The 57,671-nt window shown below is 61.8% G+C and carries 43 protein-coding genes and 1 tRNA gene (1 of these 44 cut by a window edge); 19 read left to right on the top strand and 25 right to left on the bottom strand.

Going from position 1 to position 57,671, the window contains the following annotated elements; genetic code table 11:
* On the bottom strand, positions 1-3,833 hold the 5' portion of the coding sequence (locus ACILSQ_RS21220; protein ID WP_395745663.1) for a beta strand repeat-containing protein. It extends 1,030 nt beyond the left edge of the window; only the first 3,833 of its 4,863 coding nucleotides appear in the window; the start codon lies at positions 3,831-3,833; its stop codon lies off the left edge, out of view.
* Positions 3,834-4,290: 457 nt separating this feature from the next.
* Here ACILSQ_RS21220 and typA point away from each other — a divergent pair, with 457 nt between their 5' ends.
* Positions 4,291-6,135, top strand: a complete 1,845-nt coding sequence (gene typA, locus ACILSQ_RS21215) for a translational GTPase TypA (protein ID WP_395745662.1) — start codon at positions 4,291-4,293, stop codon at positions 6,133-6,135.
* Positions 6,136-6,420: 285 nt separating this feature from the next.
* Here typA and ACILSQ_RS21210 read toward each other — a convergent pair whose 3' ends face one another.
* From ACILSQ_RS21210 to ACILSQ_RS21160, 11 genes are all read right to left on the bottom strand, one after another.
* Positions 6,421-7,035, bottom strand: coding sequence for an RDD family protein (locus tag ACILSQ_RS21210; protein ID WP_395745661.1), 615 nt, complete (start codon positions 7,033-7,035; stop codon positions 6,421-6,423).
* Between the two features lie 196 nt (positions 7,036-7,231).
* The gene (locus ACILSQ_RS21205; protein WP_395745660.1) at positions 7,232-8,140 is read right to left on the bottom strand and encodes a DUF4159 domain-containing protein; all 909 of its coding nucleotides are present in this window, start codon (positions 8,138-8,140) and stop codon (positions 7,232-7,234) included.
* 48 nt (positions 8,141-8,188) lie between these two features.
* A tRNA-Leu gene (locus tag ACILSQ_RS21200) sits at positions 8,189-8,275 on the bottom strand.
* Positions 8,276-8,296: 21 nt separating this feature from the next.
* Positions 8,297-8,971 (bottom strand): hypothetical protein, encoded by a 675-nt coding sequence (locus tag ACILSQ_RS21195; RefSeq protein WP_395745659.1) that lies wholly within the window; start codon positions 8,969-8,971, stop codon positions 8,297-8,299.
* A gap of 23 nt (positions 8,972-8,994) precedes the next feature.
* Positions 8,995-10,002 (bottom strand): flotillin-like protein FloA, encoded by a 1,008-nt coding sequence (floA, locus tag ACILSQ_RS21190; protein WP_395745658.1) that lies wholly within the window; start codon positions 10,000-10,002, stop codon positions 8,995-8,997.
* Between the two features lie 57 nt (positions 10,003-10,059).
* Positions 10,060-10,530, bottom strand: coding sequence for an NfeD family protein (locus ACILSQ_RS21185; protein ID WP_395745657.1), 471 nt, complete (start codon positions 10,528-10,530; stop codon positions 10,060-10,062).
* Positions 10,531-10,640: 110 nt separating this feature from the next.
* The gene (locus tag ACILSQ_RS21180; RefSeq protein ID WP_395745656.1) at positions 10,641-12,068 is read right to left on the bottom strand and encodes a hypothetical protein; all 1,428 of its coding nucleotides are present in this window, start codon (positions 12,066-12,068) and stop codon (positions 10,641-10,643) included.
* A gap of 125 nt (positions 12,069-12,193) precedes the next feature.
* Positions 12,194-12,613 (bottom strand): hypothetical protein, encoded by a 420-nt coding sequence (locus ACILSQ_RS21175; protein WP_395745655.1) that lies wholly within the window; start codon positions 12,611-12,613, stop codon positions 12,194-12,196.
* Positions 12,614-12,680: 67 nt separating this feature from the next.
* A complete protein-coding gene (locus tag ACILSQ_RS21170; RefSeq protein ID WP_395745654.1) occupies positions 12,681-14,513 on the bottom strand; it encodes an arylsulfatase in 1,833 nt (610 codons plus the stop codon).
* A gap of 385 nt (positions 14,514-14,898) precedes the next feature.
* Positions 14,899-15,366: a DUF3368 domain-containing protein gene (locus tag ACILSQ_RS21165; protein WP_395745653.1), complete on the bottom strand. Its 468-nt coding sequence runs from the start codon at positions 15,364-15,366 to the stop codon at positions 14,899-14,901.
* A 20-nt stretch (positions 15,367-15,386) separates the two neighbouring features.
* The gene (locus ACILSQ_RS21160) at positions 15,387-15,626 is read right to left on the bottom strand and encodes a UPF0175 family protein (RefSeq protein ID WP_395745652.1); all 240 of its coding nucleotides are present in this window, start codon (positions 15,624-15,626) and stop codon (positions 15,387-15,389) included.
* A gap of 259 nt (positions 15,627-15,885) precedes the next feature.
* Between ACILSQ_RS21160 and rpmE the strand changes: the two genes are divergently transcribed.
* On the top strand, positions 15,886-16,143 hold the full coding sequence (gene rpmE, locus ACILSQ_RS21155) for a 50S ribosomal protein L31 (protein ID WP_395745651.1): 258 nt from the start codon (positions 15,886-15,888) through the stop codon (positions 16,141-16,143).
* Between the two features lie 250 nt (positions 16,144-16,393).
* A complete protein-coding gene (gene prfA, locus ACILSQ_RS21150; protein ID WP_395745650.1) occupies positions 16,394-17,473 on the top strand; it encodes a peptide chain release factor 1 in 1,080 nt (359 codons plus the stop codon).
* A 1,122-nt stretch (positions 17,474-18,595) separates the two neighbouring features.
* Here the strand turns inward: prfA and ACILSQ_RS21145 are convergent.
* Positions 18,596-19,837: a HEAT repeat domain-containing protein gene (locus tag ACILSQ_RS21145; protein WP_395745649.1), complete on the bottom strand. Its 1,242-nt coding sequence runs from the start codon at positions 19,835-19,837 to the stop codon at positions 18,596-18,598.
* Between the two features lie 18 nt (positions 19,838-19,855).
* Positions 19,856-20,311: a hypothetical protein gene (locus tag ACILSQ_RS21140; RefSeq protein WP_395745648.1), complete on the bottom strand. Its 456-nt coding sequence runs from the start codon at positions 20,309-20,311 to the stop codon at positions 19,856-19,858.
* Between the two features lie 107 nt (positions 20,312-20,418).
* On the opposite strand from ACILSQ_RS21140, the gene ACILSQ_RS21135 reads away from it, so the two are divergent.
* Positions 20,419-21,954 carry a serine hydrolase domain-containing protein gene (locus ACILSQ_RS21135; RefSeq protein WP_395745647.1) on the top strand — a complete coding sequence of 512 codons (1,536 nt, stop codon included), beginning with the start codon at positions 20,419-20,421 and terminating at the stop codon, positions 21,952-21,954.
* Between the two features lie 183 nt (positions 21,955-22,137).
* On the top strand, positions 22,138-23,439 hold the full coding sequence (locus ACILSQ_RS21130) for a nucleotide sugar dehydrogenase (RefSeq protein ID WP_395745646.1): 1,302 nt from the start codon (positions 22,138-22,140) through the stop codon (positions 23,437-23,439).
* A 375-nt stretch (positions 23,440-23,814) separates the two neighbouring features.
* On the opposite strand, the gene ACILSQ_RS21125 is transcribed toward ACILSQ_RS21130, so the two are convergent.
* Complete coding sequence (locus ACILSQ_RS21125) at positions 23,815-26,118, bottom strand: S9 family peptidase (protein ID WP_395745645.1); 2,304 nt, start codon at positions 26,116-26,118, stop codon at positions 23,815-23,817.
* A 637-nt stretch (positions 26,119-26,755) separates the two neighbouring features.
* Positions 26,756-30,034: a bifunctional proline dehydrogenase/L-glutamate gamma-semialdehyde dehydrogenase gene (locus ACILSQ_RS21120; protein WP_395745644.1), complete on the bottom strand. Its 3,279-nt coding sequence runs from the start codon at positions 30,032-30,034 to the stop codon at positions 26,756-26,758.
* Positions 30,035-30,181: 147 nt separating this feature from the next.
* On the opposite strand from ACILSQ_RS21120, the gene ACILSQ_RS21115 reads away from it, so the two are divergent.
* The 4 genes from ACILSQ_RS21115 (at position 30,182) to ACILSQ_RS21100 (ending at position 34,924) form a co-directional block, all read left to right on the top strand.
* On the top strand, positions 30,182-30,952 hold the full coding sequence (locus ACILSQ_RS21115; RefSeq protein ID WP_395745643.1) for a helix-turn-helix domain-containing protein: 771 nt from the start codon (positions 30,182-30,184) through the stop codon (positions 30,950-30,952).
* Positions 30,953-31,879: 927 nt separating this feature from the next.
* Complete coding sequence (locus ACILSQ_RS21110; protein WP_395745642.1) at positions 31,880-32,854, top strand: PRC-barrel domain-containing protein; 975 nt, start codon at positions 31,880-31,882, stop codon at positions 32,852-32,854.
* A gap of 475 nt (positions 32,855-33,329) precedes the next feature.
* On the top strand, positions 33,330-34,124 hold the full coding sequence (locus tag ACILSQ_RS21105; protein WP_395745641.1) for a transglutaminase family protein: 795 nt from the start codon (positions 33,330-33,332) through the stop codon (positions 34,122-34,124).
* Between the two features lie 14 nt (positions 34,125-34,138).
* Positions 34,139-34,924 carry a peptidase gene (locus ACILSQ_RS21100; protein ID WP_395745640.1) on the top strand — a complete coding sequence of 262 codons (786 nt, stop codon included), beginning with the start codon at positions 34,139-34,141 and terminating at the stop codon, positions 34,922-34,924.
* A 1-nt stretch (position 34,925) separates the two neighbouring features.
* On the opposite strand, the gene ACILSQ_RS21095 is transcribed toward ACILSQ_RS21100, so the two are convergent.
* Positions 34,926-36,494: a sialate O-acetylesterase gene (locus ACILSQ_RS21095; protein WP_395745639.1), complete on the bottom strand. Its 1,569-nt coding sequence runs from the start codon at positions 36,492-36,494 to the stop codon at positions 34,926-34,928.
* 66 nt (positions 36,495-36,560) lie between these two features.
* The gene (locus ACILSQ_RS21090) at positions 36,561-37,019 is read right to left on the bottom strand and encodes a bacterioferritin (RefSeq protein ID WP_395745638.1); all 459 of its coding nucleotides are present in this window, start codon (positions 37,017-37,019) and stop codon (positions 36,561-36,563) included.
* Between the two features lie 123 nt (positions 37,020-37,142).
* Between ACILSQ_RS21090 and ACILSQ_RS21085 the strand changes: the two genes are divergently transcribed.
* From ACILSQ_RS21085 to ACILSQ_RS21075, 3 genes are all read left to right on the top strand, one after another.
* Complete coding sequence (locus tag ACILSQ_RS21085) at positions 37,143-37,295, top strand: DUF3309 domain-containing protein (protein ID WP_395745637.1); 153 nt, start codon at positions 37,143-37,145, stop codon at positions 37,293-37,295.
* 58 nt (positions 37,296-37,353) lie between these two features.
* Entirely contained in the window at positions 37,354-38,205 is an 852-nt protein-coding gene (locus ACILSQ_RS21080) for a YihY/virulence factor BrkB family protein (protein WP_395745636.1), read from the top strand.
* A gap of 318 nt (positions 38,206-38,523) precedes the next feature.
* On the top strand, positions 38,524-38,700 hold the full coding sequence (locus ACILSQ_RS21075) for a CsbD family protein (protein WP_395745776.1): 177 nt from the start codon (positions 38,524-38,526) through the stop codon (positions 38,698-38,700).
* 128 nt (positions 38,701-38,828) lie between these two features.
* Here ACILSQ_RS21075 and ACILSQ_RS21070 read toward each other — a convergent pair whose 3' ends face one another.
* Positions 38,829-39,086 carry a hypothetical protein gene (locus tag ACILSQ_RS21070; RefSeq protein ID WP_395745635.1) on the bottom strand — a complete coding sequence of 86 codons (258 nt, stop codon included), beginning with the start codon at positions 39,084-39,086 and terminating at the stop codon, positions 38,829-38,831.
* 70 nt (positions 39,087-39,156) lie between these two features.
* Positions 39,157-40,593, bottom strand: a complete 1,437-nt coding sequence (locus tag ACILSQ_RS21065; protein WP_395745634.1) for a PLP-dependent aminotransferase family protein — start codon at positions 40,591-40,593, stop codon at positions 39,157-39,159.
* Between the two features lie 228 nt (positions 40,594-40,821).
* On the opposite strand from ACILSQ_RS21065, the gene ACILSQ_RS21060 reads away from it, so the two are divergent.
* From ACILSQ_RS21060 to ACILSQ_RS21040, 5 genes are all read left to right on the top strand, one after another.
* Positions 40,822-41,100, top strand: a complete 279-nt coding sequence (locus tag ACILSQ_RS21060) for a hypothetical protein (RefSeq protein ID WP_395745633.1) — start codon at positions 40,822-40,824, stop codon at positions 41,098-41,100.
* Positions 41,101-41,588: 488 nt separating this feature from the next.
* Positions 41,589-42,302 (top strand): hypothetical protein, encoded by a 714-nt coding sequence (locus ACILSQ_RS21055; protein WP_395745632.1) that lies wholly within the window; start codon positions 41,589-41,591, stop codon positions 42,300-42,302.
* A gap of 20 nt (positions 42,303-42,322) precedes the next feature.
* Positions 42,323-44,407 (top strand): hypothetical protein, encoded by a 2,085-nt coding sequence (locus tag ACILSQ_RS21050; protein ID WP_395745631.1) that lies wholly within the window; start codon positions 42,323-42,325, stop codon positions 44,405-44,407.
* On the top strand, positions 44,374-46,215 hold the full coding sequence (locus ACILSQ_RS21045; protein ID WP_395745630.1) for a DNA translocase FtsK: 1,842 nt from the start codon (positions 44,374-44,376) through the stop codon (positions 46,213-46,215). The genes ACILSQ_RS21050 and ACILSQ_RS21045 overlap by 34 nt, the downstream gene beginning before the upstream one ends.
* 136 nt (positions 46,216-46,351) lie before the next feature.
* Positions 46,352-47,788 carry a Gfo/Idh/MocA family oxidoreductase gene (locus ACILSQ_RS21040; protein WP_395745629.1) on the top strand — a complete coding sequence of 479 codons (1,437 nt, stop codon included), beginning with the start codon at positions 46,352-46,354 and terminating at the stop codon, positions 47,786-47,788.
* Positions 47,789-47,852: 64 nt separating this feature from the next.
* Here the strand turns inward: ACILSQ_RS21040 and ACILSQ_RS21035 are convergent, their stop codons facing one another.
* From ACILSQ_RS21035 to ACILSQ_RS21015, 5 genes are all read right to left on the bottom strand, one after another.
* Positions 47,853-49,109, bottom strand: a complete 1,257-nt coding sequence (locus ACILSQ_RS21035) for a hypothetical protein (protein WP_395745628.1) — start codon at positions 49,107-49,109, stop codon at positions 47,853-47,855.
* A gap of 2 nt (positions 49,110-49,111) precedes the next feature.
* Positions 49,112-50,362, bottom strand: a complete 1,251-nt coding sequence (locus tag ACILSQ_RS21030) for a hypothetical protein (protein ID WP_395745627.1) — start codon at positions 50,360-50,362, stop codon at positions 49,112-49,114.
* Positions 50,362-51,738 (bottom strand): DUF1552 domain-containing protein, encoded by a 1,377-nt coding sequence (locus ACILSQ_RS21025; RefSeq protein ID WP_395745626.1) that lies wholly within the window; start codon positions 51,736-51,738, stop codon positions 50,362-50,364. The genes ACILSQ_RS21030 and ACILSQ_RS21025 overlap by 1 nt, the downstream gene beginning before the upstream one ends.
* A gap of 19 nt (positions 51,739-51,757) precedes the next feature.
* Entirely contained in the window at positions 51,758-54,187 is a 2,430-nt protein-coding gene (locus ACILSQ_RS21020; RefSeq protein ID WP_395745625.1) for a DUF1592 domain-containing protein, read from the bottom strand.
* A 94-nt stretch (positions 54,188-54,281) separates the two neighbouring features.
* Entirely contained in the window at positions 54,282-54,779 is a 498-nt protein-coding gene (locus ACILSQ_RS21015) for a protein-tyrosine phosphatase family protein (RefSeq protein WP_395745624.1), read from the bottom strand.
* A gap of 102 nt (positions 54,780-54,881) precedes the next feature.
* Between ACILSQ_RS21015 and ACILSQ_RS21010 the strand changes: the two genes are divergently transcribed.
* Both ACILSQ_RS21010 and ACILSQ_RS21005 read left to right on the top strand, forming a co-directional pair.
* Complete coding sequence (locus ACILSQ_RS21010; protein ID WP_395745623.1) at positions 54,882-56,117, top strand: DEAD/DEAH box helicase; 1,236 nt, start codon at positions 54,882-54,884, stop codon at positions 56,115-56,117.
* Positions 56,117-57,622 (top strand): DEAD/DEAH box helicase, encoded by a 1,506-nt coding sequence (locus ACILSQ_RS21005; protein ID WP_395745622.1) that lies wholly within the window; start codon positions 56,117-56,119, stop codon positions 57,620-57,622. The genes ACILSQ_RS21010 and ACILSQ_RS21005 overlap by 1 nt, the downstream gene beginning before the upstream one ends.
* The last annotated feature ends 49 nt before the right edge of the window (positions 57,623-57,671 follow it).

Below are 57,671 nucleotides of genomic sequence, written 5' to 3'. Positions count from 1 at the left end.
ACAAAGGTGGTGGTACCGCCGGAAAAGCTGGCGCCGGGACTGGCGGTAAAGCCACTGCCAGGATTGGTGATGGTGATGCCGATGACCAAACCACTGCCGTTCAGCACAGCCGTGCCCGTGGCTCCGTTTGAAAGGGTGACGGTGGGTGCGGTGCTGTAGGTCGTTGTGCCGGAAGTCACAGTGAACGAGGCCGTGGTGACACCTAGAGAAGCCGTGAGCACGGCCCCTGTGCCTCCGCTGACGGTGACCACCGGCGCCAGTCCATACCCGGCGCCGTTATTGGTCATCGTAAAGGTCCCGGCCCCGATGCCGAGGGAGATCGCGGCCGTGGCGCTCGAACTGGTCGAGGCTGAGATGGCGGCCGCGGAGGCCAGCGTCCAGCCCGTGGAAGAACCGCTGAAGCTCAGCGAGGCCACGCCATTGCCAATGCTTGCGGCGGTGCTGCTGTTGTTCACCAGTGCGCCCGCTCCATCCACGCCGGAACCATTCAGCGTCATCACCTCCTGCACACCGCTCTGCCCATTGAGGTCCAGTGTGGCCCCGCTCTGCACCACGGTGCCCGCATCCCCCGCGGCCAGGGAGTTGCCCCCGTTGCCCAGCGCATTGACGTTGCCCAAAACGAGAGTGCCCTGCTCCACGAGGGTGATGCCGTCATAGGTGCTGGCGTTTGCGAGCGTGAAGCTGCCAGCCCCCTGTTTGGAAAGGCTCAGATTGTTGTTCGTGTGCGTGTCTGCCAGACCGCTCCCGCCCAGTGTGCCGCCATAGCTCTGTGTGCCGGCGGTGTTCACGGTCAGCACGCTGGTGGAGGTGCCGCTGCCGCTGACCACTGCATTCGCCGTGCCACTGCCTGCGGTCGTCAGGCTGGTCACTGTCTGCGAGTAGCCGTTAAGCCGCAAAGTTCCCGAGGTGCTGCCCGCGCCGAGATTGATGGTGCTGCTCGCCAGCAGGCGGTCATCGCCCAGCAGGGACAGAGTACCGTTCTCCACGGATACCCCGCCGGTGAAGGTGTTCTCATGTCCGGAGATCGCCAAGGTGCCGTTGCCTCCCTTCACGATGCCGCCGCTGCCGGACACCACCCCGGCGAGCGTGAGCAGGGAGGAGCTGTTGAGCGCTGAGCCATTGTCCACCTGAATGCGTGAGGTGGTCTGCAGCACCACCTCGTTGGCGATGGTGGTCGAGGGGTCCAGGAACGAGGCCGAGCCCTGCGACTGGTCCGTCACGCGGAGCGCGCCATTGCTGCCAAAGCCGTTGCCATTGACAAAGATGCGCCCGCCGCCTCCCGCGCCAAAGGTGCCTGCGCCATCGTCATTCACTTCGTAGGTGCCGCCGCTGTTCACCGTGATGGAGGCCACGCTGTTAAACTGCTGGCTGTTCATCCTCAGCGTGCCGTTGTTGATCACGATGTCGCCGCTGAAGGTGCTGCTCGATGAGCCCACCGAAATGGTGCCGCTTCCCGCCAGTGTCAGCGTGCCGGTGCCTGCCAGACCGCTGCCCTCCAGGGTCTGGTTGGCGGTGAAATTGAAGGTGGCTCCCAGCGCGCCGACCGTAATCACCCGGTTCGTGGCGTTGAGCGTCCCCAGCGAGCCGCTGGCCAGGATGAGCGTGCCGCCGTTGATGGTGACATCCGCCGTGGCCGCCCCCAGGTTCGCAGACGCAGTCACGCTCACGCTGCCGCCATTGATGATGGTGTTGCCGGTATAGGTGTTGGTGCCGGTGAGGACAAGGGCCCCATCGCCGGACTTCGTGAGCGTCGTGCCGCTGATGATGGAGTTGATGGTGAGCGTGGAGGCGCTCTGCTGGTGAATGATCACCTCACCGGTGCTGCTGGCAATGTTGCCACGAACGCTGGTGGTGCCAAAGCTGGTGGCGCCTGCCGTGGAGGCCACCAGGATGCCTCCGCTTTCCAGCGTCAGCGTGTTGGCAATGGCGTTGAAGGTCACCGCCGCCGCACCTGTGAGCCGCAGGCTGCCTGTGGTAGCCCCGCCTGAGGGCAGCGCCACGCTCGCGCTCCGGCTGGTGTTCAGGCCGGTGGCAAAGGTGGTGCTGTAGCCTCCCGCCGCCAGTGCGGTGATGTTGCCCGTGCCATCGTTCACGGCCCAGTCATTCAGGGCAAAGGTGGCGTACGCACCGAGGATGCCTGAGGAGTTGTTGGCCGTCGTGGTGGTGATGCTGGCCACTCCGCTGCCGGTGTTCACCAGCACAAAGTTCACCGTGCCTCCCGCATTCTTGGTGATGCCGCCCAGGGCCAGCGTGGCGTTTTGATCCTGCCCGGTGGTCACCGTTATCTGCCCGCCGCCCAGGGGGCCGGAGCTGCTGCCCACATTCAGTCCGCCCAGCGTCACTGTGGTGCTGGCGGAGCCGCTGCCCAGCACGCTGAGGGAGCCACCGCTCAGATCCAGCGCGGCGGTGTTGCTGACTTTGCTGTCCGTGTTGCTGGAGTAGTCCAGCAAAAGAGTGCCGCCGTTGATCACTGTGCCGCCGGTGTAAGTATTGCTGCCTCGGAGAGCCACGGTCCCGGCACCGGAGATGGTCACGGTGTCTGTCGTGCCGGTGGCCGATGCGGCGCGGACAATGCTGCCGGTGAACTCCACCGTGCCCCCTTTGGCCGCATACAGCGTCACTCCCTTGGCCGCGCTGCTGTCGGTCCCCAGAAGGATGCTGCCGCTGTAGGTTGCCGTGCCGGAGGTGTTGAGGCCGCCGACCAAAACGAGTCCCGCGCCTCCGCTCACAGAGCGTACATTGCGCCCGATCGTGACGCCCGCATCGCTGATCAGCAGTCTGGCCACACCTGCGCCGCCGCCCACCAGCACGTCGGAGGTGGCGTTGCCCAGGGCCCCTGCCGCTCCGTTCGGCGCATTGGCAGCCACAATGAGCCTGCCGGCCGTGACCGACGTGGCCGTGGTGTAGTCGCTCGTCGATCCGGAGAGAATCAGACTCTCGCTGATGTCGGCCACGGAGATGGCGCCCCCGCTGCCGGTGAGCTTGCCTGAAAAGACATGGTAGCCGCCCACCGCCGGGTCGAGCGTGACAGCCGCGCTCAGCACCACGGTGCCGGCGCCGGAAAGAGAGCCCATGGTTTCCGCATTGCCATTGAAGTCAAAGGTGGCCCCCGCCTGCACATTGAGCAGCATGCTGTCGGAAAACAAATCACCCGCACTGCTGCCATTGTAGCGGACCGTGCCGGTGCCCCCGATGTTGAGCGTCACGTTGGCCAGCGCCCCCATGTCTCCAATGTTGAAGGTGCCGGCCGCGGTGTTGTTATTCACGAGGTTGAGCACCACGCCGCCGCTGCCTGAGGCGGAGTTGGCATACGTGATCCCATCGGCGATGGTGAGCGTGCCTGTGCCGGAGTTCGTGAAGGTTTGCCGCGTTCCATTGAGGTAGGTCTGCGTCCCGGAGAACTGCAGAGTTCCAGAGCCCGAGTTGGTCACTGCTGTGTCTGCATCCCACGTGACCGGAGCCGAGATGGTGACATTCCCCGCGCCCGTTTGAATGACCGTCGGAAGCGCAAGGCTCTGTGCCGACCTCACCAAGTCCAGCCCGTTGGTGGAGGTTCCGGCCACCGTGGCGGTGCCCGCCGTGTTGGTGAAGAGCATCTGGTTCAGCGTGAAAAGCCCCAGGTTGTTGGTGCTCGTGTAGCTCGCCGAACCACCAAATATCAACGAGGTCGATGAATCACTGGCAGGCACGCTTGCAGGAGACCACCGCGAGCTGGTGTTCCAGTTTCCCGTCGTTGAGTTCCACGTGGACTGGGCCTGCGCCTGGGAGACGAGGACCAGCACCAGGCAGGCCAGAATCAGGCCGCCAAGGAATCGCACGGGCAGCGTGGGCATGGAGGCGCGGCAACGGCTCAGGGCCGTCAGGCGGCGCGCGCGGGCCGCTTGCAGAAAAAGATAGGGCATTTTTTAGAAGGAGGGGGGACCTGCTGTTACTCCTCTCTCACGCGTCCATCCATGGATGCGTGGTGACTATATCGTTGCACTTCTCCGCCTCACAAAATCGTCACCAAAACCTCGCTCCATCTGGCATGCCCGCGGTGGATCTCTGACCCCTCTAAAATCAAAAATCGATTGCTCGACAATCGTCAATCGCGCCCGCCCAGCCTCCCCCCCCTGTGCCGGAGGATTGCCGATGGCTGAAGATTCGATTTCTGATTTCAGAACCCAGAGCCTCCATCCAGTCCTCCCGCCCCCCAATCTTTCAAAACCACCAAAACCAGCGCAGCGAAGTGGTTGCCTATGGCTCAGACGCTGCTACTCTCTCGGCCCCCTTCCCCAAAAAAGCCCGCCCATGACCCCAGATAAAATTCGCAACATCGCCATCATCGCCCACGTCGACCACGGCAAAACCACGCTCGTTGACGGACTGCTGCGCGCCAGTGGCAATTTCCGCGAGAACCAGGCCATCGCCGAACGCGCCATGGACTCCATGGATCTTGAGCGCGAAAAGGGCATCACCATCAAGGCCAAGAACACCTCCGTTCACTGGAACGACCACATCATCAACATCGTGGACACTCCCGGCCATGCCGACTTCGGCGGCGAAGTGGAGCGCGTGATGAAGATGGTGGACGGCGTGATGCTCGTGGTGGACGCCTATGAAGGCCCGCAGGCACAGACGCGCTTCGTTTTGAAGAAGGCTCTGGAGCAGGGCATCAAGCCCATCGTCCTCATCAACAAGATGGACCGCCCGCACATCGAGCCGCAGAAGGTGCACGACAAGGTGCTGGAACTCTTCCTCGAACTCGACGCCACCGAAGACCAGTTCAACGCCGCCTTCGTCTATGGCAGCGCCCGCGCGGGCTGGGTCACCGACTCCCCCACCGGCGAGCAGCACGACATGACCTTCCTCCTCGGCAAAATCGTCGAGCACATCCCCGCGCCGAAAGCGGAAGTGGAAGGCTGCTTTGAAATGCTCGTCTCCAACATCGACTGGGACAACTTCGTCGGCCGTGTGGCCATCGGCAAAGTGACCCGCGGCAGCGTGAAGCTGGGAGACCGCGTCTTCCTTCTCGGCAAGACGCCCGAAGAAAAAGCCATCCCGGTCAAGGTGACCAAAGTTTTCCAATACACCACGCTCACCACCGCGGACTCCGTGGAAGGCACCGCTGGCGACATCGTCGGCATCTCCGGCTTTGAAGACGTGGACATCGGCCAGACGGTGGCCGGAGCCGCAGACGCCCCTGCCCTGCCCTTCGTCGCCATCGATCCTCCGACCATCGTCATGCAGTTCGCCGTGAACGACGGCCCGCTGGCCGGACGCGAAGGCGACCATGTGACCTCCCGCAAGATCCGCGACCGCCTGGACCGCGAGCAGAAGATGAACGTGACCATCAGCGTGAAGGACACCGACACCGCCGGTATCTTCGACGTCAGCGCCCGTGGCGCCATGCAGATCGCTGTGCTCGTGGAGCAGATGCGCCGTGAAGGCTTTGAAGTGCTCGTCTCCCGCCCCATGGTCATCATGAAGCGCGTGAATGACGAGCTCGTCGAGCCCTTTGAAACCCTCTACGTGGACGTGCCGGACGACTACCTCGGCGGCGTGATGAAGTCCATCTCCGAGCGTAAAGGTAAGATCGAAGACATGAGCGCCCACAACGGCCGCACCAGCCTGCAGGCTTATGTTCCCACTCGCGGCCTCATCGGCTTCGAGTTTGAATTGATGAACCTGACCAGCGGTCACGGCATTCACAGTCACCTCTTCCGCGAATACGCCCCGCACGCCGGACCGATGCAGACCCGCAGCACCGGCACCCTCGTGAGCACCGAAGCCGGCGAAGCCACCAGCTACGCTCTCGACACCATCCAGGTGCGCGGCAAGCTCTTCATCGGCGCAGGCGAGCAGGTCTATGACGGCATGATCATCGGCGAAAACCCACGCGCCGACGACCTGCCCGTGAACCCCACCCGCAGCAAGCAGCTCACCAACTTCCGCGCCGCCGGTAACGACAAAGGCATCCAGCTCACCCCGCCCATCCGCTTCAGCCTCGAGCGCGCCATCGAGTACATCGCCCCCGATGAACTCGCCGAATGCACCCCCAAGAGCATCCGCATCCGCAAGCGCATCCTCGACAGCAACGTCCGCCAGCGCGAAAAGAAAAAGACCGAAGCCCAGCTCGAAGGCGCGGCAGCGTAACGCAGCGGCAGCAGGTCAACAGTCCTCAAAAAGGCCAGGGCACATCGCCTTGGCCTTTTTGCTGCTGAAAAGTAGTCCAGAGCTTTAGCTCGTTCTGGAAAGCGCCTTCGTTTTGCCCAGCGATTTCGAGAAATGAAGAGGAATTTCTTTGCCTCTGCCTGGAAAGTACTCGCGAGCTTTAGCTCGCTCTGGGGAGCGCTTTCGGCTTGCTCATCGCTTTCGAGAAATGAAGGGAGATTTCTTTGCCGCTGTGGCCCGTGCGCAGCGCCATGTGCCCGGAACGAGCTAAAGCTCTGAACTGCTTTTTTCGCTGCGGAGCTCATCCCCTTCCCGCTTTTCACCGGGCCTGAAAACCGCAGGCTGCCGCGTTGGCATGGGCCTCGGCCTCACCTCCGACCCAGCACGCAAATCCACCACACGCGTGCCCGCCCAGCGGTCGTGCCAGCCGCTGTCCTTGGTGGTGGTGAAAAACGACAGCGCATCCAGCGGCACCAGGCGGATTAAACTTCGCAACAAGACGCGACGAAACGTCAGCGGCGCACCTGAAGCCGTGACCACTTTCGTCCCGGTGATCCATTGCCCAAGAGTGCACCCCGGCAGCGCCTCAAAGCTGGTGTAATAGACAAAGGCGGCCGCCAGATAAAAACCCACCATGGTGAGCAAGATGGTCCCGCTATCTTCGGGAATGGACATGCCGCTCCGCCAGTTGGTCGCCTGCGCCAAAAGGCTGAGGATCTTCAAGATCAACATGAAGGTGGCAATCACTCCCACACGATCGATCGCCCAAGTGAGGAAACGTTTTCCCAGACCCGCAGGCCGTGCATCAGCAGCCTTGACCGGTCCACCCGCCCGCGTGGCAGACTGCGGTGCCGCATGGGGATTGATTTCCGGCGGGTTCATTTTGGGAAACAGGGCGCTGCTACAAACGCCGCACACTCAGGCATTCCGAAAAAGTAGTCCAGAGCTTTAGCTCGTTCTGGAAAGCGCCTTCGCATCGTTTAGTGCTATCGAGAAATGAAGCGAGGATTTCTCCACCTCTTTGATCAACGCGCAGCGCCATGCGCCCGGAACGAGTTGAAGCTCTGGACTCCTTTCCTCAATGCGTCAGCGCATAGAAGATAATGTTAATCCCCAGCGGGTACGCATACTTCTCTGAGAACTCCTTGAAATACCACGGATCGCTCCCCTCCTGCTCCCAGCCTTCCCCGGTGTCGGTGTTCCAGCAGATCACCATCATCAGCCGGCGCTTGTCATCAAAGTACCCGCGGTAGTGCACATGCTCGGAGCCCGGCTTGTCAAACTCATACGTGATCCCCTGGTTGATCACATACTCCGCAAACCGGATGTGCGGGATCTGCGGCTTCACCTTGATCGGAAAGACCATGTGGAAGATCTCATGCTCCAGCGGGATCTCCTCCATCTTCCGGTCCGGCCAGATCTGCTTCAGCGCCACCTCGAAGTTCTCCCACTCACGCGTGCCCCAGAAGTCGTCCACCATGATGAAGCCTCCGTTGAGCATGTACTCCCGCATCGTCTTCGCCTCCTCGTCGGTGATGTCGATGTCCCCCACCTCGATCATGTAGAGAAACGGATAGTGCCGGAACTGCTCCGGATCGATGTCCACGATCGCCCCGTTAGGATTCACCTGCAGCGACGTGAGCTGCTGCAGCCGGTAGCTCATGTTCATGTCCGAATCCGGATAGTCCGTGGACCACTTGCGGTTGCTGCGCCCCCAGCCACGTCCACCGCGGCTCATTGAATTGTACCGGATGCGCGCAAAGGTGAAGGTGTCGTTCGGCAGCTCCTTGCTCACCGGCCACGTGGGGTATTCGTTGCCATACCCTCCCCGGCGGTAGTCACGCGGATCCTCGGGCACGGAGCCATCTTTGACCCCAAAGTTCGTCGGCTTCCCTCCCTCTTCCTGCTGCCGCTCCACCGCCCAGACGACGCACCCCAGCAAAGCCAGGGCGGAAAGGAGAATCGTGGCGGCTCGCGGTTTGTGCATGAGCTTCATAACGTAGCTCATTCCATGCCTCCTGCACGCTTCTTTGAGTGGTACCGGCGGTCGGACTCGAACCGACACATCCTCACGGATACAAGATTTTGAGTCTAGCGCGTCTACCAATTTCACCACGCCGGCATGTCTCAAAGAAGAGCCTCCTTAGATAGCGAAATCGCCGGAGCTTTGCAAGGCTTTTGGCGGCCCAAGTATCTCCTGCATCAAAATCGCCTGCCTCATCAGCGCGGGATCCTGCCGCAGGTTCCGCACCGCCGCCAGAAGCGCGCCCGCAGGCACCGCGGCCCTTGAGACCACCATGGACGGTGCAGCCACCACCACCGGCACTGTTTCCACAGCCGCGGCCACCACGGGTGCCGGCTGCGGCACGGGGGCACGCACAGGCTGGGCCTGAGACTGCCGCTGGCGTTGAGGTTGAGCTTGCGGCGGCTGCTGCCGAAGCACCTGCTGCGGCCGCGGAGCCTGCTGCTGCTGTTGCGGCCGCTGAGGTGCGGCGGTCGGAGCTCTCACTGGTGCCGGGCGTGCCGGAGCCTGCCCTGCCGCTTCCTTGAGCTCCTGCCACGCCTTGCGCAGTTCATCCCAGGGCGAGGGCGGCACCACCGGCGGAAGAGGCGGAGGTGCGGAGGCCTGTCCCGTTTGCTTGCGCCACGCAGCCTCCCGCAGCCGCTGCTCCTCAGGGTCCGGTGGTGGCGGCGCTGCCGTTCCCCCTTTCTGCTGCAGGTTCTCCCACAGCCATTTCACAAACCCCGCCAGCACCGCAATGACGATGATCGCCACCTGAAACGGATCAAGATCACTGCTCGCCAGAAAAGGATGCATGGCCGCAAGAGTCAGGCGCGGGGTTATTTGGCTCCGGTGTCACCGGCGATCTTGCTGCGCATGTCGGTGTCAGCCAGCACGTTTTTATATTTGGCAAAATCCATCACGCCGAGCTGCCCGTTGCGGAAGGCCTCGGAAATCGCCAGCGGCACCTGCGCCTCCGCCTCCACCACCCGCGCTCTCATTTCCTGCGTCCGGGCGGACATTTCCTGCTCCAGCGCCACCGCCGCTGCACGCCGCATCTCCGCCATCGCCTGCGCGATCTTCTTGTCCGCCTCCGCCTGCTCCGTCTGCAGTTTCGCTCCCACGTTTTCACCCACGTCGATGTCCGCGATGTCGATGGACAGAATCTCAAACGCCGTGCCCGCGTCCACGCCCTTGTGCAGCACCAGTTTGGAAATGGCGTCGGGATTTTCCAGCACGTCCTTGTAGGAGGTCGAGGACCCAATGCACGTCACAATCCCCTCCCCCACACGCGCGATCACCGTCTCCTCCGTCGCACCGCCCACAAACCGGTCCAGGTTCGTGCGCACCGTCACCCGCGCACGCACCCGCAGCGAGATGCCGTCCTTCGCCACCGCGTCGATCTTCCCTCCCCGCCCCATGTCCGGGTGCGGGCAGTCGATCACCTTCGGATTGATGCTCGTGCGCACCGCCTCCAGCACCGTCTTCGTGGTGCCTTTGCACGCCAAGTCGATGGCGCACGCGCGGTTAAAGTCCAGCGGGATCCCCGCCTTGTCAGACGCGATCAATGACAGCACCACATGCGTCACTTCGCCCCCGGCCAGAAAGTGCGCCTCCAGTTGGTCCGTGCCGATCGGTATCCCCGCCTTCGCCGCCGTGATCCGCGTGTCCACGATCAGCGCATTCGGCACCCCTCGCAGCCACATCGCCAGCAGCGTCGGAAAACTCACCGGCGCATTCGCGATTCGCGCGCGCAGCCACAGGTTGAAAAACTTCGCGACCAGCAGAAACAGGACAAGCGCCACGATGATGACAGCGCCGATGAGGAAGATTTCGAGGGTGGACATAGGTGAATGGATGTAGGGGTGGATGGATTGGAAAAAAAGCAGCAGTCAGTCTCAGTCTCAAAGCGTCCGCACCAGGAGGTTGCCCGGCTCCGCCGCGATCACCTCCACGCGGGCGCCGGCCGCCGCGAGACCATTCTGGCAGCGCACCTCATAGCGCTGTCCCGCGATCTCAGCGCGCCCCAGCGGGCGCAGTTCAGTCAGCGCCACGCCCTGCGCACCCGGCGCGGCCCCCGCATGCGGCTGCGTGTCGATGCTCGTGGTCAGCGTCAGCGACCGTCTGAAAAACTTCACCGCAAACCAGCGCAGCCACGCCACCAGCGCCGCCACCGAAAACACCACGATCCCCAGCGCCAGCAGCAGCCTCTCTCCGGAGCTCCACCCTCCCAGACCATCAGACATCAGCGCCAGGCCCAGCGCGATAAAGATGGAGATCGCGCCTAGAATGCCCGCCACCCATCCGGGTAGAAAGGTTTCCAGCATGATAAGCAGGACGCCGAAAAGCGTGAGAATGGCAATGCTGGAAAGCATGTGTCTTTCATGCTGCACGCGTCACCCCGGCGCGTCAACCCACGATCACTCCCACCCCGGGGTCATTGCCTCCTTCACCTCACTTCACCTCACTTCACCTCACTTCACCCTCACGGCCCCCGCGCTGGCACCATCGACTGCCGCCAGTCCTTCGCTCCCGCCGGGATGTTGCCCAGATTCAAAAACGTAGGCGATGCCGGGCTCGCAAACGACGTCTTGGCCAGGCGGCTCGCATCCGCCGCCGTCGCGGCATCCAGCAGATTCTGCGTCCCCAGTTTCACCGCCGTGCCCGCCGGCGCCCGCGCCAAGATCGGGTCTCCGCCCAGCTCGGTCCGCGGCTCCACCCGCGTCCACGTGTTGGCAGACCAGTAGTCCCCCTTCCACGTGCGGTTCGCGCTCGTCGGCACATAGATGGCAAACCGGTCAAACAACACCTCCGGCACATACCGGCTGCCCACCCGGCTCGCCAGCGGCGGGTCGCTCGGGTCCGGCCGACTTTCCGTCGATTCCAGCAGGTATTCCTTGTCGTCGATCTTCACCACGCACCACGCGTGCCCCCCCAGGTCGCCGTAGCGTCCTAGCGCCACTCGCACCTGAAATCCGCGGGACATCAGCCAGTCCGCCAGAAAGATCGAGGAATCCTCGCAGTCCCCCCGTTGCAGCCGCTGCGTCTCATCCGCAAACTGCCAGCAGTCCGTCTGCTCAGGCTTCGCAAAGCTGCTCCCAGGCTTCGCCCCCGGGTCGTTCGCATAGCGGCAGTTCGCATGCACAGCGGACCAGATCGTGAAGAGCTGCTGCACGCGCGACTGGTTTTTCGCAAACACCGCCTGCGGCGCATACCCCGTCAGAAACTCGTTCACATAATGAAACCGTCCCGCGCTGTCCGCGGCGATCACCGCATACTTCCGGTGGCACTTCGGGCACTCCAGCGCCATGCTCCGCTGCGCCCGGGAAAGCTTCATGAAGTGCGGCTGCTTGCAGTGCACGCACGTGCTGAAAAACGGCTCGTCGCCAGACTGCGTCAGCGCCTCCGGCGTGAAATCCCGCAGCCTCTGTCCCAGCACCAGCAGCGCCTCGTTCATCAGCCCGCTCGCCCTCGGCCGCAGCGCGATCGCCATGTGCGTCATCTCCGGCTGCGCCCGGTGCGAATACTCGTGAAACCGCTGTAGCAGCTCCCTCAGGCTCGGGCTGCTCGCGGAGCACACGGACACCCGGTAGTACCGCGGCATCCCCTCCTGCACCAGCTCCGTCACCTTGTTCAGGTCCGCCGTGTCGATCTTCGGAAACTCCCTCTCCAGCCAGGCCTCCATTTCAGGGTCCACCCGCAGCGTCGGCGTCTTCGCCGCCATTCGCGAATAGTTGAACTGGTCCACCAGATCCAGGCGGAACTTCGCCGCGCTGTACTGCGCGCCCGGGCTCGTCATCAGCTCCCGGATCCTCATCTCCCACCCGTTCAGCCAGCCCTCTCTCAGCGCCGCTATCCCCCCCGCCATCAAAACGGCGAAGGCGACGAGCCAGGTGAGGAGACGACTGTTCATGGTGTACCGAAATTATAGTTTTTATAACGATCCACGCAACGAAAACCGGGTGCAAAGACAAACTCCTTACAGTTCCCGCCCACAACTAGGGGGAAATCCCCCGCCCCAGGGTGGGATGCACCCCGCTATTTTTGCACCTTGTACGGAATCCGTGGCGCGTACGGCCACAGATTCGGCGCGCTCATTCCGATGGCGCCCAGCATCGTGCTCGGGCTCTCGTCCACCGTGTCCCGCAGATCGCCAAACCACGCCGCTTGTGGATTTCCCGCCAGGCTGGACACAAAGATCCCTCCCCGCTCGCTCCGTCCCAGCAGCACCCCCTTCGTACGGATGGGTTCGGGCGCCAGGTAGTACGTCCCCTTCGCAGACACCACCTCCGCCACATACAGCCCGGCTGGAAACTGCACCCACCCTTGCCCGCACTCCCGCGTTTCATTCGGGCCCACCACGATCCCCGGAGTTCCCGCCGGGGCGGGCTTCAGCGAGCCGCAGGCGGCCATGAACAGCGGGGCAAGGGCGAAAAAGAAGGCGCGGTACAATTTCATGCAGTGATTGGTTGGGGATTTTTCCCTGGTTGGAGGGTTACCCCAGCATCAGGATCCGTGCCATCAATCACTTTGTCTTCAGCGTCAGCGTCACCCGCCTAACCTCCATCACCGTCTGCCCGGGAATCTCCAGCGCGCGCAGCGTCAGCAGCCCCCGTTTGGCCGGCAGCGAGACTGTGCCCAGCGCCAGCGTGTGGAAATCCCGCATGTAGCTCTCACCCTTCCGCGAGGCCCGGTCCTGGTCATCCAGCAGGCGTGGGAACCACCCCGGCTTCACCTTGCCCGTGGTCTTCCCGCCCTCAAAACTCAGCTCCACCGTCGAGCCCGCATCCGCCTCCGGGCACGCATAGTCGATGCTTACCTCATACTCCCCCGCCGTGTGCACATCGATGTCCCAGGTCATCGCATCCTCCTTCGTCTTCCAGTTCACAAAGTAGGAGCAGTTCGGCGCATTGGAGCTCCGTTTCACCTCGCCATGCGGAATCCCGTCCCGCGCCTCCAGCATCGTGATGGGAAACTCCCGGTACCCCACCGGATAGGGCCGGTCATCCGCAAACGGTTCCGCCCCCGGGTTTTTCCCCTTTGCCTTCCCCTGCCCCTGCCCCTTGCCCTTCCCACCGGCGGCCGGTTTCACCGCCACATACGGCTTCCCAAACACCTCCTGGTGCCACGCCGTCGCCTTCTCCTTGAGCTGCGCCGTCAGCTCCGGCTGCTCCGCGGAGATGTCTTTCTTCTGGTTCGGATCAGCGATCATGTCAAACAGCCCGCCGCTCGCATCCAGCCGGTGCGTTTGCGTCCGCACGCTCAGCTTCCCGCCGTTGTAGTTCATCAGCTCGCGCGGCCCCCGCTTCCATTCCCCGCCCAGCAGCAGCGTGGAGAAATCCCAGCCGTCCAGCGGCTTTGTGCTCACCGGCTTCACCCCCGCCAGCGCCGTCAGCGTCGGCAGCAGATCGATCGCCCCTGCGATCGGCGTGATGAGCGTGTCCTCCTTGATCTTCCCCGGCCAGCGCATGAACAGCGCCGAGCGCACCCCGCCCTCATCCGTCACGCCCTTCTTCCCCTTCATCCCACCGTTCCAGCGGAAGCTGTTGGGCCCGTTGTCGCTGAAATACACCACGATGGTGTTCTCGCTCAGCTTCAGCTCATCCAGCTTCTTCAGCACCCGCCCCACGTTCACGTCGATGTTGTCCATCATCGCCAGCACACACCGGCTCACCGCCAGGTCCTCCTTCTCCCCCTCCTCCCCCCGCATCGTCACCGGCGAGTCCTTGAACTTGTTCCAGTGCTCGTCCGGCACGCTGAAAGGCGAGTGCGGCGTCGTCAGCGGGATGTAGCAGAAAAACGGCTTCTCCTTGTTCGTCTCCATGAACTCCAGCGCCTTCCCCACCAGCACATCCACGATGAACCCCTTCGCGCGAAACATCACCCCGTTGTGCTCCAGCGGCGGGTCAAAATACTCACCCCAGTGCCCCGAGGTGTAGCCCACATACTCCTGAAACCCGCGCGCATTCGGGTGGTACGGCCACTGGCTCCCATTGTGCCACTTCCCAAACGCCCCCGTCGAGTAGTCCGACGCCAGAAACGCATCCGCAATCGTCTTCTCATCCGCATTCAGCCGCTCCAGCCCCGTGGAAACCCCCTTCACCCCGCCGCGCGAGTGATACCGCCCCGTCAGAAACTCCCCCCGCGTCGGCGCGCACAGCGCACACACAAAATACCGGTCAAACCGCGCCCCCGACTTCGCCAGCGAATCAATGTTCGGCGTCTTCAGGTTCGTGTTCCCGTGGATCGAGTAATCCCCCCACCCCGAGTCATCCGCCAGCATCACCACCACATTCGGCGGCGCCGCTTGGAGCTGGGTGCAAGCAAGAGCAAGGAGGAGACAAAGTCGGTGGATCATGGTGCGCCCGGTAACGCAACGAAGGGGGCGTTGCTATCAGCGGTTTGACGCCCCCAAAGTGTCAGGCATGAATGGCACTCGGTTAAGCTCCCTGATCGATATTTTTTGCCGTTTCGTCGCGTCGCGTCATGAACTGCGGAATCACCTTTGCTAATATCGCTCTCGCCTCTCGCACCAGCCCTGAAGGGGCTGCGGATTACAGCCCAGGGTCAGCCGAGCCTCGGCGAGGCGACCCTGGGTTGTCACAAGCAAAGCGGGAAGCAAACCGGGCGCTCCTGACACATCCAGCATTTGCCAGCAGCGTCTGCAACATGCCCCGCCGCACGCCTGCCGCCCAGCACCACCTTCAACCACGGTCAACCGCCTTAGCCGAGTGCCATTCGTGTCAGTCATTTTCGCCAGCAGCTCGCAGCACTGCCTCTCGAAGTGATGGAGCAATCCAGAAACGGGCTTCCTGCTGGAGACGCTCCAGCAAAGGTGCCACGGCAATGATCAGTCCACGTTGCCTGGCCTGGAGCAAGATGCCGGGCAATCCCATGGTCGTCAGTTGCAGCGAGGCCGCGACAGCGCGCCCTTCAGCCTCATCCATGAGCACCAAATCAGCTCCCACTTCCAGCGCCAAAGAGAGGGCCGCGATCTCCCCTGCATGAAGAACTGGAGACTGCGCCCAAGCATGAGATGTGGTCAGCGGATCGGCACGCAGGATAAAAGCTGGAAATACCAGCCCAAGAAAACGTCGGTCTTCATCTGCAAGTCGCTGAAATTCCGCCTCCACTTGCAGTGGTGCATGCACGACCCCAAAGAGCGAACTCAGCAAATCCTGCTGTTCCAGGAAGCAGAGATTGAGAATCACGGAAGTGTCGGCAACGACAGTCACCTGCTGCCCAGCACACGAAGAGTTTCCAAATCCTGGGCCAGCATCTCCTCCGTGTAAGACGGAATGCGCCGAGCGAAGAGTGCCTGATCAAAATCATAGCGGCTGATGCCAGCGACATCTGCCGCGAGCTGGCGGGAGAGATGGCCGGCCGCATAAGCTCCGCAGGCCAGATCGATGCGGATCTCTTCCTCTCCCAAGGAAGCAAGCGCAGGGTCGTCAGGAAGAGTGATCGTCATGGCCAATGGTAGAACAAAAACAGGCAGCGGCAAGCCACCTCTGCCGCCCCGAGGAGGCAAGATGGAACACAGGCTCCCGGACAAAGACAAAAACTCTCCATCTACGTTCCATTCCCTCTCCCAGATTCGTCATTCCTCATTCTGATTTCGTCATTCTCCCCCCTCTTGACTTCCCCCGCTCCTCCATTATCCTGTTCTCCCCCACGCCCCGGCGAAAGCTGCATTCCGCGCCTCGCCGAACCACGTGGAACCCACCACCATGAAAGAAAACATCCATCCCAAAACTCAGGAGACCACCATCACCTGCACCTGCGGTGCTGTGTACAACACCATCTCCACCGTGCCGAACCTCCGTATCGGCATCTGCTCCGCCTGCCACCCCTATTTCACCGGTGAGCAGCGCTTCATCGACACCGCCGGCCGCGTGGACAAGTTCGCCCAGCGCTACGGTTCCATCCGCGCCCGCCGCACCGCTCCGAAGCTGGAGTCCGCTGCGCCTGCCGCCGCCGAGTCCTAGCTCCCAGCCCCCTCCCTTTAGCCAAACGGTGCCCAAGCCTCGCGCTGGGCACCGTTTTCTTTTGGTGCGGCGGAGCAGTTCTTGATTCGGGCTTCAATCTCACCGGCTCAGTCTCTACGTCTGCCGCTCCACACCCCTTTCTTGACCTCCTGACCGCTCACAGTGTCCAGCCCAGTTCACCGCTTGCGCGGCCCCCTCCGGCAACCACTGCAAACCATCGCCAACAACCGCAAACCACCGCCAACTTCCCATGGACTACTCAGGCGTCATCGCCGGAAAACGCACCCGCTTCGCCGATCTCGAGGACATCATCGGCCGCCCCAACTTCTACGATGATGCCAAGAAGGCGGGCGAGATGCTGCGCGAACATCGCAGCCTGCAAAACCTCCTCTCCCACTGGGATTCCTTCGAAAAAACCCAGGTCGAGCTCGCCGACAGCCGCGTCATGGCCAAGTCCCAGGAGGACAAGGAATTCGCCGAAATGGCCGCCGCCGAAATCCCCGTGCTGGAGCAGCGCCTCGTCGATCTCGAAAAATCCATCCAGGAGTCCATCCTCCCGCCAGATCCCCTCGAAGGTCGCGACATCATCCTCGAAATCCGCGCCGGCACCGGCGGCGACGAAGCCTCCCTCTTCGCCGCCGATCTCCTCCGCATGTACACCCGCTTCGCCGAAGGCCGCGGCTGGAAGATCGAATCCCTCGACTCCAGTCCCTCCGAAGTCGGCGGCCTGAAGGAAGTCATCGTCAAGATCAGCGGCGAAGACGTTTACCGCATCATGAAATACGAAAGCGGCGTGCACCGCGTGCAGCGCGTCCCCGCCACCGAAGCCCAGGGCCGCATCCACACCTCCGCCGCCACCGTCGCCGTCCTTCCCGAAGCCGAGGAAGTCGACTTCGAGCTCAAGCCCGACGAAGTCCGCATTGAAGTCTGCCGCTCCTCCGGCGCCGGCGGCCAGGGCGTGAACACCACCGACTCCGCCGTCCAGGTCCTCCACATCCCCACCGGCACCATCGTCCGCTGCCAGGACGGCCGCAGCCAGATCAAGAACAAGGAAAAAGCCCTCAGCATCCTCCGCTCCCGCCTTTTGGAAAAGAAGCAGCAGGAAGAAGCCGCCAAATACTCCGCCAATCGCAAAAGCCTCATCGGCAGCGGCGGCCGCGAAGAAAAGATCCGCACCTACAACTACCCCCAGAACCGCGTCACCGACCACCGCATCGAGCTCACCCTCTATAACCTCGACCAGTTCATGGAAGGCCGCATCGACCAGATCCTCCAGGCCCTCCTCGCCAGCGACCTCAAAGAACGCCTCGCCGAAGCCGGCTTGGTGTAAGCACCATCAGCAGTTGGACACTGTTCTGTCTGCCAAGCCGGACAGACCACGCTTCATTGAAAACAGGCCTGTTCACAGTCTCCTTCACCACGATTATGCCTGATGAATCTGGCACCGCTGACGTTGTTCTCGATCAACGTGGCGCTCCGGTCGTAGGTTGGATGTGTTTGGCGTTAAGGACATTGCTCGCTCCTCCCACAACACCCGCCGCCAAACCGTCCGACCACGAGGACGTCCGTACGCCATCGTACTTACCGCACGCTGACAGGCGATCGGGCTGTCGCCACATCCATCATGCGATCCAACACGCACAGCCCTGCTTGAAATAAGTGTCCGCAAAAAGCGGCGCCAGGCCGACAACTGCACTCTCAGGCAAAACGCCTTCTGTCGGAGACAGTCCTGTTTTCAACAAACCGTGGCATGATACCACGCTCTGTTAAATGCGGGTCCATTCTTCTCGCGCACCAGTCCCCTGCACTTGGCCTCATGACCCCGTAGGGGTCACAACCGGTAGCCAGGGGTAAGCGACGAAGGAGCGCCACCCCTGGAAACGCACGCCCCCTCCGGAAAGCAAACCCATCACATTCTTCGCATACCGCGCCCTCCAGCAGCGTCTCCCCGCCATTCCGCCGCAACCATTTCACCGATGCTGATAGACTCTTTCTCAATCCCTTCTGACTAACTTGATGCCCTGACGGTTGACCCGCAATCCCACGTGGACATGCGCTGCTGTAGCGCGGTATTCCGATACCGCGACGGCACCGCCTCGGAATCGGTATTCCGAGCCACATCCCCGCACGCAACACGCTTTCAGCACTCCTCTGTGCCGAATGACCCCAGAGTTATGGCATTTTCCAAAATAGATTTCCGAAAAATGGGTCGGGCGACGGTCCCCTTCGGGTACGATGGAACACTCAATTTTACCGCAAAGAGGCAGAGGACCAGAGAATCGATGCAAGTCTCTGCCACCTCTGCACCTTTGCCCCTCTGCGGCAAACCGAACCTCCAAAAACTCGCCTTACCGGAAATCAGTTTCGCGAATCGCTATAATCTCCGTTCCACAATCAAGCCATCAAGCCGCCTTGAATTCACGTGCTCTGGGTGAAAATCCCGGTCAACCCGTCACGGCTTCTTGCCGTGCTCCTTCCGGAACCACTCTAGCTGCTCCCGCGCCTCTCGTTGCACGTTCACATCGGCATCCTTCGCCGCCACCTCCAGCGCCGCGCCGGCTTCGTCCGTGCCAATGATTCGCAACGCATACACCGCGTTCTGCCTCACCCCGCGCTCCGGGTCTGTCTTCGCCGCCTGGATAATAAGCGGTAGATTCTCACCACCAAACACACCCAGCACCTCCATCGCCGCCGTCCTCAGCTCCGCAGGCTGATCCAGAGCAAACAGCTCCAGCAAACGGCCTTTGACCTGTGCAGTATTGGCATGCCTCAGGGCCCGGATGGCATCGTGCTGGACCCGTGTCTCCTTGTCAGACGTCAGGCGCAGCAAAAGCCCCACCATCCGCGGTCGCTCTGGCGTCGCCACTTCAGCAAGCACCCGCGTGACCGCACAGCGGACCGTGATGTCTGGCAGCGCGGCCAGCCGCTCAAAGGCCGCCATCTGCTCCGCCGTCACCTCCACGGAATGCCGGCTTTTCACCAGCCACCAGTAGCTGCAGCAGGCATTCAGCAGCACCGGATTTTCCGAAGTCTTCAGCCATCGTGCCACGATCACCTCGATCTCGGCATTGACCTCGCGCTTGTTCACCAGCCCCGCAATGGCTTCCGCCGTAACTTCATCCGGCTGCCCTTGGAGCAGCCCCTGAAGAAACGGAGCCCTCTGCGCATCCGGCAGGCAGTGAACCTTGGTGCGGACCGCTTGCGCCCGCGTCGCCGGCTCCGCCTGGGTCAGCGCTCTCTCGATGCCGGGCAGCAACCTGGCCAGACCTTTTTCGTCGAAGCCGTCCTTGTCTTTTCGGTTGTGCAGCCGCCAGACAATCTGCCGCAGCGCCCAGTGGACGGCTGCATTGGATCCTTTGTCCAGGCACCCTTCCAGAACATCCGCCGGCTGCAGGGTCTGACACCATTGCAGCGCCTCGTTGCGCAGCGGGTCGGTGCCGGAAAAAGCATGGTTCGTTCCCACCGCATCCACCACCTGCGGTTCGACAGCCAAAAGCGTTTCTATCGCGGCAGTATCAGCCGGAGCTTGCTTGAGTCGTGCCAAGGCCGCCCGCACCTTCTCCTGCATCTCAGGATCAAGCGGATTGCCATCAATAAACGACACCCCCGCCAGAGCCGCGCCGCAGACAACCACCGCGCATGCAGCCATCACGGCCGCTTTCAAAAGAGTGAGCGGCACAAAGCTTCGTTTCATATCAAAAGAAACGGATCGTTATTTGCTGTACTGAGGATAAGCCGCCCGCGTGTAATCAAACACACCCCTCCCCGGCGCCGGACGAAACACAAACCCGTCCACCTCATGCTTCCGCGAAAACCACGCGGCCTTGGGGTGGAACGGCGCCACCGGCAGCTCGATGTACTTCCCTTGCTCCACACCCTTCGTCACATGCTGCGCCACCACCAGGTTTCTCCGATGGGTGTAAACCCGGAGCGGATGCAGCCGCTGAATGCCCGGGTCCCAGTAGCCCGGCGGAATCTCCCGCTGCAGTTTCTCCCGATGCTTCAGCACCGCATCATCATACGCCGCCATCGTCCGCCATGCATCCCGTTGCAGCCCCTTGTGAAAGCTCGACCCCGGGTCCGCATGCTGCTCCTGCATGCAACTGCTGAGAAAAACAAGCAGCGCCCCCAGAATCAGCGAGGCAGCGGACGGAAAAATCTTGGACATGTCCCCACATTTAGCATGCCCCCCGAACATTCAACCACCTTCTCACAACACCATCTGAAGATCACAGTTTCCGCAATTCATCACCACGCTTCCCCGTTCCTTTCCCCATGCCCCGCTCCACCCCCTTTCTCCTCAGTCTCTTCCTCATCCTCGCCTCCGTCCTGCACGCCAAGGAATACGTCCCGGACACCGCCCTGGAGCGCGACCTCCTCGAGTTCATCACCTATGAAATCGAAATCGAAGGCGACACCTGGAAGAAACCCGACCGCTTCCCGCCCCTCGTCTGGGACTCGCCCGACCGCGTGCTCTCCATCATCGGCCAGTGCCCCCTCGTCGTCCGCTGGTTCGACAAAGACCTCAACGAAGTCACCAAGCCCAATGGCAAAGCCCCCTACGTCGCCTACCTCGAAGGCCGCAGCGAGCACGGCCAGCACATCCGCCGCATGGTCACCGCCAGCCCCGGCGGCAAAGCCCTCACCATCTTTCCTCATCCCTCCCATCCCGGCTCCTACGACGAAAATCAATGGCTCCTCGACGAGCAGCAGATCGCCCTCAAACGCAAACTGCTGGGCGTGCAAAAGAAGTTCCCCTCCTTCCAGCCTCCCCGGCAGACCACCGAAAGCGCCCCCACCCTCCGCACCGGCACCGCCGCCGAAGCAGGCTTCAAACCCGAATCTCTCGCCGCCATCCGCAACGCCTGCCGCGAATGGTACGACAGCTCCAAAGAACCCTTCGTCGCCCTCGTCGCCTCCCACGGCGTCATACTCTTTCACGAAGCCTTCGACGATCCCGCCACCGGCGCCACCACCCTCGACACCTCGAAGCACATGGCCTCCATCACCAAAACGATGACCGCCGCCCTCTTCGCCGAATTCATGGACCAGGGTCTGGTAGGTCTCGACGACCCCGTCGGCAGACTCCTCCCAGACTTCCCCGTCGAAGGCCCGAAGGCCTTCACCTGGCGCGCCACCTTCATGCACATCGCCGGCCTCCACATGAAAGCCGGCTCCGGCCGCGAGGTCCATAACGCCTGGAGCGACAACTGGGCCGCCAATCTCCTCCCCTGCATCAAAGTGGGCGTCGAGCACCGCTACAACAACATGGACACCGAGCTCACCGGCAAGGCCATGGAGCTCATCACCGGCAAAAGCGTCCTCCGTCTCATCCAAGACCATCTCTTCACCCCTCTCGGCATGTCCCGCTCCCGCGTCTCCGACGTCTGCCACGGCGCCCAATGCACCGCCCTCGACGTCGCCATCTTCGGCCAGATGCTCCTCAATCAGGGCGCCTATGGAAACACCCGCCTCTTCTCCAAAGACACCTTTCAAAAAATGCTCCCCGTCAGACTCCGCGCCTTCTGGCCCGGCTCCAAATTCGACATCCCCTGGGGCATGGGCCTCACCTATTTCAACGAACGCGATCCCCGCGCCGGCCAGGACGGCGTCCCCGCAAACAAAACCCTCCTCAGCAAAAACACCTTCTGCCACGGCGCCGCCTCCGGCGCCGTCCTCCGCGTCGATCCCGAAAACGAAATCGTCGTCACCCTCGTCCGCGAAAAAAACCTGGAGGGCGACGCCTACAAAACCCATCTCGCCAGATTCCTCCTCGCCATCGATCAAGGCATCATCGACCGCAAACCCTAAAGTAGGCCTCTCGCTCCGCGAGAGAGCCCCAGCGCCTTCGCCAGCCAGGAAAACTCCCAGCCCGCCAAAGCGCATCCACCACCTGCGAAAGCGCATGGCTCATCTCGCGCAGCGAGATGCCCCCTTTACTGACGCCCCCTCTTGGCGGATCGTACCCCCAAGCATCTCATCCCCTCTCCTCCCGTGACCATCTCAGTATTCGGACTCGGCTATGTCGGCGCAGTCACCTCCGGCTGCCTCTCTCAAATCGGACACCCCATCATCGGTGTCGATGTCCACGAGCCCAAAGTCCGCGCCTTCAATGAAGGCCACTCACCCATTGTCGAGCCCGGCCTGGAGGAAATGCTCCAGACCGCCAGCCGCAACGGCCGGCTCCGCGCCACCACGGACACCTCCGAAGCCGTCGCCGCCTCCGCCATCAGCATCGTCTGCGTCGGCACCCCCTCCCTGCCCTCCGGCAGCCTCGATCTCAAATACGTCACCCTCGTCACCCAGCAGATCGCCGCCGCCGTGCGTCAAAAAAACGCGCACCACATCCTGGTATACCGCAGCACCATGCTCCCCGGCAGCACCCGCGCCCTCGTCTCCGCGCACCTCGCGGATCTCGTCCAGTCCGGCCTCCTCCAGGTCTATTACTGCCCCGAGTTCCTGCGCGAGGGCACCGCCGTCGCCGACTTCCGCGAGCCCTCCCTCGTCGTCGTCGGCACCGGGGACGGCCAGCCCCCTCCCAGTCCCGCCATCGTCTCCCTCTTCGGCGGCACCCCCTCCGTCCTCCGCTGGGAGGGCGCCGAGATGATCAAATATACCAGCAACTATTTCCACGCCCTCAAAGTCGGCTTCGCCAACGAGATCGGCCGCCTCTGCAAGCACGTGGACGAAGACGCCCTCCGCGTCATGGACGTCGTCTGCCAGGACACCCGCCTGAACATCTCCCGCTACTACCTCCGCCCCGGCGCCCCCTATGGCGGCTCCTGCCTGCCAAAGGACGTCTCCGCTCTCCGCGCCTTCGCCCGCCAGCAGGGCCTGAACCTCCCCCTCCTGGAAAACACCCAGACCAGCAATGACGCCCATCAGCAGCAGTTCGTGCAGCTCATCGAGCAAAACGGCAAGCGCCGCATCGGCTTCATCGGCCTCGCCTTCAAGGCCGACACCGACGACCTCCGCGGCAGCCCCCTCGTCGCCGCCGCCGAGACCCTCATCGGCCGCGGCTACAGCATCAGCATCTACGATCCCCAGATCAATCTCTCCCGCCTCATCGGCTCAAACGAGCAGCAGATCCAGGCCCGCATGCCTCACCTCGCTCAGCTTCTGAAACCCGCCGTCGAAGAGCTCATCGAAAACTGCGACGTCATCGTCGTCTCCCAGAGATGCGTCCCCGCCTACATCTTCCAGGCCTGCGCCACCCCCGACCACCTCATCATCGACGTCATCGGCTGGGAGCCGCTCAAGTCTCTCCCCTGCCGCTACGAAGGCCTCTGCTGGTAAAAGATAGATGCCTCAGGCTCACGCGCATTCCCCTCCCGCACGGCTGCCTTCCGCTCGCCTTCCCCACTTCAAAAATCAAAAGTCGAAGGCTCATCAACGTGTTCTCCGAAGCTCGCAGAGCGAAGGATGAATCGTCAATCACTCCCGCCCACCGTCACCGCGGGCACGCATGATTGACAACGAATCCACAACACCCTCAGCCATTAGAAACACTGCTTTCCACCCAGGCCACAGCACCGCCCAACACCGATGGCGTCGCCATCCCAGCGTGTAGCGAAAGGGTTGAGCGCAGCGACACCCCTCGTTACGCGCCCCCCTCTCCGCCCGTGCCCTCGCATCGCGGAGCGATGCCAGCACTCCCCATCCATCGCTCCCTTACTCCCCTCCCACTGCTCCCTCCGCCCCCACCGGCAGATGCCGCCTCAGATACTTCGTCATCAGCTCATACAAATGCCGCTGCGTCCCCTTCCCAGTATTGATCGCATGGTCCCGGTTCGGATACGGCATCACCGTGAAATGCTTGTTCTTCATCACCAGCTCATTGATCAGCTTCTCCGTCCCCTGGTAGTGCACATTGTCATCCCCCGTCCCGTGCACAATGAGCAGGTTCCCCTTCAGCGCCCCCGCATGCGTGATGGGTGACCCCTGCTTGTAGCCCTCCGCATTCGCCTTCGGCAGCCCCATGTAGCGCTCCTCATAAATCGAATCATACAGGCTCCGGTCCGCCACCGGCGCCACCGCCATCGCAGTTTGGTACAGATCCGGATAACGAAAAATCGCATCCAGGCTGCTGCTCCCGCCGCCGCTCCAGCCCCAGATCCCCACGCGCTTCCGGTCCAGAAAGCTGAAGCGCTCCAGCAGCGCCCGCGTCGCAGCCGCCTCCTCCTGCGCATTCAGAATGCCCAGCTTCAGGTAAATGCTCTTGCGCCACTCACGTCCGCGCGGGCTCGGCGTGCCGCGCGTGTCCACGCTCGCCACCACATAGCCCTGCTGCGCCAGCATCCAGTGCCACAGCCCGCGCTGCCCGCTCCACGCATCCCTTACCGTCTGCCCCGCCGGCTCTCCATACACATGCATCAGCAGCGGATGACTGCGCGACTTGTCCAAATCCTGCGCCGTGATGCAGTACGCATCGCACGCCACCCCGCCGCCGATGTCCACCCTGAAAAACTCCACCTTCGGCAGCTTCAGCACCGCCAGCTTTTCACGCAGCTTCTCCTGCGTCTTCAGCACACGCACCGTCTGGTGCCCCGGCAGCGTGACAAGCTCCACCACCGGCGGAGAAATCGCCGTCGAATACGTGTGCACCGCCCACTTCCCATCCTCCGTCATCTCATAGCCATGCGTCCCCGCCTGCCCGGCCGGAGACAGCCGCTGCGGCTCCCCGCCATCCACACTCACGCGGTACAAATACCGCTGCGTCGCATTCTCAGGAGACGCAAAGTAGTACAGCCATCCCGTCTTCGCCTCCACATCTCCCACATCGATCACATCAAACTCCCCCTGTGTGATCGCCTTCAGCTCCCCCTTCAGGTTCGCCCGGTAGGCATGCCGCCACCCGCTCCTCTCGCTCAGCCACAGAAAATCATCGCCCATCCAGCGAAAGGGATTCTTATTGTCCACCCACGCCTTGTCGCTTTCCGTCATCACCACCCGCGTCTCGCCCGTCTCCGGGTCCGCGCGCATCACATGCAGCTCGTTCTGCAGCCGGTTAAACTGCTGAAGCAGCACCGCCTTGCCATCAGGCGTCCACTCCGCATGCGGCAGGTAGTGTTCGCGCGCATCACCCGGCACCTTCAGCCACGTCACCTTCCCGCCGCTCGCAGGCACCACCCCCAGCCGCGTCGCCGAGTTCTTCTCCCCCGCCTTCGGATACGAAAAGCTGATCACCCGCGGATACCGCCCATCCGCCTGGTTCACCAGTGTGAAGCGCTTCACATCCTTCGTGTCAAACTGCCACAGCAGCAGCCGCGTTCCATCCGGGCTCCAGCGGAACCCGTCACGCAGCCCCAGCTCCTCCTCGTTCACCCAGTCCGAGCTCCCGTTGATGATCGTCGCGGAGCCATCCGCCGTCAGCGCGGTGATCTTCAGGTCCGCCAGGCTCTGCACCAGCAGGTTGTTCTGGTTCACAAACGCCACCCGGCTGCCATCCGGCGAAAACTTCGCATACATCAGCGTCGCCGGCGCCGCCTCACCACCCAGCTTGCGCAGCGTCTGCCTCGCCACATCCAGCACCCAGTAGTCACCCCGCGTGTTCTTCCGCCACACCTTCCGCGTGTTCGCAAACAGCAGCACCAGCGACTCGTCCGCGGAGAATTCAAAGCTGTCCACTCCCAGCGGCTTCTTCTCACCCTTCGGCGTCAGCACCGCCGCACTCGCCACCATCACCCGCGCGCCGCTGGCCGCATCGTACCGCACCAGGTCCTTTTCCGGCTTGTCCTTGCCATCCTTGTCCTTGCCCGTGGACTCAAGCGCAAAGTAATACGCCCCTGCCTTGCTCCACTGCAGCGCCCCCATCTTCTCCTCCTTGAACTCCTCATCCGTGAAAAGGCTCGCCAGCGTGAGCTCGGCCGGCCCCGCAGTCCCGCCTTTCGCCACCGCAGCCTCCGCGCACACAGCATGCCCCGCCGTCCCCCATGTCACGACCGTCAGCAAAACACAGAACATCCAGTGATTCATAAAATAAAAACAGCAGGCATTAAGCGCCATTCATTCACCACGATCAATCATTGAATCATCGAACCTTGGACAATAAACCGCCCCCTGCATCGAGAAGACCGTGCTCCACAATAGCCCCTTCCTCGCCCCGAAGGCCAAAGGCCTTCCGCATCATAGCGAAGGGTTGCCGAGCCTCAGCGAGGCCACCCTGGTACCGTCCGCATCCCTCCGGTAAGCAAACCGAGCACTCCGCCGCACCACGCCACCCACCAGCAGCGTCTGCACCGTGCCCCGCAGCACACCAGTGCCGCGCCCCCATGAGAACGCCTCGCCGAAAATCGCCCGTAAAATCACCCGTAATGAGATGCCATTCACCCAGACTCTTTTTCCACAGAGACCATTCCCTATTAAGACTTGCACAATAGCCCCTTCCTCGCCCCGAAAGCCAAAGGCCTCCCGCATCATAGCGAAGGGTTGCCGAGCCTCAGCGAGGCCACCCTGGTACCGTCGCCCCCCTCCGGGAAGCAAACCGAGCACTCCGCCGCACCACGCCACCCACCAGCAGCGTCTGCACCGTGCCCCGCAGCACACAACCAGCGTCGCCCGCCCAGTGCGCCCTCCCATCCCAAATCATAAATCGTAAATCGTAAATCATAAATCACACCCCCCCGTCCCTCATCTGTCCATACCGGTGCCGCGTCTCAGACACGCTCTGCTCCCGCAGCCACCGCGTCAGCTCCATCCTCCCCGCACGCAGCACCGGCGCGTGGATCCAGTTCAGCCCCGCGTCCTGCGCCGCCCGCAGCACCTCATCCCCCACCGGCCCCTCCGTCCGCAGAAACTCCGCACCCCTCGCCAGTTCAGGCAGCCGTGCGGTGAACTCCGCATCGCTCTCCTCCTCCCGCACGCTGATCACCAATGCCGCTCCCGTGATCTCCGCCGCGCGCTCCGCCCGTTCAATGCTCACCTCATCCCGCGTCTCCATCCGCAGAATCACACCCCGGCACGCGCGATACCGAAACACATTCGACTCACACCGCAGCGCGGAGGGATCATGCTCTACAGAAAAATAATTTTCCCACACATCCTGGTAGTCCTCCACCCCTTCGCCCGCATCACTCAGGCGGCAGAAGCTCATCACATAGTTCGGCCCGCCCGCCTTCGCCCCGGGGCCGATGCACGACTTCTTCCACCCGCCAAACGGCTGCCGCTGCACGATCGCCCCCGTGATCGCGCGGTTGATGTACAAGTTCCCCGCCTGCGCATGCTCCCGCCACCAGCCCGTCTCCTCCGGGTCCAGTGAGTGAAGTCCCGCCGTCAGCCCAAAGGCCGTGCCATTCTGCCATTCCGTCGCCTGTGCCAGCGACTCCGCACGCATGAGCCCCAGCACCGGGCCAAAACACTCCGTCAGGTGAAACCACGAGCCAGCCCGCACGCCCAGCTTGATCCCCGGCGTCCACGCGCATGGGTCATCCCCCACCTGTCGCGGTTCCAGCAGCCACTCCTCGCCTTCATCCAGCTTCGTCAGTGCCCGTTGCAGGTCCTTCCCCGGTGTCAGCACCAGCGGAGTCACCACGCTGCGCGCATCCGTCGCCGCCCCTGCAGGCAGGCTCGCCGCTGCGTCACGCAGTTGCCGGCGGAAGACCGGATCATCATACACCTCCGCTTCCAGAATGCCCAGGCTCGCCGCGCTGCACTTCTGCCCCGAGTGCCCGAAAGCAGAACGCACCAGGTCCTTGATCGCCAGTTCACGGTCCGCCTGCGCCGTGATGATCAGCGCATTTTTCCCGCTCGTCTCCGCCAGCAGCGGCAGCCCGGGCCGCCACGTTTGGAACTTGCGCGCCGTTTCATAGCTCCCCGTCAGCACCACGCAGGAAATGCGTGCATCAGTGATCAGCTTCGTCCCCAGGCTGTTGTCACACGGAAAAAACTGCAGCACCTCCCGCGGCACTCCTGCCGCCCAAAGCTGCCGCGCCAGCAGCCACGCCGTCTGCACCGTCGCATGCGCCGGCTTGAAGACCACGCTGTTCCCCGCCATCAGCGCCGCACACACCCCGCCCGCCGGAATCGCATACGGGAAATTCCACGGCGAGACCACCGCCACCACCCCCACAGCCTCCGCCTTCACACCTTCGGGCGCCGCGCCCGTGCGCGCGTAGTAGCGTGCAAAGTCAATCGCCTCCGAAACCTCACCATCGGCATCCGGAGTTGCCTTTCGGCCATCCACCCGCATGCAGGCCAGCGCCGTAAATCGCTCTGCAGACATCAGATCAGCCGCTCGGTTCAGGATCTTCGCACGTCCCGCCACCCCCAGCGCCTCCCACCCCGCCTGTGCCTTCACCGCCGTTTGCAGCACCTCCTCCAGCTCCGGCAGCGGCGGCAGTTCCGCAGGCTGCCAGTTTTTCACGGCTTCATTCAGCGCCGCGCGCGTCGCCGCCTGGGTCCAGTCAGAGTCCGGCTCATTTTCAAACTTCACCGCTTTCCCAGGCTGCACCGCCGGCGCCTTGCGGCGCGGCTCACAGCTCACCGCTCCGCGCTCCTTCCATCCTCGCTCAAATCGCGCACGCTGCTCCTCCCATTCCACAGACCCGGGCCGCATCGCAAACATCCCGCGCAGAAAGTTCTCCGGCGCCGTATTCTCATCCAGCCGCCTCACCAGGTACGCCATCGCGCTGAGAAAATCATCGTGCTGCACCGCTGGCGCATACAGCAGCAGCCCGCCCGCCGCATCCCGCACCGCACGCGCCTGGTGGTTCGCCATGCCTTCCAGCATCTCGATCTCCACGCGGTCGCCCACGCCATGCCTCTCCCGCAGCGTCAGCGCCAGCGCCACATCAAACAGGTTGTGCGTCGCCACTCCCAGCCTCACCGCCGCCGCATGCTCCGGCTGGCAGCCATACTCCAGCAGCCGGCGGAAGTTCGCATCCGTCTCGGCCTTCGTCGCATAGGGCGCCTGCTCCCACCCATGCATCTCCGCTTCCACGGCTTCCATCGCCAGGTTGGCCCCCTTCACCAGCCGGATCTTGATCGGCGCTCCGCCACCAGCCACACGCCTGCATGCCCACTCCGTCAGCTCCCGCTGCGCCGCTCCAGAGTCCGGCAGGTATCCCTGCAGCGCGATCCCCGCGGAAAAGCGGTGAAACTCCGGCTCATCCAGCACTCCACGAAACGCCTCCACCGTCAGCGCCAGATCACGATACTCCTCCATGTCCAGGTTCACCCACTTCCCATCCTTCGCCGCCGCCCGGTAAATCCTCCGCAGCCGCTTCTTGATCTCCTCCAGCGTCTCATCCCAGGCGATCAGATTGATCTGGCTGAAGATCGCGGAAATCTTCACCGACATGTACCTCACCAGCGGATCCGCCAGATGCTCCAGCACCGCCTCCAGCCGCCTCTCCGCCTCCGCTTCTCCCAGCACCGCCTCGCCCAGGTGGTTGAGGTTGATGCGGAACCCCTGCGCCGTCCTTGTGCTCAGGTATTCCCTCAGCGGCTCCCGCTCTCCCTCCAGGATCACCCGCTCACTGTCCTTCCGCATCCGCTTCGCCACCGCCTTCATCACCACTCCTGGCAGCACCAGGCTTCCCGCCGCGCCCAGCCCCATCAGCACCCGGTCCGCCAGCGGCGGGTACTGCGGCACCCCATGCCTCCGCAGCAGGCTGCGCCAGCGCCTCGCCTCCGCCGCGGGGTCATGACTGCGAAACACTTCATCCACCATCGCAAACGTCAAAGCCCGCCCCGCCGGATCATTCATCAGCCGCCCCAGCTTTGCCGCTTCAGCCTGTTCCGTGCCTGTCTGCTGGCTCAGCGCCGCGCTCAGCAGGCATTCGGCCATCGTCGCCACACGTTCCAGAAACACCTCTTCAGAAGCCCCTTCGTCAGATTTGGAAAAAGACGAAGCAAGCTGCGGCCGCCCCGGTGGATTGACAGTGCTGTTCATAACTCCATTCTACTTTTCAATATAGCACAGGTCGTGGCGATATTCCCGCAAACCAATGCGGAAAAAATACAAATATCTGCCTTGATATCGCCACCTCCGCCACCCCATCATCATCACGCGCCCGCACCCAGATCTTCCCCGCCTGCCATGCCCTCCAGGTCCGCTCCCACACGCCCTCGCAGCCGGCGCGATGCCATTCTCTCCAGCGCCCCCGGACTCGCGGCCGCCGAAACACTTTTTGACAGCATCGGCGACGTTCTCTTCTGCGTGAAGGACCGCGGCCGTTGCTACGTCGCCGCCAATGAAGCCTTCATCCACCGCGCCGGATTGCGCCACCGCTCGGAGCTCCTGGGCCGCACCGCGCATGAGATCTTCCCTGCCATCCTCGCCGCCGGCTATGAACAGCAGGACGACGAAGTCTTTGCCACCGGTGTCAACGTGCATGACCGTCTCGAAATGATCACCCGGGCCGACGGCGGCATCGGCTGGTTCGTCTCTCAAAAAGTCGCGGTAAAAAATGCCTCCGGCGAGGTGGTTGCGCTCGCGGGCATCTCGCGCGACCTCCACCGTCCTGCCGCTCACGGCGCGGAGCTCGGCACCCTCGCCGCCGTCCTTGAAACTCTGCATCGCGACTGCGCCAAACCTTTGCGCATCGAGTCCCTGGCCAAAAAATCCGGCCTCTCATGGAGCCAGTTTCAGCGCCGCGTTCGTGCCATCACCGGCCTCACCCCTCGCCAGGTGCTCACCAAGTCCCGCATCGAGGCCGCCGCGCAGATGCTGCGCTCTTCGAATGACGCCTTGTCCGCAGTCGCCTTCGACTGCGGCTTCTACGATCAGGCCGCCTTCAGCCGTCAGTTCCGCTCCGCCACCGGCCTCTCTCCAGGCGAGTACCGCAAGGCCTTTCACACCGCCGGCTGACCTCATCTTCCCAATCGCCCAGTTCTTCGCTGACACCTGCAGAATCACCATCCTCATACCACACATCGATAACACACGTCCATTCTCGCACCAACCATTCAACCTCCCACAGCCCACCAGCCCCAAAGGGGCGTCGGACTCAGCCCAGGGCGCAGCGAGGCACGAGCAAGCCCTGGGTTCACCCAAACAAAAAAGAACAATCCGGAGAAGCAAACCCACCACTCCGCCACGTCACACCGGGTTCCAGCAGCGTTCGCCATGCGCCCCGCCACGCCTCCGCGTCGCAAGCATCCATCTCCCTCATCTCAGGGTTTGTTGTCCCCAAAAAACTCCGCCGCTCATGCCAAGCCGCCAGTAACTCAACCCCCTTCTCAACCGCACTTGGTATGACACTACACACGACGGCTCAGTCTTGAAGGCCAACGGCCTTCTGTAATGCAGCCCAGGGGTGCCGAGCCTTAGCGAGTGCTCCCCTGGGTTGCCGCAGGCAATCCGGGAGCGAACCCATCACCTTCTTCGCGCGGCCCGTCTTCCAGAGGCGTCTCCCGGCCATGACGCCTCGTACCGCTCGTGCCTCCGCCACACCTCACGCCGCACAATCACCGCACCGCCATCCACGATCCGCTTTCTGAACGATCGCGTCACCGCTTCTCCAGCCCCAACGTACCAAGGTCTCCGACACGAAATCGAGCCCAATCGCTGAAGCCCCCATCTCCGGATGCCTGATCGTTTCATCATCACGAAAATATACTTTCGCGCCTCCCTGAAGTTATTTCAACACTCCCAAAACACCCGCGTCGAATTCATTGGCGCGGCAATCAAGCTTGCAGCGCCGGATCACTCAAGATCCTCGCTGTGAATGCGTCCGCCAGTGCTGCCGACGTCGATCAGTGATTAACAACATCACTCACAAAACAAACCACCATTATGAAACTCACACCCACGCATCTGCTCGGCGGTATCCTCGCTGCCTCCTGCGCCTTCGCTCAAGTTCATGGCGCCCCTCCCGCCAGCCAGGAGCTGGCTCCCATGGTCATTCAAGGAAATGCTCATGGCATCCCCCAGGCCACCGGAGAAGTGGACACCCCCAAGAACACCTTCTCCGAGCTCATCGAGACCGAGGTGCTCAACTACCAGAATGAAAAGCTCGGCCGCATCAAGGCCGTCACCGCTGACCTCGAACAGGGACGTCTGGTTGAGGTGCTCGTCTCCACCCGCAGCGGCATGCTTGGCCTCCATGAAACCCTCACCCCCGTGCCTCCTTCGCTCGTCACCGCGGATCCCCGCCATGACGTCACCCGCATCAACATCAGCAAGGCCCGCTTCGACGCCGCCCCCAAGCTTCCCCGGGCCAATGCCGCCTCCTACTCGCAGCTCGATCGCGCCATCGCCTCCAGCCGCTACTTTGGCGTTCAGCCCTGGTTTGCGCGCACCGGCCTGGGCTACGTCCAGACCACCGCTGACCTCGCGTTGATGCAGATCAAAAACACGCAGGGGCATTACCTTGGCAAAGTCGGCCTGGTGCTGATGGACCTGCCCTCCTCGCGCATCACCAAAATCGTGGACGACACCGAATCCATGGACGGCAATGGCAGCCACTTCCTGCCCGTTGGCGCCCTTCATTACAATGCCAGACACAGCGGCCTCGTGCTCAACAGCACCTTTGCCCAGATCAAAGACCAGGCGCATTTCCGCTGGGTCCACGGCAACGGCGATGACACCACCTTCTTGGAACAGACCAATGCCGCCCATGCCGCCTCGGCGGTTCAGACCCGCACGGTGAGCGCACCGGTCACGACAAGAAGTTCCATCGCGGCCACCCCGCGCACCACGGTTCGCAAAGCCATCGTGGCCGGCCGCCCTGCCGGCAGATCCTCGACGCGAAATGTCGCGGCCGAATAATCGCTCCGCCTCTTCGTTTAACGGCCCTGACACACCTCCCGGGTGTCAGGGCCTTTTTTTCTTATTGATGGTTGCGCAATAGACTGACATTCCTGCCTTGAAGGCCAACGGCCTTCCGTATCATAGCGAAGGGTTGCCGAGCCTCGGCGAGGTTACCCTGGTACGGGGTGCATCCCTCAGGAAAGCAAACCCAGCGCCTTCTTGACACACCGCGCCCTCCAGCAGCGTCTGCCTCGCCATTCCGCCACGCAGTCGCTGCGTCCCCGCATCATCCCCTCACGCGAACTCGGATCGTGTCAGCCTATTGCACAAGCCTCAATAAATAGCAGCCGCGCACCAGGCGTCGCTCCCTCAGGTAAAGGTGAATCTCACAAGGCCGCGCCCTCCTGCCACCACGATGAAATGGCAGGAGCTGTCGGCAGCAATGCACATCCGGCATTCCTCGCTGGATGAACCCAATCTCCCGCCTCGCCTCATGATTCTTGACGCCTCATGCCATCTCGAATACGAAACTTCGGAGGAAGTCTCGGCCATCTTCATGCTCCGCCCCCGCAGTGGCTGGGCCCAGTGGATCATGCAGGAGGACTTTGTCCTCAAGCCCCGCGTCCCTGTCGTCGAATACACGGACCTCTACGGCAACATCTGCCAGCGCCTCATCATGCCCAGGGGCAGCTTCCACTTCTCCATGAGATGCCGCGCCTGGGCGCCCAATGATCTCGACAGCGATCCCCTCGCCACCCTCCAGACCGTCGCCCAGCTTCCCGTGGATCTTCTCCACTACCTCCTGCCCAGCCGCTACTGCCAGTCGGACAAGCTCGGCGCCATCGCCTCCTCCATCATCGGCACCACTCCCCGCACTCACCATCAGATCATGCGCATCCGCACCTGGATCCATGAAAACATCACGTATGCGCGCGGCTCCAGCGACTCCTCCACCTCCGCCCTGGAGACCGTGAACACACGCCGCGGCGTCTGCCGTGACTTCGCCCATCTCGGCATCGCCCTTTGCCGTGCCATCAATGTCCCCGCCCGCATGGTGGTGGGCTTCGTTCACAGGCTTGATCCCATGGACCTCCACGCCTGGTTTGAAGCCTACATCGGCGGCCGCTGGTACACCTTTGACGCCACCGAGGACAAGCCCGGTGGCGGACGCATCGTCGTGGCCTATGGCCGCGATGCCGCGGACGTCGCCCTCGCCTCGATGTTTGGCAGTTTCACCTGCACCCGCATGCACGTCACCGTCGAGCACGTGGTGGAGGCCGGAGATTAGTTCATGCCCCTCTTATGTCCTACTGCCTCGGCATCAATACTGCGGACGGCCTCGTCCTCGCCTCGGACTCACGCACCAGCTCCGGCGCGGATCAGGTGAACATCTGCCAGAAGATGCATCAGTTCGTCATTCCCGGAGAGCGCATCTTCGTCATTCTCACCACCGGCAGCCTTTCGCTCAGCCAGTCCGTCATCACCCTCCTGCGCCAGGATTTCCACGCCGGCCGCGGCCTCGCCTCAGCCGAAAACATGTATGAGGCCGCGCGCGTTCTGGGAGACAAGGTGCGACACATCGCCGCCATCGACCGCGAGGCTCTCGAAAAGGACAGCTTCCGCTTCAACGTCCACCTCCTCCTCGGCGGCCAGATCAAGGGCCAGCCCCACGAGCTCTACATGGTCTATCCCCAGGGCAATCCCATCCGCTCCACCCCGGACTCCCCCTACCTCCAGATCGGCGAGAGCAAATACGGCAGGCCCATCCTCGACCGCGGCATCAGCCATCACCATACCACGATCCACCAGTCCGCCAAATACGCCCTTCTCTCCCTGGAGGCCACCATGCGCTCCAACGCCACCGTCGGCCCGCCGGTGGACATCCTCCTCTACAACCGCGACGACCTCCGCGTCTCCCACTACCGCCGCTTCTACAGCCAGGACCCCGACCTCATCGAGATTCATAACTCCTGGGAAAAAGCCCTGCGCAACGCCGTCCATCAGCTTCCCGATCTGCGCTTTGACGGCGGAGACATCAGCCCCGGCATCGAGCCGCCCATCTGGCAGGGACCTCTCGAACCCGGTTAAGTTAAGGCTGGCTCGCCACCGGCTTCGCGGGCCGGGAGGCATTGTCCATCGGCCAGTCATCCGTCCGAAACGGCGCCGCGGGCAGCCCGCTGCCATTGACCAGGTTCACCTCCGGATTGTTCGCCCACGCATACCGCACCGCCACCGGCTTCGGAACCGCGGGGCTCGAAACAACGACCGTCTTGCCATCGATCCGCGCCTCCGCCCACTGCCAGTGCTTGGATTCATCCGCGATGGCAAACCCCTTCACCGCCATTCCACCGTCAGTCGTCTTCAGCCCGTTCGCATGCTTCAGGTGTATCACCACTTCGCTGCCCTGGATCACATGGCTCTCATACACCGGCCCGCTCCATTCGATCTTCTCTCCATACACCTTCGCCCGCGCCCACAGCGCCAGCCGGTGGCCGATCTCCTGCTTATTGGCCGGATGGATGTTGTCCGCGTCCCCGATGTCCAGGTTCACCGTCATTCCCGTGTTCGGCACGGCCAGCGCCTTCGTCTGCGCCTCGCGCAGCCGCGCCCAGGTGGATGGCGCATCAGGAGCGCTCTCACGCTTTTGAAAATTCGGAAGCTGCACCCACGCAAAAGGCATCTCCGCCCCCCACCGCGCCCGCCAGTCCCGGATCATCAGCGGCAGTTGCACCGCATACAGCGGCCCGTTCCCCGCGTTCGACTCTCCCTGATACCAGATCACACCACGCACCGCAAAGGGGATGAGCGGCGCAATCTTCCCGTTGAACAGGTTCCCCGGCCGGTTCGCATGCAGCGGATCGCTGCCCACATACGCGGGCCGTGGCGGCGGAGTCTGCTTGCCCGCCAGCGCCGCCTTCGCGGCCTCCTGCCACTGCTTCCTCGCCTCCTCGTTCTTCACCCGGTTCTCCGGCTGCTCAAACAACGCCACATCCTTCTCCCACCGTTTCAGCAGCGGCTGCAGCGCCGGCTCCTTCTCCATCGCCTCCAGGCTCGTCCACGACTCAATCGCCGTCCCTCCCACCGCTGATTCGATCAGCCCCACCGGCACCTTCAAATCCTGCTGCAGCTCCCTCCCAAAAAAGTACGCCGCCGCCGAAAAATTCGGCACCGTCTTTGGCGAGCACACCTGCCACACCCCCTGCCCCTGTTCCTGGGGGGTCGTCGCCGTAAACGACTGCATGAAAAACATCCGGATCAAGGGAAACTTCGCCTCGGCCGCCACTTTTGCCGAATCCGACACACTTCTCACCTGCATTGCCATGTTCGATTGTCCCGAGCAAAACCACACTTCCCCTACGACCACGTCCCGAATCACCTCCGTACTCTGCCCCGAAACCCGCAAAATCTGCCCCTCCCCCGACCCCTTCAGCGGATCCAGCGTCACCTTCCACCTTCCCTCCTTGTCCGCCTTCGTCGTCTTCGTCTGATCCGAAAACTTCACGTTGATCTCCTGCCCCGGTTCAGCCCATCCCCATACGGGAATCGGACGGTCACGCTGCAGCACCATGTGGTCTTTGAAAACAGCCGGCAGCGTCACAGCGCCGCCCACGCCAGACGCGAGACCGCTGGCAAACAATAAAAGCGCAAACGTTCTCATGGCAGGAGGGTGGCTGATTTGTCGGTTCTGACGAAAACTGTCTCAAGTCAGCAAGCGTCGTTTGCATCACTCGCCGATCGTGGGATTGTCGATCCCCAGGGCCTCGGCAAGGTCCATGAAATGCTCCTGCTCCTGGGCGATGATCTTGCGCAGCACTTCGCTCAACGCGTACTCGCCCATGGCCTCCGCCTGGCGGATTCGCTGGCGATAGTTGCGAATGGTCTGCATCTCGTTCTCCAGGTCAAACTTCAGCATGTCCTCCGCCTTGTCGGACACCTTCACCTCCTTGGGAGTGGTCGTCGGAGTGCCGTTGAAATAGTCGATCTGCTTGGCGATCTGCAGGGCATGACTCAGCTCCTCGGCTGCATGCAGGGCCAGTTCGCCAGCGATGTCCTGATAAGCCGCGCCTTTGATCGTCTGGCTGTAAACCGTATAGGCTATGATGGCCTGATATTCACGTGAGAGATCCTCGTTCAAAAGGTCGATCATTTCCTCTCGGGTGGGTGTTTTAGCGGGCGTATTCATGGTTGGTGGTGTTCCTAAAAGCCATCGCATTCCCGCTGTCTCATGGATGTGGCAAGTTGCCGCGGCCGGCTCTCATTTTCAGAAACGCACAGCCACTTCGGAGAGTTCCGGCGAACTGAGGGCATGAACACCATCCTCTTAATCATCCTTATCCTCCTGTTGCTGGGGGCGCTTCCCACCTGGCCGCACAGCCGCAACTGGGGCTACGCTCCCAGCGGCGGCATCGGCCTGGTCCTCACCATCCTCATCATCCTGATTCTTTTCGGCGTCATCTGACGTGCTTCCCGCTCCACCCATGCGCGGGCACCCGCGGCACGACTGCATGAAATGAATGATGAAATCTTTCTTCCAGCTCCTGAAAGAGACCATGACCGCGTGGAGTGCGCACAAGGCTCCCAAGATGGGCGCCGCACTGGCCTATTACACCACCTTTTCCATGGCGCCGCTGATCATGCTCACCGTGGGCGGAGTGGGTCTGGTGGTGGAAAAAAATGACGCGCGTGCGGCGGTTGTTTCGGAGCTGACAGGGCTGATAGGAAAAGAGGGAGGGGTCATCGCCGAGGCCATCCTCACGAGCTCCGCACGGCAGCAGACAGGCCTTTGGGCCACCCTTGTGGGCCTGGTGGTGCTGTTTGTGGGTGCATCTGGAGTATTCGCGGAGCTTCAGGACTCCTTGAACACGATCTGGGAGGTGCCACCGCGCGCGCGCGCCTGGCACGCGCTCATTCGTGAGCGGCTGCTTTCTTTCGCCATGGTTTTCGTGCTCGGCTTTCTCATGCTGGTGTCTCTGCTGCTTTCCGCCGGCATTGCCGCGCTGAGTGCGGGCATGAAAGGTTGGGCGCCGGCTTTTGGCATTGTTTGGGAGGGTGCGAACGCCTTCGTCTCCTTCTTCGTCATGACGGCTCTCTTCGCCGCCATCTACCGTTTCCTGCCGGATGTGCGGATCGCCTGGCGGGACGTCTGGACGGGCGCGGTGATGACCACGCTTCTGTTCATTCTCGGAAAGTACGTGCTCGGCTTCTACATCGCTCGCAGCGCGTTTGCTTCCATGTATGGAGCCGTTGGCTCTCTCGTGGTCCTTCTGGCCTGGGTGTTCTATTCCGCGCAGATCTTCTTCTTTGGCGCTGAGTTTACCCGCGTGTTCGCCCATCGAAACGGCAGCCACAGCGGACATCCTGCCGTCTGACCTCGGGCTTTGCCTGACCCATCCCTCAAGCCATGCCCTGAAACGCGGAGGAACCACCATCGGCGATAAGCTTATGCACGCCGGTTCACTTTCATTCGGCCCCGTAAAGCCAACGGCTCCCTTTCCAGGCCATTCAGGCCGCGCGCATTCATCCAACCCACCACACCCATGAAACTAAACCTGCACACCCTCCTCCTCATCCCGCTCCTGTCGATCGGCCTTGCGGCCTGCAACAAGGACTCCGGCACCAAGACGCGGGAAGAAATCCGTGAAAACCACGAGAAAGCCCGTGAGGCAGCCACAGACTCCCCCGGCACCTTGAAGATCAAGGGTAACTGGAACGAGCTCAAAGGCAAGCTGAAGCAAAAGTACGGACAGCTTACCGACGACGATGTCGTGTATGAAAAGGGCAAAGAAGACGAGCTCTACGGCCGCCTCCAAAAGCGCCTCGGGAAGTCCCGCGAGGAAGTGGACCGCATTCTCAACGACCTGTAAATCATCTGCGGTTGATCCCCGAGTTCGAAGGGCGGAGGCTTCCAGTTTTCCGCCCTTCTTCTTTTACCGGAAGCTCCCAGGCCACTGCAGCTTCACCAGCCGCAGGGCCGCCAAGGAGAAACCGCGTTTTACAGACCAAACACGAGCCAGAGCATCAGATGCATCAGGCCGACGTACACGAGCCAGGTCTGCGCCAGTCCGTAGGTAAGACTGCCGCTGGTTTCACTGGGGGTGTCGCCGCTGCGGCCAAACCAGCGGTTCTGATTTTTGAACAGCAGAATGCCAGCCGGAATCAGGACTATGAGGCCAAACACGCCGATGAATTTCAGGACGAGCTGGCCTTCGGAGGACATGGTGGCAAACAAGGGAGCAAGGTGAGGGTTCATGGCCACCATCCTCGCATCAGCCCCGGAAGCGGCCAGATACAGATGGTGGAAATGACGACCAGTACAGATGCTACTTCATCTGCTGTTTCGCCAGGGCGCCCAGAGTCCGCACCGCGTCTTCGATGCGGGGCGACCAGCGCTCCCCGCAGGAAATGCGGATGCAGTTCGTGTAGCGCTGCTCCAGCGAAAACAGGTGCCCCGGCGCGATACTGATTCCTTTGGCCAGCGCCCGGTCATAAAGCTCGATGGCATCCACCTTCGGCGGCATGGTCACCCACAGCAAAAAACCTCCCTGCGGCACGGACACCGTGGTTCCTGCCGGAAACCCCTCCAGGATCGCACGTCCCGCCCGTGCAACGTTCTCCTTATACGCCGCGCGCACGCTGCGCAGCCAGTGGTCATAGCCACCTTCCGCAAGAAATCCCGCCACGGCGAGCTCGGGCAGCGTGGCCGTGGCCAGCGTGTGGGTCAGCTTCGCCATGCGTACCGCATGGTAGTAACGGCCCGGCACGATCCAGCCCACGCGATACCCCGGGGCCAGTGTCTTCGAAAAGGAGCTGCAAAAAAGCACCAGCCCCGACTCATCAAAGGACTTGCAGGCTCTCGCGCGTTTCGTTCCGAATGGCAGCTCGCCAAACACATCGTCCTCGATCAGGGGAATCTCGCGCTTCCGCAAAAGAGCGACCAGCCGCTGCCGCGCTTCGTCAGGCATTGAGGCCCCCAGAGGATTGCTGAAAGACGGCACCGCGATGCAGGCATCCACCCGCTGCGTTTTCAGCACCCGCTCGAGCACATCCAGCCGCATGCCGTGCTGTGCATCGGCCGGGATCTCCAGCGCGCGCAAAGCCAGCGCCTCAAGAACGTGCAGAATGCCAAAATACGTCGGCGTCTCCACCGCCACCACATCCCCCGGCTTGGTGACAGCGCGCAGGCAGAGCATCAGCGCTTCCGTGGCTCCGCAGGTGGTGATGATCTCCGCCGGTGCGACCACCGCTCCCGCCTTCATCATGCGTTTGCTGATCTGACGCCGCAACATCTCCGAACCCGGCGGCAGATCATACATCACACCCCGCGTCCCGGCGTGGCGCGCTTTTTCGGCCAGCAGGCGGTTCAACTTCACCGTGGGCAGCATGTCTGCCCCCGGTACTGCGCCACCGAACGCGACGACGTTTCCCGCCACCACCGCGTCAAACAGACTGGCGTGGCGGTTGCCCAGGCTGCCGGACATTGGCACGCGCGGCGGCCCTGGCAGGTCCAGCCGCCCTTTTGCCGGCGCCTTCACAAAGAAGCCGGACTTATGCCGCGGCTCCACCAGCCCGCGCGACTCCAGCTCCACAAACGCCTGTACAGCCGTACTCATGCTCACCCCATGCTGATCACAGACCGCCCGCAGTGAAGGCGTCCTCTCCCCCGCCCGCAGCACTCCGTCAGCAATCAGCTTCGCCAATGTGTCGGCGACTTGTTTGTAAAGCGGCTGCTGGGTTTCGCTGGAAGAAGAGGCGGGCATGCGGGAAACTACCGCAGTTCGTCGAAATGCGTATCTCCGTGTTTTGGCATTTTGCCCGCTGCAGGTGGTGCGGGTCTCCCCCTCGAGCCCCCATCGGAATGGAGATGAATTCCCCCCGTCGTTAGAAATGGATTGGATGCCCCTTGTATGCGGGCTCCTGCCGGATAATGGCACCCCATTCATTCTCCCTGCATACGCGCCGCCCGCTCCCAAAACCTTGACTCTTTATTGAAGAAGCCAAAACCACAGCGTCCCCGCAAGCCCTCAGGAAAAAGCGGGCCGGAGGATCGTTCCGTTCCGCCAGAGGGCGACTGGCACACGACGGATGAAGACCAAATCAACCGTCGCCGGCTGCGGGCGCGCGAGGAGGCGATGAAGGTCTCAAACCTGCTGCCAGAGCGCCCCTTCTTCTCCGACTTCCGTGTGACGTCCACGAGCGGCCTGCCGTACATTGTTCAGATTCATGATGTGCGCGCACGATATTTTTCATGCACGTGCATCGACTGACGAATCAATGGGCTGGGCACATGCATGCACATTGAGTCCGTGCTCTCGCAGTTGCAAAAACGCCTTGGAAAAAGCTGGGAGCAGGCTTGTGCCGAAGGTTCGGACCTCGCCGAGATCGTGTTGCCGACCGCCCACAAGCTCTCGCACAAGAGAGCCGCCATTTGCTCCCCTGTCCGCGGCCCTGCCGCACGCATGCGGCGTCCTCGCTGTACGGCAGATGCTGCCGCTCCCCGCTGAGGCAAGCTCCATGACTTAGCGTCCCTGGATCGGCCTCTGGCCCGAGTCCGTGCGTCGAGCCCTGGAGAACCCGCCCCCTGCTGATTCATCCACGCTTAACGCGCTGTGCGCCGAATGCGAAAGGGTGATCCTTCTGGCGCGGAAAGACTTACCCGCCTCAGTGGCCGCGCCCCATTCTTCGCGAACTTTTTAATTTCTTGGCAAGAACTTTCTAGATGAATATTCCAGACAGCACTCTATAACAAACGACCATGAGCGAATCTGAGATCGAGGACTTAATCCTCGCCAAACTTGAGGCAGCGGGAGACACAGGCTTGACCAAATCCTCGCTCACAAAAATAAGCGGCTCAGCAAACAAGGTCTTCGCCAGGTTGGTTTCGGAAAGGGCTGTCATGAATCTGGGGACGAGCAAAAAGACACTGTATGTGCTGGCAAAGCACTATCGTCCACTCGAGCTGGCCTATGCCTTGCTGGAAAAGAAGGCAATGCCGGGCAAAGCGGTGCTGTTTTTGAGCAAGGAGCTGGAGCGGGGCTGTGTGGGAGCGGTGAAAAAGGCAGTGCCTGAAGCGATCAAACGTCTCATCCAGGACAAAAAGCTGATTTCCGTACAGCGTGGGAGATCGCGGTATTATCTTCACAGCGCATCAATTCGGAGCTGTCTGAATCTGAATGACGCAGAGCCCCCCACAAAAACTGCTGAAGCGGATCATCTGATTGATGAGGGAGTGATCCGGCAGGCCTACGACTCTTTGGTTCAGGAGGCGGGCTATGCCGATGTGCGCATCTCCGATTTGCAGCAACGGTCTGGAGTCCAGCTTGATACACTTAAACCATGGCTTCTGAACCAAAGCCGGGAGGGCAGGATCGCACCCACACGCGGGGACTGGTCCCTTGCTGGCGAAGATGAGAAGGCTGCGGCGATTCAAATCGACGGGCAGCCGCACGTCCGAATTCGATTTCTTTAGTTTCCGCGACCTTTTCGGCCATGTCTTTCACTCTTGCCCAGCTTCCGATCAATCCGTTTGAGGACAATATCGTCTATGAGCCGCGCGAGGCGGAACCCGCAGTCTCCGGACTAAACGACCACGCCTTGATCAACCTCGTCAACCAGTTTGCCCGGCTTGAGGCGAAGTCGCCACCGCGTTTAAAGCCTCTGCACCTGAAAGCTCAACTGGTAATCTCCGCGGAACCAGGCTACGGCAAGTCGCATCTTCTCGGGCGCTTGTTTCACAAACTCGCGGATCGTGCGACGCGCATTTATCTCCGGCCTTTTCAGGATCCTGATTCATCATGGCGCTCGGTCTTGCTCAAGATGGTGCAGGAATTGCACCGGCCGGAAAATCCGGAGCGTACCGCACAGGCGCCCGGCGAATTTACTCAGCTGGATGCCTTCGCCCACGGCGTGCTCGCGCATCTGCTCGCGGGACTCATCGAGTCAGGAGCCGCTGCATGCGATGAGCCGGAGCTCCGTGCGCGGGAGTTGCGCATGAACCCGCTGAAGGCATTTGGCCATGGCGCTTCAGATCACTATCTTGCCTCCTGGATGCGCCAGCAATTTGCCGGGGAACTGCTGCGGCCCATGTCTGATGAATTGGAGAAATCGGGAGTGGAACTGAGCGCACGGCGAGCAGCATGGCTCAAGGTGCTTTTTTGGTATGCCTATGGGAACACCATGCAGCGCGCCGCCTGCCTTGAATGGATCAAGGGCGAGGGAATGTCCGAGGATGAGGCGGAAGAGACCGGGCTGCAGCCGGCGGAAATCCCTTCGATTGAGGAAACGGCGGCGGCGCGCAACGAAGCGGCGAAGGCAAGGGTGATGGATCTCCTGGCACTCTCGGGCTTTTACCGGCCCTTCGTGCTGTGCTTTGACCAAAGTGAAATGATGACTGGCAGGCCCGAAGCCGCCGCCGAGTTCGGACGGGTTGTCGAGCAACTGGTGGCCTGCGGGCTTAATCACCTGCTGGTTGTCACAGCCAATCTCACCCCGTGGGAGAAAATCTGTCAATTCATTGAGGATGCCCATCTCGCGCGCATTACAGACCCAGGCATACAGCTTTCTGGGATCGACAGGCAGCAGGCGGAGGAGCTCGCACGGAGTCGCCTGCGTAACTGTGACGTGGCATCGGACGAGGTGGACCGGTTCGTCACCGGCACTTGGCTGGAAAAGTTCTTCCAAAGCAAGCCTACCTGCAGTGTCCGGCAATTCCTTCGCCAGTGCGCCAGTCACTTTGGCGAACTGACGGCACAAACGGGTGGGACGGCAGAGCTCAGCTTGGAGGACTGCTTTCAGCAGGCGCTGCATGATGTCCGTTCGAAGGCTGGCCGGCTCGATTTCGACGCGCAAGTTCTGCGCTGGAGCGTGAGCCGCGAATGTGCAGGCGGAGCACTAGCCGAGTTCACCGTGCAGCCACACAAGAGTCAGAAAGGATACTTTGCCTCATGCTGGAAATCACTCCACACAGCCATTTTGCTGGGTTTTGAGGACTCCTCCAACTGGAAACGATGGGAGGCGATTTTGCGCGAAGCCGACCGGCAGAAGCAGCACGCCACCAGTCAAAGCCTGTCACTGAGAGTGCTCTTCTTGCGCACACCGGAGCAGCGCAAAATCCCAGGTGACGGCTGGAAGGTTTTGCGACCACGATTCGAAGCCGAAAAGCATTGGTTCTTGGTCGAATGCATGGCCAGACAGGACTGGGAAATCGTGGTGGCGGCCTACGAGTTGTTTGCCAATTCAATGGAGGGCAACATACCCTTCTCCCGGGATGCAACGCTCGCTTTTGTGCGGACCAGGCTTCAGCCTTGGTGGAAACGCTTGTCAAAGGAGGGGGCCCCGCCTGCTCCGTCCCCTCCGCCACCAATGCGGCCTCCCGACCTGGAGGAGCGGATTCGTTCAGTGCTTTCCGCACGGTTGTTTCTTAGCCTCGACCAGCTCGTCGCAATGCTGCCTGATCCCGCGTCAGTCGAAGATGTTCTTGCTGCATGCCAGCAAATGCCCGAGGTCAGGATCTTCGCCACAACACAAGCCACCGCCCTGAAATGGACGTCCTCTCCATCACTGTCACGCAGCTAAAATTCGCCTGCCTAGACCCGGAGTGGAGGGAGAGCTGGCTCGCAGGCGAAAATCCGTCCACCAGGCACCTGACTGCACCCGGAGCCCAGCCCTCCGGAGGATCGCTCTTTCATGGCATTGTAGAGCGTTTCACTGGCTGGCTTGTCGAAGACCGGGCCGCCACCGGGGTGGCTGATGAGGTCGCGCTGTGGCAGGAACTGTACCGGCGCTTCGGGGAGCCGAAGCTTGACGCCCTCATGGCCAAAGGCCAGGTCGAGAGGGCAGTCTATTTGAGCAGCGCGCTTCAGGCGTTTTGCAGAAACATTTCAGGAATGCGCCTGTCCATGAGAAACTTTTCCGGATGGAGGGATCTCTTCCTTGGCCAGGAACATGCCGTGAAAGATGTTCCGTTCAACTTTGGAACCCGCACGGTGTTTGTTTCCGGGATTCTCGACGGCCTGCGTTTGCATCCCAAACACGGAATCCAGATTGTGGACTACAAGCTCTCCCGGGGAGCAAATTTGAAGCACGACCTCGTGCAACTGGCCATTTATGCAGGGCTTCTGGCGCGCGCCGAGCCGGGACTCGAATTCCACGCAGCGCTCGAATACTATCTGCCGGAATTGGAGGTGATCGAGGTGCCGGCAGAGGACCTGACCGGGATTTTCGACGACCTTGTGCTGCCCGTTCTCACAGAGATCGCCACGGACAGGCGGCAGCCATTGGCTGCCGCCAAGCCCCCTCCGAAGCACGAACCGAATGTTCAAGACGATGATGACACGGCTGATAAAATCACCTCCTGTTTTGGCTCTTTCGGACTGCCCGTCGTGATGACAGGACGCCAGGAGGGGCCGCAATTGGTCAGATACACCCTGCAACCAGCGAGCGGTGTGAAGGTCGTCTCACTCGCCAATCGTGCGGAGGATTTGCAGGTGGCGCTGAAGCTTGCCCAAGCGCCTCGAATCGAGCCTGCCGCCGCTGGTGTCACAGTGGACATTCCCAGGCAGAAGCCCGAAACTGTGCTCTGGCGTGATGTAATGGATCAATTCAAAGGCGGACCGCTCGCTTTTCCGGTTGGAGTTGCAGTGGATGGATCGGTCCTCACCGCCGACTTGAGTGATTCATCCATGTGTCATGCCCTGGTGGCCGGCGCTTCGGGCAGCGGCAAGAGCGAATGGCTTAAAAGCGTGGTGGCGAGCCTGATGCACCGCAGCACCCCGGAAAGCCTTCGCCTTGCATTGACTGATCCGAAGCTGCTGACTTTTACCAGCCTGGAAAAGTCGCCGCATCTGCTCCGGCCACTGATGACGGATATCCAGGCCTCGCTCGATTTTTTGGAAGACGCTGTTGCGGAGATGGATCGTCGCTACAGCATCCTGGCCAAGGAGCGCTTCAGCAACCTGCGGGAGCGCCGCGACGCCGGAAAAACCGACCTGCCATTCTGGATCATCCTTTTTGATGAATTTGCGGATTTGATCCTCGCGGGCCGTGACGAAAAAAAGCAGTTCGAATCCGCGGTTTCGCGCCTGGCCGGCAAAGGCCGCGCAGCCGGCATCCATCTCATCCTGGCCACCCAGCGTCCGGACAACAAAATTGTCACCGGACTCATCAAAGCCAATCTTCCCGTGAAGGTGTGCCTGCGGGTCACCAACGCAATAAACTCCCAGATTGTGCTGGACGAGCCGGGGGCGGAAAAATTGCTTGGCCGTGGGGACCTCCTCTGCGACCTGGGGCGGGGCGTGCAAAGAGCCCAGGGACTCTTTGTTTCATCAGATGAGCTGGAGGAGCTCGCCAGACGCGGACGCCGCAACGGACGGGATCGTTCATAAGAGCGGAAGAGCGCCTCATTTCTGCGTTGATTTGGCCGGGCTCTCCGGCAGCGCATCCGGCGCATAAGAATGCTTTTCACGCTGGCATTTTTTCAGACAGACATCTAGCCTGATAATCTGATCTCTTTTCCGAACCATGAACCCACCTGAAAACACCCCCAGCCCCTCCCGCCGCAGCTTCGTCAAACAAACCCTCGCCGCGGGACTTGGTTTCAACTTCATCCCTGCCTACCTCACCAGCGCACGTGCGGCGGACAATCCCAAGCTGCCGCCCAGCAAGCGCATCAATCTGGGATGTGTCGGTGTGGGCGGACGCGCAGGCAGCGTCATCCCCGGACTCACGGAGGGTGGCGCGGCAGTTCCCGTGGCATTCACGGACGTCGATTTCGTCACCGCGAAGACAGAGAAGAATCTGAAGGCCTTCCCCGAAGCGAAGCACTTCACCGACTTCCGCGAGATGCTCGACAAGATGGGCGGCGACATTGACGCCGTCAGCGTGGTCACCCCCGACCACACCCACTTCACCGCTGCCATTCATGCGATGGCACGCGGCAAGCACGTGTATGTGGAAAAGCCGCTCACGCACACCTTTGAAGAGGCGGAGATCCTCATGCGCGCGGAGAAGAAGTTCAACGTCGTCACCCAGATGGGCAATCAGGGCCACACCTCCGCCGGAGCGGAGCAGTTCAAGCAGATGCTCGCCGCAGGCATCGTCGATGACATCGTGAAGATCGACGCCTGGAAGTCGCCTTCTCTGTGGTTCATGAACGCAGCCGAGCGTGCGCTCGTCAAAGGCTATCCGCCCGAGGAGCCGAAGCCCGAATCTCTCAACTGGGACCTCTGGTGCGGCCCGCAGGAGATGAAGCCTTTCAGCAAGATGTACCATCCCTTCAACTGGCGCGGCTTCCACCTCTATGGCGGCGGCATGTTTGGCGACTGGGGCGCGCACATCATCGACTTCGTCCACGACCACCTCAAGCTCGGCCTGCCCACACGCATCACACCCATCGCCCTCGCCGACTACAACCAGATCGCCTATCCGCTGAGCTCCGATATTCGCTTTGAATTCCCCGCCCGTGGCGAAAAACTCCCCGCCGTGGAGCTGCACTGGAAAGCCGGCGGCGACACCAAGATCGAGATCCCGGAAAAATTCGGCGATCCCGACGCAGACGGCAAAATCGTGATCCCCAATCCCGGAGCGACAGGTTCCCTCCTCCATCGCAAGCAGGGCGACTACCTTGTGCAGCGCGGCTCCCACGACCGCCATTCCCTCGTCTATCCCCGCTCCAAGATGGTGGAGTTCAAGGACGCCATGGCCCTGCATCCGCCGAAGTACAATCACTTCCAGAGCTTCATTCAGGCCTGCATGGGCAACGGCAAAACCGAGTCCCCCTTCAGCGTCGGCGGCGCGCTCACCCAGGTGCTGAACCTCGGCACCATCGCCGAGTATCTGAACGTCGATCTTCAGTTCGATCCCGCCACCAAGCGCTTCGTCAACAACGACGCCGCCAACGCCCGCCTCTCAGGCCCGGCTCCGCGCGCCGAGTGGGCCGACTGCTACAAGCTGGCATAAAGAAGCACATCATGCCTCTGGACTGCTCTGTTGCGGTCCAGAGGCTTTTTTATGACGCAGCCCATCAATACGTGGGAAAGATGGCAGGCGTCGGGAAGCGGTCTTCGTGGCTGAATTTTCCACTGTCGAGATACTCCTCCCGAGGCAGGTGCACATCCGGCCAGTTCGCGGGACGAATGCGGATGATCCGTGTGGGCCGAATCCCTTCGGTAATCAAATCCGTCTCAAACCGGATCTGGATGCCGCTGCTGCCCAGCGGAGGCTCCCCGGGCGTCTTCGCTATGTCACGAACGGAGCCTTTCGAGGCCATTTGCGTGGGCCCTGCGGTGCCCCCTTCCGTATGCTTCAGCGTGTTCTCCACTCCATTCACCCACACCGGCCGGTCTTTCTCAAATTCGGCGTAGAGAGAGGCGTCCATGCCGCCAAACAAAGTCACCGTCACCGTCGCACGGCCAAACTTGCCATACTCGACGGCATCCACCCAGGCGGGCATCCAGCGGCTGCGAATGAACGCCTTGTGCGTCTCCGTCTGCTGATGTGCGGCTCGCTGCATCGCGGCGTCATCCAGCCAGATGTCCGAGATGTGGAAGCGGGTGAACACACCGCCCTCCGTCGGCTTCCACGTGATCCCGAGCAAGGAGCCCTGCCCTCCGAGAGATTTCTTCCCGCTGGCAGGCCAGGCTCCCTCGGCGACCAGCTCTTCTGGCGTCAGGCATTCGCGCCCGCGCCAGATGCGGGTGGCGGCATCGAAGTTCAGCGTTTCTTCATCCGCCTTGCCGTCACCACCTGACTTCGCTTCACATCTGGCCGTGATCAGGCCCGCGTTGTTCTTGAGGTCCACCTCCTTCAGTTTCCACACCTTGCCTTCGCGCAGGCAGTGGCTCGGCTCGTCCTCCAGAAGAAGCACATGATTCTCAGCAGGCGCCACACCGACGCCACGCCGGTGGTCCGCGTCTTTCTCCTTGTTGTTGACCGGCAGCACAGGAACGGCTGAGATTTTGGGATCGGGAGGCAGAAAGGCCCGGACGTGCATCACCGTCCCGAGCGGAATGTCCCGCAGATCCGCCGGAGCACCATGATAGCAGATCATGCCATAAGGTAGCATGGCAAACGGCTGCGGATCATTCCGGCGAAACACTCCGTTTCCCTGCACCCGCAGGCTGCCGCGGCGGTTCGCATGATCCACAAACACCAGTTCACCCCGGTAGGCATGCGCCTTCTCCAAAGCAGGAAACTTCCCCGCCTCAGGCCGAAACGGCTCCTCCGCTGCGGTGGTGAAGATGCCGCCCAAGACGGCGAGCAAGAGGATGACGGTCTTCATCCTCAGTACTTGGGAAAGATGGACGGTGTCGGAAAGCGATCCTCATGGCTGAAGTTGCCATCGCCCAGATATTCCTCCCGTGGCACCTGCACCTGCGGCCACGTCGTCGGGCGCACGCGCACGACTCGTGTGGGGCGAATGCCTTCGATGACGAGATCAGTCTCAAACCGGATCTGAATGCCGCTGCTGCCCAGCGGCGGCTCCCCGGATGCCTTCGTGACTTCAAGCACCGTGCCCTTTGAGGCCATGTGTGCAGGGCCGTAGCCGCCGCCTGCATGCTTCAGGGTGTTTTCGGCACCATTCATCAGCACCTGGCCGCCTTTCTGAAAATCGGCGTAAAGGCTGGGATCCATGCCCCCAAACAAGGTCGCCGTCACCGTCGCATGGCCGAACTTGCCGTACTCCACATGATCCACCCATGCGGGCATCCACCGGCTGCGGATGAAGGCCTTGTGCGTCTCGGTTTGAATCTGCGCCGCTCGCTGCATGGAGGCATCATCCAGCCAGACATCCGAGATGTGGAAGCGGGCAAACACACCATCCGGCGTAGGCTTCCAGGTAATGCCAAGCAGCGCGGCCTGACCACCCAGGGATTTCTTTCCTTCCTTGGGCCACGTTCCTTCCGCGATCAAGTCGGCGAGCATGAGGCATTCCTTCCCGCGCCAGAAACGCGTGGCCGCATCGAAGGTCAGCTTTTCCTCACTGGCTTTGCCGTCTCCCCCCTCCTTCGGTTCGAGGCTGGCGGTCATCATCCCCTCGTTGTTCTTGAGCTCCAGTTCCTTGAGCTTCCAGACCAGCCCCTCATGCTGGCAATAACTGGGTTCGTCTTCCAGGAGAAGCACATGGTTCTCGGCCGGTGCGACCCCGGTGCCGCTGTAGCCCGCGATCTTGTCCTTGTTATCGACCGGCAGCACCGGCACCGCGGAGATCTTCGGATCGGGCGGCAGGAAGGCACGCACGCGCATCACAGTGCCCAGCGGCACGTCCCGCAGATCCGCCGGCGCGCCATGATAGCGCACGATGCCATAGGGCAGCATCGCGAAAGGTTGCGGCGCATTGCGGAAATAAGTACCGCCCTCACCCTGCACCCGCACGCTGCCACGGCGGTTCGCATGGTCCACAAACACGAGCTCACCCCGGTAGGTGTGCGCCTTTTCCAAAGCAGGAAACTTCCCGGCTTCGGGGCGATACGGCTCCTCTGCGCTGACACACAAACCGAGAACCAAGAACAAAGAACCAAGAACGTTTTTCATCAGAGTGCGATCACCTGGTTGCTGTCTCCAAACGTGTCCGTCTCCACGCCCATGCGCTGGGCCATGAGGAGCAGCAGGTTGCTCATGTGCGCGTCGGTGTTCACCGGTCGGCTGCAGGTCTGATAGTGCGCGGTGGTGAGCCCGCCGTCAGCACCGAGAGCATAGCCTTGGAATGCCGCGGCCTTCAGGTTGAAGTCGAGATGGCTGCCATGCTTCAGGCCGAGATCCGAGCCACCGGCGAACACCAGCGGGAGGTTTGCATTGCCGTGGCTGTGCCCGTAGGACATGCCGCTGCCGAAGAGAGACATGGTGGAGCCGAGCAACGACTGACCATTCAGATCCTTCGTCTCCGCCAGCCGGGTGAGGAAGTAGCTGTACTGCTCGATGGCAAAGGTGTCGTAGTTGGTGAGCTTTTCCATGTAGCCCAGATCACCGCCATGATGGCTGAGCTGATGGCGCGACTCCGTGATGCCAATTTCCGGAATGGAAATCGCCTGCCCTTCCCCACCCAGGCTGAAGGTGGCCACGCGTGTCACATCTGTCTGAAACGCCAGCACCATCAGGTCATAGACCGTGCGGAAATAATCACCCGCCTTTGTGTCGGGGATGTCGCGATTGGTGCGTGTGCGATCAGCCTCTGAGATGACAGGCAGCGGTGTATCCAGCCACGCATCAGCGCGCCGCGTGCGGATTTCCGCCTCGCGCACGGAGGTGAGATATTGCTCCATGCGCCCTTTGTCCTCGTTGCCCATCTTTTTCTCCATCCGCCGCACTTCAGCGAGGTTGTCATCCAGCACGCTGCCCTTCCGGCGCAGGGCCCGCCGCTGCGCTGCGATGCCGCCCTTCGGCTCTGCAAACATGGACGCAAAGATCTCACTGCAGCGCCGCATGGCCGGCAGCCGCACCCCGTCCGCCGTCCAGGCGAGCGATTCCTGGGTGATCGCGACCTCCAGCGACGGATAGCGCGTGTGCTGCGCGGTGATCTCCGCCATCTTCTGGTCCACCGAGATCGTGTTGCGATCCGAAGGCCCCAGCTTGCCTCCCGTCAGCCAGATATTGATGCAATTGTGGTGATGGCTGAGGCTTCCCGGATGATGCAGACCACTGATCGGCGTGATGACATCGCGGTGCTTCTCCAGCGGCTTGAGCGAACGGGAAAACTGATAGTCCTTCCCCGGCTTCGTAATCTGGTAGTTGAGCGAATGCACACCGTTCGCAAGATAGATGAAAGCGCTGCGCTTCGGCGGGACAATGGCTTTCTCTGCCGCCCGCAGAGGCACCATGCATTCAAGCATCGGCAAAGAGATGAAACTGCCCAGCGCCTTGAGAGCGTGGCGGCGGTCGATCAGCCAGGATTGGGATAGGTAGTTGCTCATAAGATTTGTAGTGGGCTGTTCAACGTTTGCGCATGAGGTTGGAAAGGGCAACGGCGCGGACAATGTCTTTGACTCCGACTTGGGTCTTCTTCGCTTCCGCCGCGATGGCCTTGATGTCGTCTTCATCATCCACCGTGAGCACCCGGCGCAGGCCGTAGGTGCAGAGGTGTTCGATGAAGGCTCGCACGAACTTGTCGTGGTCCTCAATCAAGAGGTGTTTGAAATCGTTGGCATCTTTGAAGGGACGCCCATCGGGCATTTCGCCGCTGGGATTGACGAGCGGGTCTTCACCGGTTCCCGCCGCGACCTTCTCACGCGTGCGCCATTGGCCGATGGCATCGTAGTTATCCCATGCGATGCCCAGGGGATCGATCTTTGCGTGGCAGGAGGCGCAGTTCACGTTGTCGCGGTGCGCCTCCAGCTTCTCACGGAGGGTTGCCTTGGCGCTCGTCGGCGCATTGGGCTCGATCGCAGGCACATTGGCTGGCGGTGGCGGCGGGGTCTTGCCCAAAATCACCTCACTGAGCCAGACGCCACGATGTACCGGACGATGACGCGTGCCGTCCGAAGTCAGGCCGAGCGAAGCGCCCATCGTGAGCAGACCCCCGCGATGATCCTCGGGCTTGAGAGAGACGCGCTGAAAGCTGCTCTCCTTTGGCTCCGGCAGTCCATAGAAATCGCAAAGCCGCGGATTGGCCATGGTCCAGTTTGAATCGAGGAAGCCTGCCATGGGCAGGTTCTTCACCAGCATCTCGCGGAAGAACTCCACCGGCTCTTCCTGCATGCTCGTCTCCAACCACGCATCGTAGTTCGGGTAGAGCTTCTTGTCTGGCGGGAACATGCCCACGCGGTGCAGTTGCAACCACTGCCGGGAGAAATCATCGATGAAGTGGTTAATCCGGCTGTCCTTCAGCATTCGCTCCACCTCTTTCTTCAATCCCTCTTCATGCAGTGTGCCACCTTTGGCTGCGGCAACGAGAGCCTCATCCGGCATCGAGCTCCACAGAAAATATGACAGCCGCGTCGCCAACTCCCATTCATTGAGGCTTTCGCGGGCCACAGGATCGCCTTCCACCAGATAGAGGAAGTTTCGCGAGGTCAGCACACCCTGCATCGCCACGCGATAGGCATCGGCCATCTTTTCCCCCGCTTCACGCTCAGCACGGTAGGATTGCAGATACTCCGCCAACTCATCAACCTTGACCGGCCTCCGCCACGCGCGCTCAGCGAAGCGCTGCAGATGCTCCGCCACCACCTCGGGCGCCGCATCATCGGCAGGCACCAACCCCGCGCGACGGGACTTTTCCGCATCGGTTTCCAGCGGCCCCTCCCATTCGATCCAGTCCAGGAGCACCGTCGAGAAAAGGCCGTTCCCCTTGTCATCAAACATTTGTGGAGCGTTCGGGTTCAGCAGCAGCGTCTCGCTGCTATGCGTGAAGATGTACCCGCCCCGGCTGGAGAGCGCATTGCGGAAAGCCGCACCACTCCGGCGGTCCACCACATCGGTGGCCACCACGCAGAAGTCCAGCGTCGCGGGCATCTCCAGAAACACCTCAAATTCATACACCTTCGGGCTGTCCTCCGGTGCCGTGAGATCAAACTCAATGAGACCATCCACCGTTTCTTCCCCCGTCTTTTTGCCGATGCTCAGATGCGCAGGCTGGCCGCCAGGCGGACGAATTCCGCTGGCCTGAATGCGCACTTTGTACAGCCCGCTGTCCTCCGGCCCTGTCCTGCCAAACCAGTTGGACGAAAGCGCATTCTGCACCGTGCCGGGAAAGAGCAGGTAACGCAGCGGCCGCTTGATGCCAAACCGGTCCAGCGCCGACTGCTGCTCCTTCCCGCCATTGTAGCGCAGCTCCACCGCCGTCTTGCGCACTTTGCGTGCCGCGACAGACGTGGCTGGAAAAGCGCGGTCCAGCACCGTGCCCGCGGCGCGGTAAAAGCGATCCACATGCGAGGGCGAAAGCGTCAGCTCCGAGCCAATGCGCTCAAATCCGTGCCACCGCGTGTCTTCATTCAGCTCCCCCGGCTTCGTGGGATCGTAGCGCACGCCCAGCAGATCATACACCGTGTTTTGGTACTCCTTCCGGCTCAGACGATAATGCGCCACCGCCGGTCGCGCCGCCATGCGCGCCGCGCGCCCTTCCTTGAGCTTCGCATCGAGACTCCCGACAAACGCCGCGATCTCCTCCTGCGTCGGCTGCTTCTCTTTTTTCGGCGGCATCTCGCCCGAATTCACCTGCTCGATCATCTCCGCCCAATGATGCGAATCCGCACCCAGCTTAAAGTCGCGCGAGAGCTGGTCGATCCGCAGATCCCCCTTCTCCTTCTTGGGTCCATGGCAACTGATGCAGTGCTTCTCCAAAAAAGCGTCAAACGGCTCCGCGGCACGAAGACTCAGGCTGGCAATGAAAATGGCTGGAAGGCTGAAAACGAAACGCATCATGGAAGGTCAGCTTAAAACGCAGCCCAAACTGTCTGTTTGCGCGACCCACGAGTTTTCGGGGGTACCGCTCGGCGGCATCGTCCTAATGCCAGCCTCATTTGAGCCGGTGCTTGTTCATCCACCGCTTCGCACACTCACTCTGCTCGCGGGTTTCCAGGCAGCACTTCCGGCGGGCACGGATCCACTGCACAGGATCGCTGCCTGCGGGGATGAAGCCCGCCCTGGCGCACCAGGCCACGATGAACTGCCCCGTCCGCCCGCAGCCTGCGACACAGTGCACCACCACGGGTTCGCGTTTAGCTTGGTGCGCATCCATCAGCGTCATGAAGCGCTCCATCTGCTCATCCGTGGGCACGCCGTAGTCCGGCACATGGATGTGGTGGTAGGCAAACTGCGGCGGCACGTCCTTGCGGTTGTCAAACTCGCAGCAGTTCACCACCGCCCGGATGCCATGCTCATCATAAAGATCAAACACATACGGATCCGGCCACCACGAAGCCGCGATCACCCCTTCCACGATCCAGGTGAAAGGCTCGGTGCGTTCAGGCTGGCCACGTTCAGGCCAGTACCAGGGGCGGATCGGGGAGGGCATGGGGCCGACTTCTCCCATGCAAGTGGCATCCCGCAAGGACAAGCTGGCACCGATTGAAGCCGGAGGTGCCCGGCAGCAGAAACCCCTTCGGAAGAGCTTTCCGTGCCACCTGAAGGCGACTGGCGCACCACGGATGAAGACGAGATCAACCGCCGTCGGCTGCGTGCGCGCGAAGAGGCGATGAAAGTCTCAAACCTGCTGCCAGAGCGCCCTCTTTTCTCCGATTTCCGTGTCACCTCCACCAGCGGCCTGCCCTATGTCGTGCAGATCCATGATGTAAGGGCACGGTGTTTTTCGTGCGACTGCAGAGATTACCGCATCAACGGCCTCGGCACCTGCAAGCACATTGAGGCGGTGCTGTGGCAGTTGCAAAAACGTCTGGGGAAAAACTGGGATGCGGCTTGTGAAGCGGGATCGGATCGCGCTGAAATCGTGCTGTCCTCCACGCGGGAGACTTTTCTACTGCTCGGTGCACGCAAACGCCTCCCTGTGGCCATGCGGCATTTGTTTCTCAAGCACGGCACGCTTTCTCCCGAGTGGACACCCGAGGACGCCCATGAATTGCTCTCCACCACTTCGGGCAGCGCGGTGCGCATTTCCAACTTCATTCCCCGGTGGCTGGAGCGCCGCCGATCAGCCAGGGAGCGCATCACTCTGCGGCGGGACTATGAGCAGGCCATCGTGAACGGGGCGGAGCCGCCGCAGGTCACTCTCATGCCGCTGTATCCCTATCAGCGCGATGGGATGCTTCACCTCGCTTTCAAAGGGCGTGCCTTGCTGGCAGATGAGATGGGTCTCGGCAAGACCATCCAAGCCATCTCCGCCTGCGCCCTGCTGCACCGTCTGGGAAAGGCCCGCCGCGTGCTGGTGGTCACCCCTGCCTCATTGAAGACCGAGTGGGAGGAGCAGATCCGCAAGTTCACGACACTCGACTTCCAGATCATTTACGGCGGCCGCACGCAGCGCAACAAGCACTACCATCACAGCGCGCCCTTTTTTACCCTCATGAATTACGAGCAGGTGCGCTCCGACGTGCTCGACATCAACGAGCGCCTTGCCCCGGACATCGTGGTGCTCGATGAGGCGCAGCGAATCAAAAACTGGGCCTCCGGCACGGCACGCAGCATCAAGCTTCTGAATGCGCCTTACGCTTTTGTTCTCACCGGCACTCCGTTGGAGAACCGCATCGATGAACTCTACTCCCTCGTGGATTTTCTCGATCCCGAAGTGTTCAGCTCCCTCTTCCAGTTCAACCGCCAGTTTTACGATCTGGACGAAAAGGGCGCCCCAAGGGCTATCGCAATCTGCGCGAACTGCACGAGCGCGTACGCCCGCTGATGCTGCGCCGCCGCAAGGACGAAGTCGAGGATGAGCTGCCCGGCCGCACGGACGAGAACCGCTTTGTGCCGATGACCGAGGAGCAGGCCGCCGCGTACGAAAATCCGCGCTCGGAAGTCGCCCAGCTCGCCTCCATCGCCAAGCGCCGGCCTTTGCGCAAGCAGGAGCATGACCGCCTCATGATGAACCTGGCCAAGATGAGGATGATCTGCGACAGCGTCCATATTCTCGACCCTGAAATGCGTGCGTGCCCGAAGCTCGATGAGCTACGCAGCATCCTCGAAGACTGCCTGGCCGAGCGTGGGGTGAAAGTCATCATCTTCTCGGAATGGGTGCGCATGCTGGATCTGGTGCGCGGCCTGCTCGGCGAGATGAAAATATCCCACGCCGTCCATACCGGACAGATCAGCCAGAAGCGCCGCCGCGCGGAGATTCTCGCCTTCAAGCAGGATCCCGAATGCCGTGTGCTCCTCTGCACCGAAAGCGGCGGCACGGGCCTGAACCTGCAGAATGCCAGTGTGGTGATCAACTGCGACCTGCCCTGGAACCCGGCGAAGCTGGAGCAGCGCATCGCGCGTGCCTGGAGAAAGCACCAGACCCGGCCCGTGACCGTCATCAATCTCGTCACGGAAAACTCCATCGAACATGGCATGCTGGAAACGCTGGCCATGAAGAAAGGGCTCTCAGACGGTGTGCTCGATCTGCGTGGCAACGTCGATACCGTCAGCCTCAAAGGTGGCGGGCAGTCCTTCATGAACCGCCTCCAGGTGATCCTCTCCACAGAGCCGGATACAAAACAGCCACCCTCGCCGCCTCTGCCTGCGGATCGTCCGCAGGCTCTCGCCCACGAGAGCATGCGCCTGCTCGGCACCCACCTCATCTCCTGCGAAGAACGTTTTGCCGCGCAGGAGCCTGGCAGCACCATCACCATCATTGTTGATCACGATGCCGCCCAGTGGCGTCCGAGACTGGAGGCGCTGCATCAAAAACTCTTCGCCGATCAGGCCGCTGATGAACCCACCCGCCTCCTCGTTTTGGATCGCGCGACCGTCGATGCACTGGAAGCGATGCAGGCCGCAGGCCTCGTCCAGCGCAGCGAACGAGCCAGCCGTCCTCTCGACGGCATCATGGCAGGCCCCACCACCACCAATGCGAACGCCGGTCTCTCCGACCTGCAAAAGCAGCAAATTGCCGATCTCCTTCCCAAGCTGGAACACCGCCACAAAGTCGCCAAGGCCCTCTTGGCAGCCGAATTGTACGAAGACGTCCTTTCGCCCCTGTCCGCCGCTCTGCTTCAGGCATGCAGCATTCTCGCCGTGAAGCAAAGGCTACCGCTCCCCACGGAAGAAGCTGCCACGATCCTGCGTCCCTGGTTTGAACTCTGGCCCGCAGCCGTGCGTCAAGTCATGACCAGCCAGTCAGCCGCGGATCCTGCCGCGCTTAGCGACCTCTACGCCGAATGCGAACGCGTGATTCTTTTGGCGCGGATGGATTGCCGAGTGTAAGCCACTTCGCCCGCCGCGAGGACGGAAGCACCGGCCGGTCGATCATTCG

Origin of the sequence: Prosthecobacter sp. (assembly GCF_044227185.1) — a bacterium.
Taxonomy (GTDB): Bacteria; Verrucomicrobiota; Verrucomicrobiia; order Verrucomicrobiales; family Verrucomicrobiaceae; genus Prosthecobacter.
Note: the sequence above shows the minus strand (reverse complement) of the source record. Positions and strands in the feature narration are given on the sequence as shown.

Coding starts and splice junctions, on each gene's coding strand:
- ACILSQ_RS21145 (WP_395745649.1), bottom strand. CDS start 19,837: ATGAAACGAAGCTTTGTGCCGCTCACTCTTTTGAAAGCGGCCGTGATG.
- ACILSQ_RS21090 (WP_395745638.1), bottom strand. CDS start 37,019: ATGAATACGCCCGCTAAAACACCCACCCGAGAGGAAATGATCGACCTT.
- ACILSQ_RS21040 (WP_395745629.1), top strand. CDS start 46,352: ATGAACCCACCTGAAAACACCCCCAGCCCCTCCCGCCGCAGCTTCGTC.
- ACILSQ_RS21070 (WP_395745635.1), bottom strand. CDS start 39,086: ATGAACCCTCACCTTGCTCCCTTGTTTGCCACCATGTCCTCCGAAGGC.
- ACILSQ_RS21015 (WP_395745624.1), bottom strand. CDS start 54,779: ATGCCCTCCCCGATCCGCCCCTGGTACTGGCCTGAACGTGGCCAGCCT.
- ACILSQ_RS21205 (WP_395745660.1), bottom strand. CDS start 8,140: ATGCACAAACCGCGAGCCGCCACGATTCTCCTTTCCGCCCTGGCTTTG.
- ACILSQ_RS21100 (WP_395745640.1), top strand. CDS start 34,139: ATGTCCTACTGCCTCGGCATCAATACTGCGGACGGCCTCGTCCTCGCC.
- ACILSQ_RS21105 (WP_395745641.1), top strand. CDS start 33,330: ATGATTCTTGACGCCTCATGCCATCTCGAATACGAAACTTCGGAGGAA.
- ACILSQ_RS21180 (WP_395745656.1), bottom strand. CDS start 12,068: ATGAACAGTCGTCTCCTCACCTGGCTCGTCGCCTTCGCCGTTTTGATG.
- ACILSQ_RS21030 (WP_395745627.1), bottom strand. CDS start 50,362: ATGAAAAACGTTCTTGGTTCTTTGTTCTTGGTTCTCGGTTTGTGTGTC.
- ACILSQ_RS21175 (WP_395745655.1), bottom strand. CDS start 12,613: ATGAAATTGTACCGCGCCTTCTTTTTCGCCCTTGCCCCGCTGTTCATG.
- ACILSQ_RS21135 (WP_395745647.1), top strand. CDS start 20,419: ATGCCCCGCTCCACCCCCTTTCTCCTCAGTCTCTTCCTCATCCTCGCC.
- typA (WP_395745662.1), top strand. CDS start 4,291: ATGACCCCAGATAAAATTCGCAACATCGCCATCATCGCCCACGTCGAC.
- ACILSQ_RS21110 (WP_395745642.1), top strand. CDS start 31,880: ATGAAACTCACACCCACGCATCTGCTCGGCGGTATCCTCGCTGCCTCC.
- ACILSQ_RS21050 (WP_395745631.1), top strand. CDS start 42,323: ATGTCTTTCACTCTTGCCCAGCTTCCGATCAATCCGTTTGAGGACAAT.
- ACILSQ_RS21160 (WP_395745652.1), bottom strand. CDS start 15,626: ATGACGATCACTCTTCCTGACGACCCTGCGCTTGCTTCCTTGGGAGAG.
- ACILSQ_RS21055 (WP_395745632.1), top strand. CDS start 41,589: ATGAGCGAATCTGAGATCGAGGACTTAATCCTCGCCAAACTTGAGGCA.
- ACILSQ_RS21120 (WP_395745644.1), bottom strand. CDS start 30,034: ATGAACAGCACTGTCAATCCACCGGGGCGGCCGCAGCTTGCTTCGTCT.
- ACILSQ_RS21195 (WP_395745659.1), bottom strand. CDS start 8,971: ATGCATCCTTTTCTGGCGAGCAGTGATCTTGATCCGTTTCAGGTGGCG.
- ACILSQ_RS21045 (WP_395745630.1), top strand. CDS start 44,374: ATGGACGTCCTCTCCATCACTGTCACGCAGCTAAAATTCGCCTGCCTA.
- ACILSQ_RS21080 (WP_395745636.1), top strand. CDS start 37,354: ATGAAATCTTTCTTCCAGCTCCTGAAAGAGACCATGACCGCGTGGAGT.
- ACILSQ_RS21065 (WP_395745634.1), bottom strand. CDS start 40,593: ATGCCCGCCTCTTCTTCCAGCGAAACCCAGCAGCCGCTTTACAAACAA.
- ACILSQ_RS21095 (WP_395745639.1), bottom strand. CDS start 36,494: ATGAGAACGTTTGCGCTTTTATTGTTTGCCAGCGGTCTCGCGTCTGGC.
- ACILSQ_RS21125 (WP_395745645.1), bottom strand. CDS start 26,118: ATGAATCACTGGATGTTCTGTGTTTTGCTGACGGTCGTGACATGGGGG.
- ACILSQ_RS21085 (WP_395745637.1), top strand. CDS start 37,143: ATGAACACCATCCTCTTAATCATCCTTATCCTCCTGTTGCTGGGGGCG.
- floA (WP_395745658.1), bottom strand. CDS start 10,002: ATGTCCACCCTCGAAATCTTCCTCATCGGCGCTGTCATCATCGTGGCG.
- ACILSQ_RS21170 (WP_395745654.1), bottom strand. CDS start 14,513: ATGATCCACCGACTTTGTCTCCTCCTTGCTCTTGCTTGCACCCAGCTC.
- ACILSQ_RS21115 (WP_395745643.1), top strand. CDS start 30,182: ATGCCCTCCAGGTCCGCTCCCACACGCCCTCGCAGCCGGCGCGATGCC.
- ACILSQ_RS21025 (WP_395745626.1), bottom strand. CDS start 51,738: ATGAGCAACTACCTATCCCAATCCTGGCTGATCGACCGCCGCCACGCT.
- ACILSQ_RS21185 (WP_395745657.1), bottom strand. CDS start 10,530: ATGCTTTCCAGCATTGCCATTCTCACGCTTTTCGGCGTCCTGCTTATC.
- prfA (WP_395745650.1), top strand. CDS start 16,394: ATGGACTACTCAGGCGTCATCGCCGGAAAACGCACCCGCTTCGCCGAT.
- rpmE (WP_395745651.1), top strand. CDS start 15,886: ATGAAAGAAAACATCCATCCCAAAACTCAGGAGACCACCATCACCTGC.
- ACILSQ_RS21005 (WP_395745622.1), top strand. CDS start 56,117: ATGCTGCGCCGCCGCAAGGACGAAGTCGAGGATGAGCTGCCCGGCCGC.
- ACILSQ_RS21140 (WP_395745648.1), bottom strand. CDS start 20,311: ATGTCCAAGATTTTTCCGTCCGCTGCCTCGCTGATTCTGGGGGCGCTG.
- ACILSQ_RS21020 (WP_395745625.1), bottom strand. CDS start 54,187: ATGATGCGTTTCGTTTTCAGCCTTCCAGCCATTTTCATTGCCAGCCTG.
- ACILSQ_RS21210 (WP_395745661.1), bottom strand. CDS start 7,035: ATGAACCCGCCGGAAATCAATCCCCATGCGGCACCGCAGTCTGCCACG.
- ACILSQ_RS21035 (WP_395745628.1), bottom strand. CDS start 49,109: ATGAAGACCGTCATCCTCTTGCTCGCCGTCTTGGGCGGCATCTTCACC.